The 55413-nt window shown below is 71.6% G+C and carries 57 protein-coding genes, 1 tRNA gene and 2 pseudogenes (2 of these 60 cut by a window edge); 38 read left to right on the top strand and 22 right to left on the bottom strand.

Going from position 1 to position 55413, the window contains the following annotated elements; all coding sequences use genetic code 11:
- A pseudogene (locus AC07DW_RS04655) lies at positions 1-644 on the top strand (DMT family transporter); its annotated part reaches 253 nt to the left of the window's first position; the annotation flags it as partial.
- Positions 645-872: 228 nt separating this feature from the next.
- On the opposite strand, the gene AC07DW_RS04650 reads toward AC07DW_RS04655, so the two are convergent.
- Positions 873-1253 carry a hypothetical protein gene (locus AC07DW_RS04650; RefSeq protein ID WP_478856152.1) on the bottom strand — a complete coding sequence of 127 codons (381 nt, stop codon included), beginning with the start codon at positions 1251-1253 and terminating at the stop codon, positions 873-875.
- A 17-nt stretch (positions 1254-1270) separates the two neighbouring features.
- Complete coding sequence (locus AC07DW_RS04645) at positions 1271-1789, bottom strand: hypothetical protein (RefSeq protein WP_478856151.1); 519 nt, start codon at positions 1787-1789, stop codon at positions 1271-1273.
- Between the two features lie 546 nt (positions 1790-2335).
- Here AC07DW_RS04645 and AC07DW_RS04640 point away from each other — a divergent pair.
- Positions 2336-3115 (top strand): hypothetical protein, encoded by a 780-nt coding sequence (locus AC07DW_RS04640; RefSeq protein ID WP_478856150.1) that lies wholly within the window; start codon positions 2336-2338, stop codon positions 3113-3115.
- Positions 3116-3190: 75 nt separating this feature from the next.
- Here AC07DW_RS04640 and AC07DW_RS04635 read toward each other — a convergent pair whose 3' ends face one another.
- From AC07DW_RS04635 to AC07DW_RS04615, 5 genes and pseudogenes are all read right to left on the bottom strand, one after another.
- Positions 3191-3751 (bottom strand): hypothetical protein, encoded by a 561-nt coding sequence (locus AC07DW_RS04635; RefSeq protein WP_478856149.1) that lies wholly within the window; start codon positions 3749-3751, stop codon positions 3191-3193.
- A 239-nt stretch (positions 3752-3990) separates the two neighbouring features.
- Complete coding sequence (locus tag AC07DW_RS04630; RefSeq protein WP_478856148.1) at positions 3991-4335, bottom strand: helix-turn-helix domain-containing protein; 345 nt, start codon at positions 4333-4335, stop codon at positions 3991-3993.
- Between the two features lie 1203 nt (positions 4336-5538).
- Positions 5539-5742: a cold-shock protein gene (locus AC07DW_RS04625; RefSeq protein WP_478856147.1), complete on the bottom strand. Its 204-nt coding sequence runs from the start codon at positions 5740-5742 to the stop codon at positions 5539-5541.
- 370 nt (positions 5743-6112) lie between these two features.
- Positions 6113-6379 carry a hypothetical protein gene (locus AC07DW_RS04620; protein ID WP_478856146.1) on the bottom strand — a complete coding sequence of 89 codons (267 nt, stop codon included), beginning with the start codon at positions 6377-6379 and terminating at the stop codon, positions 6113-6115.
- Between the two features lie 409 nt (positions 6380-6788).
- A pseudogene (locus AC07DW_RS04615) lies at positions 6789-6923 on the bottom strand (DUF5994 family protein); the annotation flags it as partial.
- Positions 6924-7276: 353 nt separating this feature from the next.
- Here AC07DW_RS04615 and AC07DW_RS04610 point away from each other — a divergent pair.
- A complete protein-coding gene (locus AC07DW_RS04610) occupies positions 7277-7771 on the top strand; it encodes a DUF5994 family protein (protein WP_478856145.1) in 495 nt (164 codons plus the stop codon).
- Positions 7772-7974: 203 nt separating this feature from the next.
- Here AC07DW_RS04610 and AC07DW_RS04605 read toward each other — a convergent pair.
- A tRNA-Gly gene (locus AC07DW_RS04605) sits at positions 7975-8048 on the bottom strand.
- Positions 8049-8274: 226 nt separating this feature from the next.
- On the opposite strand from AC07DW_RS04605, the gene AC07DW_RS04600 reads away from it, so the two are divergent.
- From AC07DW_RS04600 to AC07DW_RS04590, 3 genes are all read left to right on the top strand, one after another.
- Positions 8275-8460: a hypothetical protein gene (locus tag AC07DW_RS04600; RefSeq protein ID WP_478856144.1), complete on the top strand. Its 186-nt coding sequence runs from the start codon at positions 8275-8277 to the stop codon at positions 8458-8460.
- A 70-nt stretch (positions 8461-8530) separates the two neighbouring features.
- Positions 8531-9106, top strand: coding sequence for a dCTP deaminase (gene dcd / locus AC07DW_RS04595; RefSeq protein WP_336323542.1), 576 nt, complete (start codon positions 8531-8533; stop codon positions 9104-9106).
- A 3-nt stretch (positions 9107-9109) separates the two neighbouring features.
- On the top strand, positions 9110-9607 hold the full coding sequence (locus AC07DW_RS04590; RefSeq protein ID WP_478856143.1) for a phosphoribosyltransferase: 498 nt from the start codon (positions 9110-9112) through the stop codon (positions 9605-9607).
- A 112-nt stretch (positions 9608-9719) separates the two neighbouring features.
- Here the strand turns inward: AC07DW_RS04590 and AC07DW_RS04585 are convergent, their stop codons facing one another.
- The 3 genes from AC07DW_RS04585 to AC07DW_RS04575 all read right to left on the bottom strand — a co-directional run bounded on the left by AC07DW_RS04585 (position 9720) and on the right by AC07DW_RS04575 (position 13883).
- On the bottom strand, positions 9720-10631 hold the full coding sequence (locus AC07DW_RS04585) for a Yip1 family protein (protein WP_478856142.1): 912 nt from the start codon (positions 10629-10631) through the stop codon (positions 9720-9722).
- A gap of 370 nt (positions 10632-11001) precedes the next feature.
- Positions 11002-13263, bottom strand: a complete 2262-nt coding sequence (locus AC07DW_RS04580) for a (Fe-S)-binding protein (protein WP_478856141.1) — start codon at positions 13261-13263, stop codon at positions 11002-11004.
- Positions 13264-13349: 86 nt separating this feature from the next.
- On the bottom strand, positions 13350-13883 hold the full coding sequence (locus AC07DW_RS04575) for a sugar transferase (protein ID WP_478856140.1): 534 nt from the start codon (positions 13881-13883) through the stop codon (positions 13350-13352).
- A gap of 279 nt (positions 13884-14162) precedes the next feature.
- Here AC07DW_RS04575 and dnaK point away from each other — a divergent pair, with 279 nt between their 5' ends.
- From dnaK to AC07DW_RS04550, 5 genes are all read left to right on the top strand, one after another.
- A complete protein-coding gene (dnaK, locus tag AC07DW_RS04570) occupies positions 14163-16016 on the top strand; it encodes a molecular chaperone DnaK (RefSeq protein ID WP_478856139.1) in 1854 nt (617 codons plus the stop codon).
- Positions 16013-16690, top strand: coding sequence for a nucleotide exchange factor GrpE (gene grpE, locus AC07DW_RS04565; RefSeq protein ID WP_478856138.1), 678 nt, complete (start codon positions 16013-16015; stop codon positions 16688-16690). The genes dnaK and grpE overlap by 4 nt, the downstream gene beginning before the upstream one ends.
- Before the next feature lie 33 nt (positions 16691-16723).
- Positions 16724-17911, top strand: a complete 1188-nt coding sequence (gene dnaJ / locus AC07DW_RS04560) for a molecular chaperone DnaJ (protein WP_478856137.1) — start codon at positions 16724-16726, stop codon at positions 17909-17911.
- 1 nt (position 17912) lies between these two features.
- A complete protein-coding gene (locus AC07DW_RS04555) occupies positions 17913-18365 on the top strand; it encodes a heat shock protein transcriptional repressor HspR (RefSeq protein WP_064067215.1) in 453 nt (150 codons plus the stop codon).
- A 162-nt stretch (positions 18366-18527) separates the two neighbouring features.
- Complete coding sequence (locus tag AC07DW_RS04550; protein ID WP_478856136.1) at positions 18528-19199, top strand: DUF4232 domain-containing protein; 672 nt, start codon at positions 18528-18530, stop codon at positions 19197-19199.
- Positions 19200-19244: 45 nt separating this feature from the next.
- Here the strand turns inward: AC07DW_RS04550 and AC07DW_RS04545 are convergent, their stop codons facing one another.
- On the bottom strand, positions 19245-20225 hold the full coding sequence (locus tag AC07DW_RS04545; RefSeq protein ID WP_478856135.1) for a helix-turn-helix transcriptional regulator: 981 nt from the start codon (positions 20223-20225) through the stop codon (positions 19245-19247).
- Between the two features lie 335 nt (positions 20226-20560).
- On the opposite strand from AC07DW_RS04545, the gene AC07DW_RS04540 reads away from it, so the two are divergent.
- Positions 20561-20878, top strand: a complete 318-nt coding sequence (locus AC07DW_RS04540) for a Rieske (2Fe-2S) protein (protein ID WP_064067217.1) — start codon at positions 20561-20563, stop codon at positions 20876-20878.
- Positions 20879-21011: 133 nt separating this feature from the next.
- Here AC07DW_RS04540 and AC07DW_RS04535 read toward each other — a convergent pair whose 3' ends face one another.
- Entirely contained in the window at positions 21012-21425 is a 414-nt protein-coding gene (locus AC07DW_RS04535; protein WP_478856134.1) for a pyridoxamine 5'-phosphate oxidase family protein, read from the bottom strand.
- A gap of 131 nt (positions 21426-21556) precedes the next feature.
- On the opposite strand from AC07DW_RS04535, the gene clpB reads away from it, so the two are divergent.
- Together clpB and AC07DW_RS04525 are read left to right on the top strand one after the other, a co-directional pair.
- On the top strand, positions 21557-24154 hold the full coding sequence (gene clpB / locus AC07DW_RS04530; protein ID WP_478856133.1) for an ATP-dependent chaperone ClpB: 2598 nt from the start codon (positions 21557-21559) through the stop codon (positions 24152-24154).
- Between the two features lie 119 nt (positions 24155-24273).
- Positions 24274-24810 carry a type III secretion system chaperone family protein gene (locus AC07DW_RS04525; protein ID WP_189549909.1) on the top strand — a complete coding sequence of 179 codons (537 nt, stop codon included), beginning with the start codon at positions 24274-24276 and terminating at the stop codon, positions 24808-24810.
- 4 nt (positions 24811-24814) lie between these two features.
- Here AC07DW_RS04525 and AC07DW_RS04520 read toward each other — a convergent pair whose 3' ends face one another.
- Together AC07DW_RS04520 and AC07DW_RS04515 are read right to left on the bottom strand one after the other, a co-directional pair.
- Complete coding sequence (locus tag AC07DW_RS04520) at positions 24815-25975, bottom strand: hypothetical protein (protein ID WP_478856132.1); 1161 nt, start codon at positions 25973-25975, stop codon at positions 24815-24817.
- A gap of 170 nt (positions 25976-26145) precedes the next feature.
- Positions 26146-27333: a pyridoxal phosphate-dependent aminotransferase gene (locus AC07DW_RS04515; RefSeq protein WP_478856131.1), complete on the bottom strand. Its 1188-nt coding sequence runs from the start codon at positions 27331-27333 to the stop codon at positions 26146-26148.
- Positions 27334-27443: 110 nt separating this feature from the next.
- Here AC07DW_RS04515 and AC07DW_RS04510 point away from each other — a divergent pair, with 110 nt between their 5' ends.
- The 15 genes from AC07DW_RS04510 to AC07DW_RS04440 all read left to right on the top strand — a co-directional run bounded on the left by AC07DW_RS04510 (position 27444) and on the right by AC07DW_RS04440 (position 41221).
- Positions 27444-27674 (top strand): hypothetical protein, encoded by a 231-nt coding sequence (locus AC07DW_RS04510; protein ID WP_478856130.1) that lies wholly within the window; start codon positions 27444-27446, stop codon positions 27672-27674.
- A gap of 98 nt (positions 27675-27772) precedes the next feature.
- The gene (locus tag AC07DW_RS04505; protein ID WP_478856129.1) at positions 27773-27985 is read left to right on the top strand and encodes a hypothetical protein; all 213 of its coding nucleotides are present in this window, start codon (positions 27773-27775) and stop codon (positions 27983-27985) included.
- Positions 27986-28306: 321 nt separating this feature from the next.
- Positions 28307-28825 (top strand): DUF2617 family protein, encoded by a 519-nt coding sequence (locus AC07DW_RS04500; protein ID WP_478856128.1) that lies wholly within the window; start codon positions 28307-28309, stop codon positions 28823-28825.
- Between the two features lie 53 nt (positions 28826-28878).
- Positions 28879-30465 (top strand): polyamine aminopropyltransferase, encoded by a 1587-nt coding sequence (locus AC07DW_RS04495; RefSeq protein WP_478856127.1) that lies wholly within the window; start codon positions 28879-28881, stop codon positions 30463-30465.
- Between the two features lie 61 nt (positions 30466-30526).
- The gene (locus AC07DW_RS04490) at positions 30527-31369 is read left to right on the top strand and encodes an SRPBCC domain-containing protein (RefSeq protein WP_478856126.1); all 843 of its coding nucleotides are present in this window, start codon (positions 30527-30529) and stop codon (positions 31367-31369) included.
- A gap of 10 nt (positions 31370-31379) precedes the next feature.
- The gene (locus AC07DW_RS04485; protein WP_478856125.1) at positions 31380-32174 is read left to right on the top strand and encodes an aldose epimerase family protein; all 795 of its coding nucleotides are present in this window, start codon (positions 31380-31382) and stop codon (positions 32172-32174) included.
- Between the two features lie 23 nt (positions 32175-32197).
- Complete coding sequence (gene pyrE, locus AC07DW_RS04480) at positions 32198-32746, top strand: orotate phosphoribosyltransferase (protein ID WP_478856124.1); 549 nt, start codon at positions 32198-32200, stop codon at positions 32744-32746.
- A gap of 106 nt (positions 32747-32852) precedes the next feature.
- Positions 32853-33950, top strand: a complete 1098-nt coding sequence (gene fbaA / locus AC07DW_RS04475) for a class II fructose-bisphosphate aldolase (RefSeq protein ID WP_478856123.1) — start codon at positions 32853-32855, stop codon at positions 33948-33950.
- Between the two features lie 81 nt (positions 33951-34031).
- Positions 34032-34445: a DUF3151 domain-containing protein gene (locus tag AC07DW_RS04470; protein ID WP_478856122.1), complete on the top strand. Its 414-nt coding sequence runs from the start codon at positions 34032-34034 to the stop codon at positions 34443-34445.
- 421 nt (positions 34446-34866) lie between these two features.
- Positions 34867-35712: a tryptophan 2,3-dioxygenase family protein gene (locus tag AC07DW_RS04465; protein ID WP_478856121.1), complete on the top strand. Its 846-nt coding sequence runs from the start codon at positions 34867-34869 to the stop codon at positions 35710-35712.
- Between the two features lie 22 nt (positions 35713-35734).
- On the top strand, positions 35735-36949 hold the full coding sequence (gene kynU / locus AC07DW_RS04460) for a kynureninase (RefSeq protein WP_478856120.1): 1215 nt from the start codon (positions 35735-35737) through the stop codon (positions 36947-36949).
- Between the two features lie 89 nt (positions 36950-37038).
- Complete coding sequence (locus AC07DW_RS04455; protein ID WP_478856119.1) at positions 37039-37905, top strand: alpha/beta hydrolase family protein; 867 nt, start codon at positions 37039-37041, stop codon at positions 37903-37905.
- Positions 37906-37979: 74 nt separating this feature from the next.
- Entirely contained in the window at positions 37980-39344 is a 1365-nt protein-coding gene (locus AC07DW_RS04450; protein ID WP_478856378.1) for a sensor histidine kinase, read from the top strand.
- Positions 39341-40000 (top strand): response regulator, encoded by a 660-nt coding sequence (locus tag AC07DW_RS04445; RefSeq protein WP_478856118.1) that lies wholly within the window; start codon positions 39341-39343, stop codon positions 39998-40000. Before AC07DW_RS04450 ends, AC07DW_RS04445 begins: the two co-directional genes overlap by 4 nt.
- 21 nt (positions 40001-40021) lie before the next feature.
- A complete protein-coding gene (locus AC07DW_RS04440; RefSeq protein WP_478856117.1) occupies positions 40022-41221 on the top strand; it encodes a cytochrome P450 in 1200 nt (399 codons plus the stop codon).
- A 49-nt stretch (positions 41222-41270) separates the two neighbouring features.
- Here AC07DW_RS04440 and AC07DW_RS04435 read toward each other — a convergent pair whose 3' ends face one another.
- Entirely contained in the window at positions 41271-42839 is a 1569-nt protein-coding gene (locus AC07DW_RS04435; protein WP_478856116.1) for an ABC transporter permease, read from the bottom strand.
- Entirely contained in the window at positions 42836-43726 is an 891-nt protein-coding gene (locus tag AC07DW_RS04430) for an ABC transporter ATP-binding protein (protein ID WP_478856115.1), read from the bottom strand. Before AC07DW_RS04430 ends, AC07DW_RS04435 begins: the two co-directional genes overlap by 4 nt.
- A gap of 63 nt (positions 43727-43789) precedes the next feature.
- Between AC07DW_RS04430 and AC07DW_RS04425 the strand changes: the two genes are divergently transcribed.
- Both AC07DW_RS04425 and AC07DW_RS04420 read left to right on the top strand, forming a co-directional pair.
- Positions 43790-44278: a GbsR/MarR family transcriptional regulator gene (locus tag AC07DW_RS04425; RefSeq protein ID WP_478856114.1), complete on the top strand. Its 489-nt coding sequence runs from the start codon at positions 43790-43792 to the stop codon at positions 44276-44278.
- A 12-nt stretch (positions 44279-44290) separates the two neighbouring features.
- Entirely contained in the window at positions 44291-44542 is a 252-nt protein-coding gene (locus AC07DW_RS04420; protein WP_478856113.1) for a hypothetical protein, read from the top strand.
- A gap of 30 nt (positions 44543-44572) precedes the next feature.
- Here the strand turns inward: AC07DW_RS04420 and AC07DW_RS04415 are convergent, their stop codons facing one another.
- Positions 44573-45376, bottom strand: a complete 804-nt coding sequence (locus AC07DW_RS04415; RefSeq protein ID WP_478856112.1) for a diacylglycerol kinase family protein — start codon at positions 45374-45376, stop codon at positions 44573-44575.
- 174 nt (positions 45377-45550) lie between these two features.
- Here AC07DW_RS04415 and AC07DW_RS04410 point away from each other — a divergent pair, with 174 nt between their 5' ends.
- Complete coding sequence (locus AC07DW_RS04410; RefSeq protein WP_478856111.1) at positions 45551-46834, top strand: adenylosuccinate synthase; 1284 nt, start codon at positions 45551-45553, stop codon at positions 46832-46834.
- Positions 46835-46862: 28 nt separating this feature from the next.
- Here the strand turns inward: AC07DW_RS04410 and AC07DW_RS04405 are convergent, their stop codons facing one another.
- On the bottom strand, positions 46863-47174 hold the full coding sequence (locus AC07DW_RS04405) for a hypothetical protein (RefSeq protein WP_478856110.1): 312 nt from the start codon (positions 47172-47174) through the stop codon (positions 46863-46865).
- 173 nt (positions 47175-47347) lie between these two features.
- Here AC07DW_RS04405 and AC07DW_RS04400 point away from each other — a divergent pair, with 173 nt between their 5' ends.
- From AC07DW_RS04400 to AC07DW_RS04380, 5 genes are all read left to right on the top strand, one after another.
- Positions 47348-48244 carry a glycoside hydrolase family 19 protein gene (locus tag AC07DW_RS04400; protein ID WP_478856109.1) on the top strand — a complete coding sequence of 299 codons (897 nt, stop codon included), beginning with the start codon at positions 47348-47350 and terminating at the stop codon, positions 48242-48244.
- Between the two features lie 205 nt (positions 48245-48449).
- The gene (locus AC07DW_RS04395; RefSeq protein ID WP_478856108.1) at positions 48450-51455 is read left to right on the top strand and encodes an FG-GAP repeat domain-containing protein; all 3006 of its coding nucleotides are present in this window, start codon (positions 48450-48452) and stop codon (positions 51453-51455) included.
- 263 nt (positions 51456-51718) lie between these two features.
- Positions 51719-52567, top strand: coding sequence for a hypothetical protein (locus AC07DW_RS04390; RefSeq protein WP_478856107.1), 849 nt, complete (start codon positions 51719-51721; stop codon positions 52565-52567).
- A gap of 104 nt (positions 52568-52671) precedes the next feature.
- Positions 52672-52935 (top strand): hypothetical protein, encoded by a 264-nt coding sequence (locus tag AC07DW_RS04385; RefSeq protein WP_433115457.1) that lies wholly within the window; start codon positions 52672-52674, stop codon positions 52933-52935.
- On the top strand, positions 52932-53333 hold the full coding sequence (locus tag AC07DW_RS04380) for a PIN domain-containing protein (protein WP_351816331.1): 402 nt from the start codon (positions 52932-52934) through the stop codon (positions 53331-53333). The genes AC07DW_RS04385 and AC07DW_RS04380 overlap by 4 nt, the downstream gene beginning before the upstream one ends.
- A gap of 48 nt (positions 53334-53381) precedes the next feature.
- Here AC07DW_RS04380 and AC07DW_RS04375 read toward each other — a convergent pair whose 3' ends face one another.
- Genes AC07DW_RS04375 through AC07DW_RS04365 form a run of 3 tightly spaced genes read right to left on the bottom strand, consistent with a single transcriptional unit; the run spans position 53382 to position 54932 of the window.
- Positions 53382-53828: an SRPBCC family protein gene (locus tag AC07DW_RS04375; protein WP_478856106.1), complete on the bottom strand. Its 447-nt coding sequence runs from the start codon at positions 53826-53828 to the stop codon at positions 53382-53384.
- Positions 53829-53862: 34 nt separating this feature from the next.
- Positions 53863-54099, bottom strand: coding sequence for a DUF397 domain-containing protein (locus AC07DW_RS04370; protein ID WP_478856105.1), 237 nt, complete (start codon positions 54097-54099; stop codon positions 53863-53865).
- Complete coding sequence (locus AC07DW_RS04365; RefSeq protein WP_478856104.1) at positions 54096-54932, bottom strand: helix-turn-helix domain-containing protein; 837 nt, start codon at positions 54930-54932, stop codon at positions 54096-54098. The genes AC07DW_RS04370 and AC07DW_RS04365 overlap by 4 nt, the downstream gene beginning before the upstream one ends.
- Before the next feature lie 156 nt (positions 54933-55088).
- Here AC07DW_RS04365 and AC07DW_RS04360 point away from each other — a divergent pair, with 156 nt between their 5' ends.
- Positions 55089-55413: the 5' portion of a hypothetical protein gene (locus tag AC07DW_RS04360; protein WP_478856103.1), read on the top strand. Its footprint extends 107 nt past the window's final position; only the first 325 of its 432 coding nucleotides appear in the window; the start codon lies at positions 55089-55091; its stop codon lies off the right edge, out of view.

The raw sequence follows: 55413 nt of genomic DNA, 5'->3' as shown, positions 1-55413 counted from the left end.
TCCTGGAGACGTACGGGGTCGTGCACACCTCGGCGACCAACGCCGGGCTCATCATCAGCCTCACCATGATCTTCACCCCTCTCGCGGAGAGCCGGATCCGCGGTACGCGCCTGTCGTCCTCGTTCGTCGCGGCGGCCGGGCTCTCGGTCCTCGGGGTGGTGCTGCTGACGCAGGGCGCGGGCTTCAGTGAGCCGTCCCTGGGCGACCTGCTGATGCTGGGCGCGGCCGTCGCCCGTACGGTGCACGTGCTCGCGATGTCGCGGATGCGATCGGTGGAGGGCGCCGACGCCATGTCGTTGACGACCGTTCAGCTGGGTTCTTCGGTGCTGGTCTTCGCCCTGCTGTGCGCCGCCCCGGGGACGGGCGCCACGCCGTGGGCCGCCGCGGCCGACTTCGGGGGCGGCGACTGGGCGTGGCTGCTCTACCTGTCGGTGTTCTGCACGTTGTTCGCGTTCTTCGTCCAGATGTGGGCGGTACGCCGCACCTCGCCGTCCCGGGTCAGCCTGCTGCTCGGTACCGAACCGGTGTGGGCGGCCGTCACCGGCATCGCCCTGGCCGGTGACCGGCCCGGCCTGCCGGGGCTGCTGGGCGTGCTGCTGATCCTGGCGGGCACGGCGTGGGGCCGCACGGCGGCCAGCGGCGCGGAGCCCCCGGCGACCCCGGTCACGCCCCGGACCCCGACCTCGACTCCGGACCCGGTCACACCCGCGCCGCCCACCGCGAGCGGCGCGCCGCCGGTGGCCGGGGCGGGCGACCCGGACGACACGCGCCCCGGCCTGGAGACCGCCGGCCGCCCCTAGGGGGTGTCCATGGGCGCTTCCCGCCGGACGACCCGTGGCCGCCGCGCGGTGCCGCGACGGCCACGGGTGTGGTTACGCCGAGCCCAGCCGGGCCGTCAGCGTCTCCACGAGGTGGTAACCCCCCGCCAGGTCCATGTCGGTCCGTTCCCGCAGCAGCTTGATCGCGCCGTTGCGGTCGTCGTCGTGCAGCAGGCCCGTCAACTCGCCGACCAGCTCCGGGCACTCGTCCCGCAACGCGGCCAGCGCCTGCTCGTACGACGCCGGCAGGGCCCTGCCTTCGAGCAGCAGGTCCAGGGCGGCCGAGGCGGGGTGCAGGCCGAGCCCCGAATCCTTGCGGAGGCGTGAGACCGCCTTCGACGTACGTCCCTCCCGGGCCAGGGCCAATGCCTCGTCCTGGGCGTCCTGTCCCACGGGGGTGATCAGCGCCGTGACACGCGCCTTGCTCGTGGTCATTGGGGCTCCCTTCGAGGTCAGCGGCAGTGCTTCTTGATCGCGTCGATACCGAGGACCGCGGACGCCAGGCCACCCAGGGTGGCACCCAGCTCGCTGATCTTCTCCTCGCCCTTGGACACGCGGATGAGCAGCGTCGCCGCCTCCTTCACCGAGCCGACCTTCTTGATGAACGCCTTCAGCTTCAGCAGCTTGGCCACCGGAACCGCGCCACCGGCGATGGCGGCGGTGATGGCGGCACCGCACTTCAGCTTCTGCGTCCACCCGAAGGCCACCGCGCGGCGGTCCTCCTGGGGCAGCCTCTCGGCCAGGTACGCCCGCACGGCGGCGTCCCCCTGCTCGGCCACGCTGTCCGGCATGGCGTCGAGCACCTTCAGCGTCTCGGCGAGCTTCTGCGCCTCCGCGGCGTCGGCGGCGGCGGTGGCCGCCGCGTCTGCTGCCGAGGCCGCGGCCACCGGCCGGCCGCCGTGGTCCGCCGCCAGGGCGGACCCGGACAGGCCCGTGCTGAATATCGCGGCCGTCGCGACGGCAGCGGTCACGGCCCTGAACTTGTCGATCCTCAAGTTGTTCCCCCAACGTTCTGATCGTGCACGCCCGGCTTGGTCGAGCCGGACGGTGACGCGCCACCCGCACGGCTGGTCAGGCCGCGCGATCGGACGCGTTGTCGATCTTCACCAGCCGCCCGGAGAGCACGCAACGAGTTTGAGCATCTTTTGAGGTGGGGAGGCGCCGAACCCGTTCCCACCCCGTCCCGCCCGCTCGCCCTCGCCCCCGCACACCCTCCGCCCCCGCCCGCCTCCGCCCTCGCACCCCAGTCCGCCCCGCCCCCGCCCTCACCGCCGGACCGTTACTCCCGCGGACCGCGGGCGCCACCGGCCTCACCGGCGGTCCCGCCGCCGGCATCCACGGCCTGCCCACCACGGTCTTGAGGAGTCCGGCGCCGGAGCGGTGTCACCACCGTGCCCCTGGGCTCCTACGGCTCCTCACGATCACGTCACAGCTTCGTCACTTCCGGAGTCCCTGCCTCACCACGTGCCCGGCCGGATCGTTACGGTCGTACACCGACGAACCCGCATGGGGGACACATGACTTGGAACTCCCGAACACCGCCGCAATGGGGACAGCCTCCATCGCCGCCGAAGCCTCCCGGCGCACGGCCTGGCTGGTCGCGCAAGCGAGTGGTCATTCCTTCCGCGGTCGGCCTGTTTTTCATGGGCGTCGTCTTCGGCAGTGCCGGCAGCGGCGGTGAGGGCACCATCGGCGGCGCGAAGCCCGCGCCGAAGGTGACGATCACCGTCACGGCCGAGCCCGGGCGGGCCGGTGCGTCCGACCCCAAGCCGGCAAAGGCGAAGGACGAAGCGAGCCCCACCGCTCGGCCCACCGTGAAGAAGGCGGCGGTGCCCGACTTCGCGGGAATGGGGCTTCAGTCGGCACAGGACACCGCCCAGGCCAACGGCTTCTACGCCCTTTCGTCGCACGACAGCTTGGGGCGCGGCCGGGTGCAGGCCATTGACCGGAACTGGAAGGTCTGTTCCCAGAACGTCAAGGCAGGCCGAACAGTGTCGCTGGAGACCACATTGGACTTCGGCGCGGTGAAGCTGGAAGAGGACTGTCCCACCGGGGACGAGCAGCCACTGAAGGCGGCGGGCCGCGACATGCCGAACTTTGCCGGTAAGTCGGTCAAGGCCGCCCGCGAAGCCCTGGACGGCGGAACCTCGTTCACGGTCTCCGATGCTGCCGAGGGCCGCATGGTGCTGGTGGAAAGCAACTGGAAGGTGTGCACTCAGGCCCCCCGCCCGGGAACCGAGCTGAACGGCCAGCCGGTGCGGATCACGGCAGTCAAGTTCGGAGAGACCTGCCCCTGACGCCCTCGGTACCGCAAAGCCGTACAGGACGGATGGAACGACTGGTCTCAGGAGGACGGGCGGGGGCCTGTGGGCTCAGACGTTCGTCCAGGCGTCGAGGAAGGCTTTCCGCCCTTCGGGGTCGGCGGACTTGTGGTCCGCGTGAACCACACGCCAGGCGGTGAGTTCGAGATCGCGGAGCCACAGTTCGCCGATGACCTGGGTCTTGAGGTCGGGCAGGTGGTCGGACTCGGAGAGTGCCTGTCCGATCACTTCCCCGGCCGCCATGCGCTGGGGCGGGGTCATCTCGTCCACGGCCGAGAGCAGCTGCCGGGCAAGACCGGCTCCCTCCCCGGTCAGCGAACGCAGGACCAGCGGCTTGATGTTGGCGGGCAGCAGGTAGGCGGTGCCCGAGGACCTCCACAGGTCGGACCAGAAGTGTTCGCCCGCCTCGGTGGGGGCGGGGAGCGCGGCCAGCAGGCCGAGCAGGTGCGCGGTGGCGGCGTAGCCGTCGGAGTGAGCCGCTGCGACCACCGCGATGTCGGCGACGCGCCCCACGTCCAGACGGCCCGCTTCGAGGCGCGGAGGCAGACCCAGTCCGTGTTCCAGCTGTTGGACGAAGGAGGTGGACGGGTCGGAGCGGAACTCGGGAAGCATCGGCGGTCCTTGCGCGTAGGTGAGCGGAGGGGCCTGCTCGGAAGCCTTGATCGTGCCCAGGATGAGCCGGTGTTACACGAGACGTCGAGCCCGATTCGCGGGTCGGACGATCGCACGGGGTGCCCTCGGCTCCCCCTCTCGCTCGCTGCGTCCACGGCCATGCGCGGGGCCGCCCGGCTGGGATCCCGGCCGGCCGGGCGGGCGGTCGGTGCCCGCCGGCTCGGGCGGGCACGCTCACCTCAGGCCGTGGCCCTGGCCGTCGGGTTCGGTTCGGCCGTTGCCAGGCGGTGTTCGGCGTTGATGCGCTGGGCTTCCTCGAGCTGGTCTTCGAGGATGATGATGCGGCAGGCGGCCTCGATGGGGGTGCCTTGGTCCACGAGTTCCCTGGCGCGGGCCGCGATGCGCAACTGGTATCGGGAGTAGCGCCGGTGGCCGCCCGCCGACCGGAGCGGGGTGATCAGTCGCGCTTCGCCGATGGCGCGGAGGAAGCTCGGGGTGGTGCCGAGCATCTCGGCTGCCCGTCCCATCGTGTAGGCGGGGTAGTCGTCGTCTTCGAGACGGCCGATCGGATCGTCCGCTGTCATCTCACCTCTCTGCGGAACGCGTCGAGGGGCCCCGGCGCCGTACGGCACCAGGGCCCCGAAGGAACTGCACCATCTGCCGGCCTCAGTGCTGCGCCGGCCTACTGTGTCCGCACGGCCGCCCCGTACGGGGTCGGGGGTGCGAGGATCGCGGATGTGTGACCGGAGACCACCTGCCTATCGATGTCCTGCGGTACCCGGGGGGACAACGCTTCCGCCCGGGCGATCCCGATGGTGCTCGACTCCTCCGTTCTTCCTCTGATTCTCAACTCACTCACTGCGAACTACCGGTGGCCTGGGAAAGCACCACTCTCAGCGGCGGGTCCGTCGCCATCCTGCGTCTGCTCCGGCTGGGAACTCCGCTGCCACCCTCAGTGCGCGCGCCCGCAGCCCGACGCCTTCACCGAGGAACTACCGCTCACTGCGCTGCTGGTACTGCGTACTGCACACGGCGGCCCCTGATCACTGCGGGCCACCCGGTCCGGTCGTCAGTCCCGTCGCCGTCCTGCAACAACCGTGGCTCCGGTACTCCACCACCGCACCGTCCTGCGAACTACGTGTACTGCGAACCCCGGTCATCTCTGCCGGGGGCCTGCTCGATCTCGGCTACGACAGAAACCATAGCCACACTCCATCCGGATGTCTACTGCGGCGGCTGCAGATTTTCGTCACCAGCGATCAGGCAATCCTCGGCACCGGCTGGGGGCGCAGCGGGGAGCGGTCGCGTCCGGCCAGGTCATCCCGTACGGCGACGGTGGTGGAGCCGGCTGTTGCGCCCCCCGAGCCGTCGACACGCGCGGCCCCTGTCATGGCGTGTCTCTGCCGCGTCGGCCACTCGCCACCGACGCACCCCCCTGCCGGTAACCGGCACCGCCCATACGGGCGCGAAAGAGAGCGGTCGTCCAGATATTCCGTAGCGAGGATCAGCACGGAGAGTGGACCGAAAGGGCGGAAGGGAATGCGAAAGCGAAGCACATCCAGCGGCGGAAGAATCGCGCGGGCCGGAGGTGCTGGAAAAGGGTGACTTTATGCGGGCGGGAAGCCGGTCGCCGAGTGCGGTACAGCAGCTCTGCGTGGGGGCCGCGTTCGGTGCGGGCGCGGACAGTCCCGAAATTCTTCCGCAGGAGAAAACACCGCGGGAAACGCATGCAGCTGGGGCCCGCACCCCGAAGGATGCGGGCCCCAGCTACGGGGTGCGCGTCGACGTCAGACGAGAACGATGTTCTCGGCCGTCGGGCCCTTCTGGCCCTGCGCGATGTCGAAGCTGACCTTCTGGCCTTCGAGCAGCTCGCGGAAGCCCTGGGCGGCGATGTTCGAGTAGTGGGCGAACACGTCGGCGCCGCCACCGTCCTGCTCGATGAAGCCGAAGCCCTTTTCCGCGTTGAACCACTTCACGGTACCAGTGCTCATGTCATATCTCCTTTGGGGTAAACCGGTGTCCGCACTGTGCGGATACCGTGTCACCGCGATGATTACCCCACCGGAAATGACCGGAAATAAAAAAGCGCTCCCAGTGGCACAGGGGCCGACCGAGGGCACTTGAAGTTTGGGAACCACAACTGCAACTGACATCGACAGTAGCACGCCTCGGCGCCCGGTGCGTTGTTCATTGTTTCCGCTCGGCCGTTGTGCCAGAAACGCTCACCGCACGGCCCGCTAAACCCTTGCTTCGCCGGAACAGTTATTCCTCCGCGGCGCGCGACATACGGGGAAGGCGCTCGGTTCGGCAGAGCGGGCCCGGCCGCGTGGACGGCGTGACAGGAAAGGCGGCACCGCCCCTTCAGAGCTCATCCACGTGAGTGGCGGTGCCGAGGTCCGGTGTGCTGTTGGCGAGCCAGGAGTGGGCGGGTGCTGCGGCGCTCTCGGTGTCCACCGTCAGGTGGAGCCGGGTGCCGCCTTGGGGAGTGGGGTAGCTGCGCTGTTCCGTCCCGGCGAAGGCGCGGCGGATCGCTTCGGCGACCGCACGGGCTGCGTCGGGAGTGGCGGCGACGATACGGATCTCGGCCTGTCCTGCTTGCGGCAGGGGCTCGTTCTCGACGGCGTACAAGACGGTGTGGTCCCTTCGGTGTTCCCTTCGCGGCCCGCGGCCGGGGGAGTGGTTCGAGGTCATGGCCGGGTGCCCGTGGGCCCGCGGCTGGAGCGTTGCCCCGCCGGCCTGGTGGTGGCCGTGGCCGGGGGCCCGGTGATGGCCGGGAGGGCGAGCGTCGCGAGCGTGACCAGGGTCTCCGTGTCGTCATCTCCCCGTGTTCCCCGGCGGGGATCATCCGTGCTCCGACGGCCGGGTACCGGGTGCCGGACGGGCGGCAGGAAGGACCCGCCGTCGGTCTCCCGGGAGTCCTCGCTGCGGGTGTCCCGCATACGGCGGCCGGTCGCGGCCTCGTGGGACACGGGATCGTGGCGGTGGTCACGAGCCGGGCGGCTGCGGCCGGTTCGGTCTCGGGCGGGATCACCAGCGGGTCGCAGCGGCCGACGAGGTAGAAGAGCAGGATCAGCTTGTCGGGATCAAGTTCGGTGAACCAGCCCACGTGCGCGGTGTGCCCGGTGACCGGAACCCTGTGCGGGACGACGGGCCGGCGGGTGGGGTTCACCATGACGCGTGTGTTGCGTCCGTGGTGCTCGCCGGGGCCGGGCGCCCGTGTCACTTCCTGGTCGGCGGTCGTCATGAGGCGGGCCCGTCTCCGGGCCGCCCTGCGGGGGGCCCAGTGCCTTGATCGCCGGAAACGACGTCCGCTGGGAAGCGGGTGTACGAGTTACTCCCGGTACCCTCAGCGTACTCCGCCCGGTGGCCGGGCGAGGGGTGTGCGACCAGGCGGTATCCGAGCGGGAACACCACTCGGGCCGGTGGTCGCGGGCCTGGTCACAGCTATGCGGAGTACCGTGAGACTACGGCGGTATCGCGCCGACCACGAGGTGTCGGCGGCCCCGCGTAGGCAGGCGGACCACCATGGCCGAATCCGGCACTCCCAACCCTCGGAAGGTCCTTCCGGACGAGATCCATCGAGCGGTGAAGCCGGGCGCCGCCCTGCTCCGGCTGCAGACGACGCACTCCCGCGAAGGCGCCCTCGACGGCGCGTGGTGGCCCCGCTCCCGGGATGTCGCGACCGAGTTGCCCGCTCTGATCCAGGCCCTCACCACGCACCTCGGCCCCATCACGCGGGTCGGCCTGGACACCGCCGCCTGGGAGGAGGTCCCGACACGTGTGGTTGTCGACGACCGGGTCGTGCACCTCGACTCCTTCGCCATCGGCGACGACACCGTCCTCATCACACGCGGCGACAACGACCACTTCGCCCTCCTGGTGGTGCCGCCGGACACGACACCTGACGCGGCGCACGACGCCATGTCCCGTGCGGTCGACGCCGGTAACGACACCCAGGCCGCCGACATCCTGGTCGCCACGCTTCCCGAACGAGTCACGGACCGCGAAGAACCGGCATGATCCGGGCCGGGGACGCCCTGCGTGGACAGGACCCGAAGCCTCCGTTCGGGCCCCTGTCACCGTCAGGAACCCGTTGACCGCAACTCGCCGCACCAACTGGTGCGCATCCGGAGCCGGAAAGAGGACCGGGCATCGAAAACGGGATCCAGTGACCTGGTCCGGACAACAAGAAAGGCCCGGGTCGATGACCTGGGCCTTCTGCGTGGAGCGGGTGACGGGAATCGAACCCGCGCTCTGAGCTTGGGAAGCTCATGTTCTACCATTAAACTACACCCGCGTAATACGCACCGGAGGACCGGTGTCGTAACGTCGCTCACTGTACCTTATCGGCAGGCCCCCGGTGTATCGCGCCGCGGGGTCTTTGTGCTGTGTGGGGGACGGATCGAGGTGCGTGGGGCGGGAGTTGGGGCATACGGTGTGGGGGCGGAGTGCCGCCTGGAGTGGTGTCCCGTTGATCCCCTAATGTGGCTTTCTCGTCCACGCATTGTTGGGGAAGGGACTTGATGGACTCCATGGAGCGCACCGTCGTCCGCTGTGCCGAGGGGCACGTGTTCAGTACCGCTTCGTTCCCGATGCAGCAGCTCGGGGCCGGCCGGATCGGGCCGGGGCGGCTGCTGCGGTGCCCGCGGTGTGCGCGGCTGCGGCAGGCCGTACCGGTGGCCGTGCCCGTGGAGCTGCAGCGGCAGTAGCACGTGGTGGGAGGGCGCGCGGAGGCTGTCCGATTGGGGCGGGCCCGCGCGCTCTGCGTATCCTCGGGGCGTGCTTCTCTCAGACAAGGACATCCGGGCCGAGATCGACGCCGGGCGGGTCCGCATCGACCCGTACGACGACTCCATGGTGCAGCCCTCGAGCATCGACGTGCGGCTGGACCGCTACTTCCGGGTGTTCGAGAACCACCGCTACCCGCACATCGACCCCGCGGTCGAGCAGGCGGACCTGACGCGGCTGGTCGAGCCGGAGGGTGACGAGGCGTTCATCCTGCACCCGGGCGAGTTCGTGCTGGCCTCGACGTACGAGGTGATCAGCCTCCCCGACGACCTCGCCTCGCGTCTGGAGGGCAAGAGCTCCCTCGGCCGGCTCGGTCTGGTGACGCACTCGACCGCCGGGTTCATCGACCCGGGCTTCTCCGGGCACGTGACGCTCGAACTGTCGAACCTCGCCACGCTGCCGATCAAGCTCTGGCCGGGCATGAAGATCGGGCAGCTGTGCATGTTCCGGCTCAGCTCGCCGGCCGAGTACCCGTACGGGTCTGAGAAGTACGGATCGCGGTACCAGGGACAGCGGGGGCCGACCGCCTCGCGGTCCTTCCAGAACTTCCATCGGACGCAGGTGTGAGCAATGAGTGACGTACGGGAGAACCTGACCTACGAGAAGTTCGGCACCGCCATCCGCGAGCTCGCGCAGACCATCGCCGACGACGGCTACGAACCCGACATCGTGCTGAGCATCGCCCGTGGCGGGGTGTTCGTGGCCGGCGGGCTGGCGTACGCGCTGGACTGCAAGAACATCCACCTGGTGAACGTCGAGTTCTACACCGGTGTGGGCACCACGCTGGAGATGCCGGTCATGCTCGCGCCGGTGCCCAACGCGATCGACTTCAGCGACAAGAAGGTGCTGATCGCCGACGACGTCGCCGACACCGGCAAGACGCTGAAGCTGGTGCACGACTTCTGCCTCGGCACGGTCGCCGAGGTGCGCAGCGCGGTGATCTACGAGAAGTCGCAGTCGCTGGTGAAGTGCGAGTACGTCTGGAAGCGCACCGACGAGTGGATCAACTTCCCGTGGAGCGTCGAGAAGCCCGTGGTGCAGCGCTCGGGGCAGGTGCTGGACGCCTGACCCACGCCGCGACGGTGCCGCGGCCGGGGTGGGTACGGAGTGCGCGGCCAGGGAGTACGGAGAAGGGCCCCCACGTGCGCCGTGGGGGCCCTTCCGCGTGTCCGGGCGACCGTCAGAGGGTGCCCAGCTTGATCAGCGACAGCAGGGCCACCAGCTGGATCGCCGACGCGCCCAGGGCCTTCGGCCAGTGCAGGTCGTGCGACTTGCTGACCATCGACGTGAACAGCGCCCCGGCCGCCAGCCAGGACAGCCAGCCGATGACCTGTACGAGGGTGTTCTCGCCGCCCAGGAAGAGGGCGAAGATCAGGCGGGGCGCGTCGGTCATCGACATGATCAGCATCGAGAGGCCGATCGTCGGCTGCCAGGAGCCGTCGCCGCCGAGCTGACGCGCCAGGGTGTGTGTGACCGCGCCGAGGATCGCGCCACCGACGACGAACATGACGCCGGTGATGAGGACGGAGGGGATGGCCGTGGAGAGGGTGGCGTTGATCGTCTCCTCGCGGGCCTGGTCGAACCCGAAGAGGGCGAGCAGGCCGTAGAGGAAGGTGACCACCAGCGCCGGGCCCCACACGGCGTGGTCGCGCATCTGCCAGAACGTCGGGCCGGGGCGCATCACGATGCCGCTGAGCAGCTGCTTCCAGTGCAGGCGCGGGCCCGCCTGGGCGGCGGGGGCGCCGGCCTGGTAGGTGGCGCCGTCGCCGTACGCGTCGGGTCCGGCGGCGTACGCCTCGTCGTGGATGCTGAACGCCCGGGTGTGGCCCGGGTTGTTCGCCGCGTACGGGTCGTGCGGGGGAGCGGCGTGCCCCTGCGCGTAGGGGTCGCCGAAGTACTCCGGCTCGCCGTACGGCTGCTGCCCCTGGGGCTGCCCGTGGGGCTGTCCGTAGTGCTGCCCCTGCTGCCCCTGGTGCCACTGCTGCTGCGGCCCCGCGTACGGGGGCGGCGCCGCCGCACCGCCGTAGGGCGCCTGCTGCTGTTGTCGCGGGGTGCGGTTGTCCCGGCCGCGTCCGATCCTGAATCCAGCCACGCCACCGAACGTACCCGGTCGCGCCGTGTCCGGTGGACGGGGCCGGGAGCGAGGGGCTCCTTTGCTGCCGAGCTGTGACATCCCCTAAGGGTCGGAATCGTGGAATCATGACCGATTTGGTCGCGTATGCGGTTGTTCATCGTCGCCCGCTACCGCGCTGAGGCGTAGGTCACATGGGCGGTACGGGGCTTCGTGGGCGCGGTCGTGCCCGCGACGCGACGGCCACCACGCCGCACCGCGGCGGCGACCGCCCCCGGCTCTCCCGCGCGGTGAGTCGAAACGGCCGGACCCACCCCCTCGGGGCGGGTCCGGCCGCTTGCGCCGTTCTCGTACGACCGAGCCGGATCGGACTGGGTCGGACTACGACGGACTACTTCACCGGCTCCGGCTCGTTGTCCGTCTCCTCCGTCGCGGAGGGCTCCGCGGGCGTCTTGACGGACTCCAGCAGCAGCTGGGCCACGTCCACGACCTGGAGGCTCTCCTTGGCCTTGCCGTCGTTCTTCTTGCCGTTCACGGAGTCCGTGAGCATCACGAGGCAGAAGGGGCAGGCGGTGGAGACGATGTCCGGGTTGAGGGACAGCGCCTCGTCGACGCGCTCGGTGTTGATGCGCTTGCCGATCCGCTCCTCCATCCACATCCGCGCGCCACCGGCGCCGCAGCAGAAGCCCCGCTCCTTGTGGCGGTGCATCTCCTGCTGGCGCAGGCCGGGGACGGCCGACATGATCTCGCGCGGCGGCGTGTAGACCTTGTTGTGCCGGCCCAGGTAGCACGGGTCGTGGTACGTGATCAGGCCGTCGACCGGCGTCACCGGGGTCAGCCTGCCCTCGTCGATGAGGTGCTGGAGCAGCTGCGTGTGGTGGATGACCTCGAACTCGCCGCCCAGCTGCGGGTACTCGTTCGCGATCGTGTTGAAGCAGTGCGGACAGGTCGCGACGATCTTCTTCGCGGCCTTGGGCTTCTTCGTCGAAGGCTCGTCGTCGTCCTCGCCGAACGCCATGTTCAGCATCGCGACGTTCTCCTGGCCGAGCTGCTGGAACAGCGGCTCGTTGCCCAGGCGGCGGGCGGAGTCACCGGTGCACTTCTCGTCGCCGCCCATGATCGCGAACTTGACGCCCGCCATGTGCAGCAGCTCCGCGAAGGCCTTGGTGGTCTTCTTGGCCCGGTCCTCCAGGGCGCCCGCGCAACCGACCCAGTACAGGTAGTCGACCTCGGAGAGGTCCTCGACGTCCTTGCCCACGATCGGGACCTCGAAGTCGACCTCCTTGGTCCACTCCACGCGCTGCTTCTTGGCCAGCCCCCAGGGGTTGCCCTTCTTCTCCAGGTTCTTGAGCATCGTGCCCGCCTCGGACGGGAACGCGGACTCGATCATCACCTGGTAGCGGCGCATGTCGACGATGTGGTCGACGTGCTCGATGTCGACCGGGCACTGCTCCACGCACGCGCCGCAGGTGGTGCAGGACCACAGCACGTCGGGGTCGATGACGCCGTTCTCCTCCAGCGTGCCGATCAGCGGGCGCTCGGCCTCGGCGAGGGCGGAGGCGGGGACGTCCTTCAGGGCCTCCTCGGAGGCCTTCTCGTCGCCCTCCATGGTCTTGCCGCCGCCGGCGAGCAGGTACGGCGCCTTGGCGTGCGCGTGGTCGCGCAGCGACATGATCAGCAGCTTCGGGGAGAGCGGCTTGCCGGTGTTCCAGGCGGGGCACTGCGACTGGCAGCGGCCGCACTCGGTGCAGGTGGAGAAGTCGAGGATGCCCTTCCAGGAGAAGTGCTCGACCTGGGAGACGCCGTAGACGTCGTCCTCACCCGGGTCCTCGAAGTCGATCTCCTTGCCGCCGGACGTCATCGGCCGGAGCGCGCCGAGGGCGGTCGAGCCGTCGGCCTCGCGCTTGAACCAGATGTTCGGGAACGCCAGGAAGCGGTGCCACGCCACACCCATGTTGGTGTTGAGCGAGACCGTGATCATCCAGATCATGGTGGTGCTCAGCTTGATCATGGCGAAGAGGTAGACCAGGTTCTGCAGCGCGCCCACGCTCAGGCCCTTGAGGGCCAGGACCAGCGGGTACGAGGCGAAGTACGCGGCCTCGTAGTGGTCGACGTGGTGCAGGGCGCCCTCGAGGCCGCGCAGGACGTAGATCGCGAGGCCGATGACGAGGATGACGTACTCGACGAAGTACGCCTGGCCCATCTTCGAGCCGGCGAACCGGGACTTGCGGCCGGGCCGCGAGGGCAGGTTCAGCAGCCGGATGACGATCAGCGTGGCGATGCCGAGGGTGGTCATCGCGCCGATGAACTCGATGTAGAGCTCGTACGGCAGGAAGCCGCCGATCACCGGCAGCGTCCAGTCGGCCTGGAACAGCTGGCCGTAGGCGGTGACGATCGTCGGCGGCAGCGTCAGGAAGCCGACCGCCACGAACCAGTGGGCGATGCCGACGATGCCCCACCGGTTCATCCGCGTGTGACCGAGGAACTCCTTCACCAGGGTGACGCTGCGCTGGTAGGGGTTGTCGGTCCGGGTGCCGGCGGGGACCGGCTGGCCCAGCTTGAAGTAGCGGACGAACTGGCCGATGGCGCGGGCGAGCAGCGCAACGCCGACCACGGTCAGGGTCAGCGACACAATGATCGCGGCGAGTTGCATGGAGGCTCCTCGGGCCTGCGAGGGTGGGAGGGCTTAGGCACTACTACTAAGCGGTAACTTATTCAGTCCGTGCTGAGCGTACCCACTTATTCCGCCGCACTGTAGCCGCGCAGGCGGTGATCTGCGTCGCTCAGGTGAGCCTGACCGGGCACGGTCCGCAATGTGCGCAGGGTGCGCAGCAGCAGCGCGAGGTCGAGCCCGATCCACTCGTGCTCCACGTAGTGCTGGTCGAGCAGCAGCGGCTCGTCCCACGGCAGCGCGGAGGCGCGCCGGACCTGCGCCAGGCCGGTCAGCCCCGGTCTGACGCGGTGGCGCCAGGGAGCCGCGGCGGCGGGGTGGTCGGGCGGCAGGGGTGCCGGGCCGACCAGCGACATCTCGCCCCGCAGGACATGGGGCAGGCGGGAGAGCGCGTCCAGGCGGAAGCGGCGGACGGGCAGGTAGCGCAGGGTGAAGGGCCGGCCGCCCAGCCCGGTTCTCGTCGCGGTCGCGAAGACGCCCCCGGGCGGCCGTCTCAGCGCGGTCGCGACGACGGCCGCGAGGAGCAGGGGGGCGGCGAGGGCGAGCAGGGCGGAGCCGAGGGCCAGATCGAGGATGCGCTTGGGGTGGGGGGAGGGGCGCATGGGACACACACCTGACGACTTTGCGATAAATGCGGCTTTTGTTTCGTTGTTTGCACGATCGCACGGTTGTGTGTGAGGTGGTAGTGGTTCGGGGTATGCGGCGGGTCGTGCGGTCGCTCGGAGGTCGCTCGTGCGGTCGCTGGTGAGTCGCCCGGGCGGTCGCTCTGCCATGGGTTCGTCCAGTGAAGTTGAGTGCGGTCGGCTCAACTCTGTTGACTCTGCTCCTCGGGTCGTGCATCCTTGAGCCTGTTCCACTCAAGTCAGTTGGAGGAATCGAAAATGGCACGTGCGGTCGGCATCGACCTGGGCACGACTAACTCCGTCGTCAGCGTTCTGGAAGGCGGCGAGCCCACCGTCATCACCAACGCCGAGGGCGCCAGGACCACGCCGTCCGTCGTCGCCTTCGCCAAGAACGGCGAGGTGCTCGTCGGCGAGGTGGCCAAGCGTCAGGCGGTCACGAACGTCGACAGGACCATCCGGTCCGTCAAGCGCCACATGGGCACGGACTGGAAGATCGAGCTCGACGGGAAGAACTTCAACCCGCAGCAGATCAGCGCCTTCATCCTGCAGAAGCTGAAGCGTGACGCCGAGGCCTACCTGGGCGAGAAGGTCACCGACGCGGTGATCACCGTCCCGGCGTACTTCAACGACTCCGAGCGTCAGGCGACCAAGGAGGCCGGTGAGATCGCGGGCCTCAACGTCCTGCGCATCGTCAACGAGCCGACGGCCGCCGCCCTCGCGTACGGCCTCGACAAGGACGACCAGACCATCCTGGTCTTCGACCTCGGTGGCGGCACCTTCGACGTCTCGCTGCTGGAGATCGGCGACGGCGTCGTCGAGGTGAAGGCCACCAACGGTGACAACCACCTCGGTGGTGACGACTGGGACCAGCGCGTCGTCGACTACCTGGTGAAGCAGTTCCACTCCGGTCACGGCGTGGACCTGTCCAAGGACAAGATGGCCCTCCAGCGCCTCCGCGAGGCCGCCGAGAAGGCCAAGATCGAGCTGTCCTCGTCCACCGAGACCTCGATCAACCTGCCCTACATCACGGCGTCCGCCGAGGGCCCGCTGCACCTGGACGAGAAGCTCACGCGCGCCCAGTTCCAGCAGCTGACCGCGGACCTGCTGGAGCGCTGCAAGACGCCGTTCCACAACGTCATCAAGGACGCGGGCATCGCCCTCTCCGAGATCGACCACGTGGTCCTCGTCGGTGGCTCCACCCGCATGCCGGCCGTCGCCGAGCTCGTCAAGGAGCTGACCGGCGGCAAGGAGGCCAACAAGGGTGTGAACCCGGACGAGGTCGTCGCCATCGGCGCCTCGCTCCAGGCCGGTGTCCTCAAGGGTGAGGTCAAGGACGTCCTGCTCCTCGACGTGACCCCGCTGTCCCTCGGCATCGAGACCAAGGGCGGCATCATGACCAAGCTGATCGAGCGCAACACCACGATCCCGACCAAGCGCTCCGAGATCTTCACGACGGCCGAGGACAACCAGCCGTCGGTGCAGATCCAGGTGTACCAGGGCGAGCGCGAGATCGCGGCGTACAACAAGAAGCTCGGCATGTTCGAGCTGACCGGCCTCCCGCCGGCCCCGCGCGGCGTCCCGCAGATCGAGGTCTCCTTCGACATCGACGCCAACGGCATCATGCACGTGACCGCGAAGGACCTGGGCACGGGCAAGGAGCAGAAGATGACCGTCACCGGCGGCTCCTCGCTGCCGAAGGACGAGGTCGACCGGATGCGTGAGGAGGCCGAGCGGTACGCGGAGGAGGACCACAAGCGCCGCGAGGCCGCCGAGACCCGCAACCAGGGCGAGCAGCTCGTCTACCAGACGGAGAAGTTCCTCAAGGACAACGAGGACAAGGTCCCGGGCGACGTCAAGACCGAGGTCGAGACGGCGGTGGCCGAGCTCAAGGAGAAGCTGAAGGGCGAGGACACCGCGGAGATCCGCACCGCCACCGAGAAGGTCGCGGCGGTCTCCCAGAAGCTCGGGCAGGCCATGTACGCGGACGCCCAGGCCGCGGGTGGCGCCGCCGGTGCCGGTGAGGCCCCGGGTGCCGCCCAGGGCGCCGCCGCTGACGACGACGTCGTCGACGCCGAGATCGTCGACGACGAGAAGCCGAAGGGGGCCGCATGACGGAGGAGACCCCGGGCTTCGAGGAGAAGCCCGACGTCCCCTCCGGCGCCGCGCCTGACGACGCCGCCGAGCCCGCCGGCGCCACTCCTTCCGCGAACGCCGCGGAGGAGGGCCCGGCGGCCCCGGCAGGGGACGCGACCGCAACCGTCGCCGGCCTGACGGCCCAGCTGGACCAGGCCCGCACCGCGCTCGGCGAGCGCACCGCGGACCTCCAGCGGCTCCAGGCCGAGTACCAGAACTACCGCCGCCGGGTCGAGCGCGACCGGGTCACGGTCAAGGAGATCGCCGTGGCGAACCTCCTGACCGAGCTCCTGCCGGTGCTCGACGACATCGGCCGCGCCCGTGAACACGGCGAGCTGGTGGGCGGCTTCAAGTCGGTGGCCGAATCGCTGGAGACGGTCGCCGCCAAGATGGGCCTGCAGCAGTTCGGCAAGGAGGGCGAGCCCTTCGACCCGACGATCCACGAGGCGCTGATGCACTCGTACGCACCGGACGTCACCGAGACGACCTGTGTCGCGATCCTGCAGCCGGGGTACCGCATCGGCGAGCGGACCATCAGGCCCGCCCGTGTCGCGGTGGCCGAGCCCCAGCCCGGCGCCGCCCCGGCGGCCCAGGCGCCCAAGGAGGAGCCGAAGGCGGCCGACGAGGAGAGCGGTGGCCCCGAGGAGGGCTGACGCGTTGACCGGTGATCGGAAGGAGGGACGTCGATGAGCACGAAGGACTTCGTGGAGAAGGACTACTACAAGGTTCTCGGCGTCCCCAAGGACGCCACCGAGGCCGAGATCAAGAAGGCGTACCGGAAGCTCGCCCGCGAGTTCCACCCGGACGCCAACAAGGGTGACGCGGGCGCGGAGGCGCGCTTCAAGGAGATCTCCGAGGCGAACGACATCCTCGGCGACCCCAAGAAGCGCAAGGAGTACGACGACGCCCGCGCCCTGTTCGGCAACGGCGGCTTCCGCGCCGGTCCGGGCGCCGGCGCCGGCGGAACGTTCAACTTCGACCTGGGCGACCTCTTCGGCGGCGCCCAGGGCGGTGCCGGTGGAGCCGGCGGGGCCGGCGGCTTCGGCGGTGGCCTCGGGGACGTGTTCGGCGGCCTGTTCAACCGGGGCGGCGCCGGCACACGCACCCAGCCGCGCCGCGGCCAGGACATCGAGTCCGAGGTGACGCTCAGCTTCACCGAGGCGGTGGACGGGGCCACGGTCCCGCTGCGGATGTCCAGCCAGCAGCCCTGCAAGGCCTGTTCGGGCACCGGCGACAAGAACGGCACGCCGCGCGTCTGCCCGACCTGCGTCGGCACCGGCCAGGTCTCGCGCGGCGGCAGCGGCTCCTTCTCGCTGACCGACCCGTGCGTGGACTGCAAGGGCCGCGGGCTCATCGCCCAGGACCCGTGCGACGTCTGCCACGGCAGCGGGCGCGCCAAGTCGTCCCGCACCATGCAGGTCCGCATCCCCGCGGGCGTCTCCGACGGGCAGCGCATCCGGCTGCGCGGCAAGGGGGCGCCCGGCGAGCGGGGCGGCCCGGCCGGCGACCTGTACGTGGTGGTGCACGTCGGCGCCCACCCGGTCTTCGGCCGCAAGGGCGACAACCTGACCGTCACGGTGCCCGTCACGTTCGACGAGGCGGCGCTCGGCGGCGAGATCAGGGTGCCCACTCTCGGCGGGCCCGCGGTCACGCTGAAGATCCCGGCCGGTACGCCCAACGGCCGGACCATGCGCGCCCGGGGCAAGGGGGCGGTCCGCAAGGACGGCACGCGCGGGGACCTGCTGGTCACCGTCGAGGTGGCCGTGCCCAAGGACCTGGGCGACAAGGCGCGCGAGGCGCTTGAGACGTACCGGGAGGCCATGGCGGGTGAGGACCCGCGGGCCGAGCTGTTCCAGGCCGCGAAGGGGGCTTGAGATGGACGGACGCCGTCGCAATCCGTACGAGCTGACCGACGAGACACCGGTGTACGTCATCTCGGTGGCGGCCCAGCTCAGCGGACTGCACCCGCAGACCCTGCGCCAGTACGACCGGCTGGGCCTGGTCTCGCCGGACCGTACGGCCGGGCGGGGCCGGCGCTACTCGGCACGTGACATCGAACTGCTGCGACAGGTGCAGCAGCTGTCGCAGGACGAGGGCATCAACCTCGCGGGGATCAAGCGGATCATCGAGCTGGAGAACCAGGTCGCCGCCCTCCAGTCCCGGGTCGCGGAGCTGTCGGCGGCGGTCGAGGGCGCGGCGGCGGCGATGCGGCAGCGCGAGGCCCAGGTGCACGCCTCGTACCGCCGCGACCTGGTCCCCTACCAGGACGTGCAGCAGGCGAGCGCCCTGGTGGTGTGGCGGCCGCCCAGGCGCGGCGAGCACACCTGACGTTTCGGGGACGGCCCCTTCCGCAGCGGCGGAAGGGGCCGTCCGGCGTTCCGGGCGCCGCGGCGGTGCCGGTCTTCCGGGCCGGGGATCTCCCGTCGGAGTGCTCCGGCCGGGTTCTCCGGTCGGGCTCTGGCGGTCGGCCGCGCGTGCGATGATCCGGGCGTGCGTACGAAACGGGGGACCCTGAGCGGCCGGCTGAGCGCCGGCGCGGCCCTGGTGGCGCTGGCCGCCCTCGGGGCGGGCTGCGACGACGAGACGGGCGACGCGCCCCTGCCGGAACGGATCACCGCGCGCCCGGCCACGCCCCCGCCGCCCTCCGGGCCGTCGCTGCCGGGCCCGCCGCCCCGGACGGCCCCCGAGCCGCCCCGGACGGCCCCCGAGCCGCCCCGGACGGCCGAGCCGGACTGTCCGGCCTCCGGGGTGCGGGTCGGGACGGGGACGACCGAGGCGGCGATGGGCCTGCGGGCGCTGGGACTGACCCTGCGCAACTGCGGCACGAAGCCGTTCGAGGTGAGTGGGTACCCGGCCGTGGAGCTGCTCGATGAGCGCCGCGAGAAGCTGGACGTCACCGTCCGGCGCGGGTCGAGCGTCGACAGCTCCGCCAGGCCGTCCACGTTCGTCCTGGCACCCGGCGGGCAGGCGCGCGCGTCGGTGGTGTGGCGCAACACGGTGACCCGTACCGACGTCGTGGCGACGAACGGCACCTATCTGCGGGTGACCCCCGGCCCCGGCTCGGCCGCCCAGACGGTGGCCCCGGCCGACGGCGGGCCGCTGGACCTCGGCAACACCGGGACGCTGGAGGTCACGCCCTGGAAGCCGGAGGACCGGCCGTAGGGGGCGTCTTGCCGATCTTGCCTGGCGGGGCGTGGTCGCGCGCGGTCAGTGGTCCTGCTCCAGGATGCCGGACCGGGCGATCAGGTACCCCAGTTGCGCGCGGCTCCCGCTGCCGAGGACGGCGGCGAGCTTGGCGATGTGGGCGCGGCAGGTCCGGACGTTCATGCCGAGGCGGCGGGCGATCGCCTCGTCGACGTGGCCCTCGACGAGGAGCTTGGCGATGGAGCGCTGGACGCCGCTGATGCCGTCCGACTTCAGGTCGTAGGGGATCTGCTCGTTGATGGGTACGGCCAGTTGCCAGAACTGGTCGAAGACCCCGGCCAGGTAGGCGACCAGACCCGGGTGGCGCAGCTCCAGGGCGACCTGGCGGTCGCTGCGCGCCGGGACGAAGGCCACCTCGCGGTCGACGATGATCAGCCGGTCGATGATCTGCTCCAGGGTGCGCACCTGCACCTCGGGGCCCACGTGGTCGAGGTACGTCAGCGTCAACTCGGTGTGCCGCGCGGTGTGCTGGTAGAGCGTGCGCATCCGCACGCCCCGGCCGAGCAGGGGCTTCACCCGGCGCAGCGCCTCGCTCAGGGCCTGGGCGGGGCGTCCGCCGCCCGGCTGCACGGTGAGCAGTTCCTTCTCGCAGCCGGAGATCACGCGGTCCAGCGTGGCGTTGATGCGGTTGAGCCCCTCGAGCACGGTGATGGCGTGCGTGGTGGGGGCGTTCTGCGCGCTGATCGCCATGAATGGCTCGAACGCGTCGGACAGTTCGACCGTGAGACGTCTACGCTCCAGGATCTCGCGCTCGATGGGCTGGAGCAGCTGGGCCAGCGCCGAGGAGGGCGGGACGGGGCGCAGCCACTGGGCGTCGTCCGGGTCGGGGTGGAGCAGGGCCAGGTCGAGGAGGCAGGGCACCTCATCCGCCTCTGACCGGGGTATTCGTCCGCTGCGCAAGGCGTTGGCGTAGAGCTCGGAACCCGCCTCGCACAACTCTGTGTGGGAATGGGGGTGCCCCTGCTTGTCCCATTTCGCGCTCATCTGTACACCCCCAGGCTCCTGCATCTCAGGAACATGATGCCTGTCGTAGGTGGTGGAAGCGTGGAGAGTGAGCAATCGTCGTACCCGCGGGGGTTGGAAAGAGACGTTGCCTTCAAGTGAGGTTGCTCGGTGATGACGAAGAGACTCATACGCGCAGTGGTTGCCAGTGCGTTCATCGCTGCCGGCGCGGTAGGGGTTCTGGGGGTGGCCGAGGATCCGGCCTGGCATGCGGCTCCCAAGACCGCTGTGACCACGCCGCCGGACCCGGGCTGGCACGCCGCGCCCGCACTGTCGGGCCCGGCCGACACCGACCCCGCCTGGCACGTTCCCGGCGCATGAACGTTCCCGACGACTCGCGCTTCCGGCGCGAGATGGCATCCGCTTACCGGTCCGGGTGGCATTTCATCGACCTCGTCACTGCTGTGCCGCACAGTGGCGATTCGTTGATGGTCACCCTCTTCGGGGAGCCGATCGTCATCACGCGCGGAGAAGACGAGGACATTCGAGCGTACCGATGCCTCCGGCGGCCCCGCGGAGCTCCGCAGCCCGTCCGGTGCGCCATCCGGTACGGCATGATTTTCGTCAACCTCGACCAGCGTGATCACCAGCTGGTCGAGCCGGAGACCACCACCGCCACCCCCCGCAGCGCCTGAGCGATTCCCCCGTCGTTGTAGATCGCTCAGGTGCTTCCCCCACACAGCGGCGCCATCGTGGACCTGAACACGGTGGCGCCGCTGTGCTGTCCGCGTACGTCCGCCGCCGGGTCCGGCGCCCCGGGGTCCGGGCTCAGGCGCGGCCCATCGCCCGGGTCAGGGCGATCTCGATGACCACCCGGTCCGGGTTCGGCGCGGGCGTACGTCCGTAGCGGGCCGCGTACCGCTCCACCGCGTCCGCGACGACCTCCGGCTCCGTGCGGATCGTCGCGACGCCCTCCAGGGTGGCCCAGCGACCCTTGTCGACCTGGCACACCGCCACCCGCGCGCCCCCGGGGCCCGCGGCCAGCACGTTGGCGACCTTGCGGCTGTGCTTGTTGGTGATCACCCGGGCGATGCCCTTCTCGCCGCCCTCGGGGTCGTAGGTCACGCCGACCGCGACGACGTGCGGCGTTCCGTCCGGGCGGGGCGTGGTCAAGGTGCTCATGTGGTACTCGCGCCAGAAGCCGAGATACGAGTCGCCGGGATCGCGGAGGTCGATGGCCATGTCCGCGAACCTACCGGCGGCCGGTGTCCCGAACCACCTTGAGTGGAATAGACTCAACTTTACGTACGTTGGACGAGTCATAGCGGTCTGAAGCCGTCAGACCCCGTGGTACCGAGGAGGAGACACCGCCCGTGGACGCCGAGCTGACCAACAAGAGCCGGGATGCGCTGAACGCCGCGACCAGCCGTGCCGTGTCCGAAGGACACCCGGACCTGACCCCCGCGCACCTGCTGCTCGCGCTGCTCGCGGGCCGGGACAACGAGAACATCGTCGACCTGCTCGCCGCCGTCGACGCCGACCAGGCCGCGGTGCGCTCCGGCGCCGAGCAGGTGCTCGCCGCCCAGCCCAGCGTCACCGGCTCCACCGTCGCCCCGCCACAGCCCAACCGCGAGATGCTCGCCGTCATCGCCGACGCCTCGCGGCGCGCCGAGGAGCTGGGCGACGAGTACCTGTCGACCGAGCACCTGCTCATCGGCATCGCCGCCAAGGGCGGCCGGGCGGGAGAGGTGCTGGAGCGGCAGGGCGCCGGTGCGCGGAAGCTGCTGGACGCGTTCGAGAAGACGAGGGGAGGGCGCCGCGTGACCACACCGGACCCGGAGGGCCAGTACAAGGCGCTGGAGAAGTTCGGTACGGACTTCACGGCCGCCGCCCGTGACGGCAAGCTCGACCCGGTCATCGGCCGGGACCAGGAGATCCGTCGCGTGGTGCAGGTGCTCTCGCGCCGCACCAAGAACAACCCGGTGCTCATCGGCGAGCCCGGCGTCGGCAAGACCGCCGTCGTCGAGGGCCTCGCCCAGCGCATCGTCAAGGGTGACGTCCCCGAGAGCCTGAAGAACAAGCGCCTGGTCGCCCTCGACCTCGGCGCCATGGTCGCGGGCGCCAAGTACCGGGGCGAGTTCGAGGAGCGGCTGAAGACCGTCCTGTCCGAGATCAAGAACAGCGACGGCCAGATCATCACCTTCATCGACGAACTGCACACGGTCGTCGGCGCGGGCGCCGGCGGCGACTCCGCCATGGACGCCGGCAACATGCTCAAGCCCATGCTGGCCCGCGGCGAGCTGCGCATGGTCGGCGCGACGACCCTCGACGAGTACCGCGAGCGCGTCGAGAAGGACCCCGCCCTGGAGCGCCGCTTCCAGCAGGTGCTGGTCGCCGAGCCGAGCGTCGAGGACACCATCGCGATCCTCCGCGGCCTCAAGGGCCGCTACGAGGCGCACCACAAGGTCCAGATCGCCGACTCCGCGCTCGTCGCCGCCGCCACGCTCTCCGACCGGTACATCACCTCCCGCTTCCTGCCGGACAAGGCCATCGACCTCGTCGACGAGGCCGCCTCCCGGCTCCGGATGGAGATCGACTCCTCGCCCGTCGAGATCGACGAGCTCCAGCGCGCCGTCGACCGCCTCCGCATGGAGGAGCTGGCGCTGAAGAACGAGTCCGACCCCGCCTCCGTGCAGCGCCTGGAGAAGCTGCGCCGCGACCTCGCCGACAAGGAGGAGGAGCTGCGGGGCCTGACCGCCCGCTGGGAGAAGGAGAAGCAGGGCCTCAACCGCGTCGGTGAGCTCAAGGAACAGCTCGACGACCTGCGTGGCCAGGCCGAGCGCGCCCAGCGCGACGGCGACTTCGACACCGCCTCCAAGCTGCTGTACGGCGAGATCCCGGCCCTGGAGCGGGAGCTGGAGGAGGCCAGTGAGGCCGAGCAGGCCGCGAAGACCACCGACGCGAAGAGCACCATGGTCAAGGACGAGGTCGGAGCCGACGACATCGCCGACGTCGTCGGCTCCTGGACCGGCATCCCCGCCGGGCGCCTGCTGGAGGGCGAGACGCAGAAGCTGCTGCGCATGGAGGACGAGATCGGCCGCCGCCTGATCGGCCAGGTCGAGGCCGTGCGGGCGGTGTCGGACGCGGTGCGCCGTACCCGCGCCGGCATCTCCGACCCCGACCGCCCCACCGGCTCGTTCCTGTTCCTCGGCCCCACCGGCGTCGGCAAGACCGAGCTGGCCAAGGCCCTCGCGGACTTCCTCTTCGACGACGAGCGGGCCATGGTCCGCATCGACATGAGCGAGTACGGCGAGAAGCACAGCGTCGCGCGGCTCGTCGGCGCCCCTCCCGGCTACGTCGGGTACGAGGAGGGCGGCCAGCTCACCGAGGCCGTGCGCCGCCGCCCGTACAGCGTGGTGCTGCTCGACGAGGTGGAGAAGGCCCACCCGGAGGTCTTCGACATCCTGCTCCAGGTGCTGGACGACGGCCGGCTGACCGACGGTCAGGGCCGCACGGTCGACTTCCGCAACACCATCCTCATCCTCACCTCCAACCTGGGCAGCCACTTCCTGATGGACCCGGTGACCCCGGAGGAGCAGAAGCGGGAGCAGGTGCTGGAAGCGGTCCGGGCCTCGTTCAAGCCCGAGTTCCTCAACCGCCTCGACGACATCGTGGTCTTCTCGGCCCTCGACCGGGACCAGCTCGCCCACATCGCGGGCCTCCAGATCGAGCGCCTGGCCAAGCGTCTCGCCGAGCGCCGGCTCACCCTGGACGTCACGCCGGCCGCCCTGGAGTGGCTCGCCGTCGAGGGCTTCGACCCGGCGTACGGCGCCCGGCCGCTGCGCCGCCTGGTCCAGACGGCCATCGGCGACCGCCTCGCCAAGGAGATCCTGGCCGGCGAGGTCCGGGACGGCGACACCGTCCGGGTGGACCGCTTCGAGGACGGGCTGATCGTGGGGCAGGCGCAGTAGCGGCGCCCCGCTGCCGGCGGCCGGTCCGTCCGCCGGCAGCGGATCGTCCGTGTCCGGGGTTGCCACCGACGGCCGGGGATGGGAGAGGATGGCAGAAATCGTTCGAAGGGAATTTCACGGTGAGCATCGACCCCGGCTCGATTCCGAATTTCGGTGGCCAGCCCGAGCCCCAGCAGGCCGAGGGACCGGCGGGCCCCGTCGTCCCGGACCAGGACCTGGTCAAGCAGCTCCTGGAGCAGATGGAGCTGAAGTACGTCGTCGACGACGAGGGTGACCTCGCGGCGCCGTGGGAGGAATTCCGCACGTACTTCATGTTCCGCGGCGAGGCGGAGCAGCAGGTCTTCTCCGTGCGGACCTTCTACGACCGCCCGCACCCGGTCGAGAACCGCGCGCAGATCCTGGAGACGATCGACGACTGGAACCGCCGCACCCTGTGGCCGAAGGTCTACACGCACCTCCACGAGGACGAGCAGGGCGGCGCGACCGTGCGGCTCATCGGCGAGGCGCAGATGCTGATCGGCACCGGCGTCAGCCTGGAGCACTTCGTGCAGTCGACGGTGAGCTGGGTGCGCGCGTCCATCGAGTTCGACAAGTGGCTCGTGGAGCAGTTCGGCCTGGAGACCGAGGGCGACGAGAAGCCCGGCGACGAGGTCTGAGCCGCTACAGCGCCATCGGGGCGAGCGTCAGCAGGTACGTCCCGTAGCCGTACGAGAGCCCGGCCAGGGCGGCGACCACCACGGCCGCCGCCTCCGGCCGGGCTCTGCGCAGCGCGCACGCCACCGGCAGCAGCAGCGGGAACGCCGGCAGCAGGAAGCGCGGCTTGGACTCGAAGAAACCCGAGCCGCCCACCGCGATCACCACCAGCACCGCCGTGTACACCAGCAGCGGCAGCGGCGGCCGTTCCAGCACGAACAGCGCGAACAGCACCACCCCCGCCGCGGTGATGAGCAACGCGCCGGTGAAGCCCAGGTCCATCGGCCGGGTCAGCACCCGGCGGACGAAACCGAAGGTGCCCACCCCGAAGTCGAACCGGGACGTCCAGCCGGCCTGCACGGCGAAGTACCCGCCCAGCGGATCGCCCTTGCGCACGCCCACCCACAGCACGTACCCCGCCCAGCCGGCCGGCGCCACCGCCGCCCCGGCCCACAACCGCCAGTCCGTGCGGCGCTCGCCGCGGAAGAGGCGGTACGCCTCGAAGGCCGCCGCCGCGCCCACCGCCGCCGCGACCGCGATCCCGTTCGGCCGCGCCGCCCCCGCCAGCGCCGCCAGCGCGCCCGCCCACAGCCAGCGGCGGGTGAGCACCGCGTACAGCGACCAGGCGGCGAACGCCGTCAACAGGGGTTCGGTGTACGCCATGGACAGCACGATCGAGTGCGGCAGCAGGCCCCACAGCAGCACCAGCGCGGTCGCGACGCCCCGTCCGTACAGCCGCTCGCCGATCAGGAAGACGCCCCAGGCAGCCGCCCCCGCCGCCGCCCAGGACACCAACAGGCCCGCCGTCCCGCCCGCCACCGGCAGCACGGCCGCCACCACCCGGACGAGGGCCGGGTAGAGCGGGAAGAACGCCAGGTCCGACTGGACGACGCCGTCGGGCCAGTACAGGGTCGTGCCGTAGCCGTACGCGGCGATCCCCAGGTACCAGTCCGAGTCCCAGGACAGGGCGAGCAGGGCGCGCGGCGACCGTCCGGTGTGCCACGCCCACAGCGCCATCACCAGCATCCCGGTGAGCCGGGCGGCGGCGAACAGGCCCAGCGCCGGTGCCGCGCGGTACAGCGCCGCGCGCCACCCCGGCACCGGACGGGCGGTTCCCGCGGCTGTCACGTGGTCGAAGGTCTCGGCGGACAGGGTGCACCTCCGTGCGCGCGTGAGCGGTCACCCCGACCCTGGGCGCCGTCCGGGCCCGGCGCGACCGCTGGCGGCCCGCCCGGGTGGTCCCCTCCACCGGCTCCCCGCACGCGCGCGTGTCGCCGTGACACGGCGCCCCGGAACCGCTATGCGCCCTTCTGGAGGCCCGCCAGCCGCCGCACCGCGTCCTGGAGCACCTCGGCCCGCTTGCAGAACGCGAACCGCACGAACGGCAGACCCTGCTCGCGGTGGTCGTAGAAGACCGCGTGCGGGATCGCCACCACACCGCGGCGGCCGGGCAGCGCCCGGCAGAACGCGATGCCGTCGTGCTCGCCCAGCGGGCGGATGTCGGCGGTGACGAAGTAGGTGCCCTGCGGGCGGAACACCTCGAAGCCCGCCCCCGCCAGCCCGGCGGCGAGCAGGTCCCGCTTGGCCCGCAGGTCGTCGCGCAGGCCGGTGAAGTACGTGTCCGGCAGGCGCAGCGCCTCGGCGACCGCGTACTGGAACGGCCCGGCGGAGACGTAGGTCAGGTACTGCTTCGCCGACCGCACCGCGGCGATCAGGTCGGGCGTGCCGGTGGCCCAGCCGACCTTCCACCCCGTGAACGAGAAGGTCTTCCCCGCGCTGGAGAGCGTGACCGTGCGCTCGCGCATGCCGGGGAACGTGGCGATGGGGATGTGCTCGGAGTCGTCGAACACGAGGTGCTCGTACACCTCGTCGGTGACGACGAGCAGGTCGCGTTCGACGGCGAGCGCGGCGATGGCGGCCAGCTCCTCGCGGGTGAGGACGGTGCCGGTGGGGTTGTGCGGGGTGTTGAGCAGGATGAGGCGGGTGCGGTCGCTGACGGCGTCCCGCAGCTCGTCCAGGTCGAGCACGAACCGGCCGCCGCTCGGGCGCAGGGTGACCGGGACGCGGGTGCCGCCCGCCATGGCGACGCACGCGGCGTACGAGTCGTAGTACGGCTCCAGCGCGATCACCTCGTCGCCCGGCTCGACGAGCCCGAGCAGGGCGGCGGCGATCCCCTCGGTGGCGCCCGCCGTGACGAGGACCTCGGTGTCGGGGTCGTACCGCAGCCCGTAGCGCTCCCGCTGGTGGTCGGTGACGGCGGTGCGCAACTCGGGGACGCCGGCGCCGGGCGGGTACTGGTTGCCCCTGCCGTCCCGGATGGCCCGGACGGCCGCCTCGGCGATCCGGTCGGGGCCGTCGGTGTCGGGAAAGCCCTGACCCAGGTTGACCGAACCGGTGGACACGGCGAGGGCGGACATCTCCGCGAAGATCGTCGTTCCGAACTCGGCGAGGCGGCGGTTGAGCGGCGGTCGTTTCATGGCGGCCATCCTGGGCCGAAGCTCTGGAGTTCCTCAAGTGTGCTTCGGGGCGTGATCACCGGGGGGATCCCCCTGCCACACATACGGAGCATCATCCGGAGCAAAGGCAGGTGGGGGCCATGATCGAGGCAGGCGTCTTCGAGGCGTTCCTCTTCTTCGCGTTCGTCGCGGTCGCGGTGGGGGTGTACCGGGCGGCGGTGGGCCGCGCCGGCCGGAAGCGGCACGGCAGTTGGTGGGCGGGGGACTCGTCGTCGTCCTCGTCGTCCGCGTCGTCGTGCTCCGGCTGGTCGTCGTGCGGAGGTGGCACCGGTTCCTCGTGCGGTGGCGGGGGCGGATCGTCCTGCGGCTGAACCTCTGGACTTCCTCAATTCGGATTGGGAGGGGTGCGCGTGGGGGCATCCCCCTCACACGTACGACACGGGGGACGACACGGGGGATGGTGACGTACATGGAGATCGGTCTGATCGCCGCCGGGATGATCGTGCTGGTGGGATTCCTCATCGCGGTCGGCGCGGCGGGTGGGGGGAAGGGCCACCGCCGGACGGGCTCGGGCTCCGCCGCCTCCGGCGGTTGGTGGGCCGGCGACGGGGGCGGCTCCTCCTGCGGGGGCGGGGGGTCGTCCTGCGGGGGCGGCGGTGGATGTGGTGGCGGAGGCAGCTGACACGGGGCAGCCGGTCCGCGATCACGGGAGGGTGCCCGGCGGTGAACTGCCGCCGGGCACCTTGCCGTTGGCATTTTTTGTGGGGCTACGCGGTCGGTTCTTGTTGAACAGTTGAACCGGCAGGCCCCCCAGGGGATGGAAACCACGCCAAGTTGGGTAAAAACGCTGTGAGTCATAGGCCATTCGTGATTCTCTCGCTGTCGAGAACATCCAGCCCTCGGACCTCGCGTGTGGATTTCGAGACGGAGATCCCCCAGTCCCCGTGAACGTCTCCGGGACGCCCCCGGTCCACCCGTCAAACCCTGTTTGCGGAGCCGACCCATGCTCACGACGCTCAAGACCTCCTACACCGACACGCGCGCCGCCGACCTGGCCTGGGCGCTGGGTCGGGAGGCGCTGCCCGCCCTCGCCGTGCTCGATCTCGAACTGTCCGGCGCCTCCCTCCAGCTGAGGCTCCTCGGAGCCTCCCACCAGGTCCTGCTGGAGGAGGAGCGGGGCAGCTGTTCGGAGACCGTCGCCTGTATGCCCGGCAGCAGCACACCGCTGCCGCTGGGCGTGGCCAAGCGGATCGGCTCCTGGGAGTACGAGTTCGCCGCCCGCGTCGAGACCCTGTCGAAGGGGTCGTTCGCCGGCCGGGCCCAGGAACTGCTGGCGCTCGTCGCCGACCACCCCAACGGCCTCGCCGGGACGTTCCCCGGCTCCCCGCACGCCTTCACGGCCATGCTCGCGCAGCGGCACGAGGGCCAGGTGCGGTGGCGCACATGGCACGCGTACCCGCAAGAGGGCCAGCTCGTGGTCACCAGGACCAGTGTGGGCGTCCGTATGCACGCACCCTTGTAGTTGCACCCTTGTGGGTGACAAAAAGTCACCGATCCGTGACGTAGCGTTAACGCGTGATCGAAGCGCCGCACGTCTCCGTCGCCGTGCCGCCCGCACAGGGCGGCCCGGCAGCGCCGCCCGTGCGGCAGCGGGCGGGGCGCTTCCTCGTGCTGGCCACGGTGTTCCTCTGCGCCGCGTGCGGTCTGGTGTACGAACTGGAGCTGGTCGCGCTCGCGTCCTACCTGATCGGGGACTCCGTCAAGCAGGCGTCCGTCGTCCTGTCCGTCATGGTCTTCGCGATGGGCGTGGGCTCGCTGCTGGCGAAACGGTTGCGCTGCCGGGCGGCCGTCGGCTTCGGGCTGCTGGAGGCCGCGCTGGCGCTGGTGGGCGGCTGCTCGGCCCTCGTGCTGTACGCCACGTTCGCGTGGATCGGCGAGTCGCGGTACGCGCTGGTGGGGTTCTCGCTGGCCATCGGGGTGCTCATCGGCGCGGAGATGCCGCTGCTGATGACGCTGATCCAGCGCATCTCGCGGCGGGCCGAGCAGGACGCGGGCGGGACGGTCGCGGACCTGTTCGCCGCCGACTACGTGGGGGCGCTCGTCGGGGGCCTGGCGTTCCCGTTCCTGCTGCTGCCGTGGCTGGGGCAGCTGACGAGCGCGCTGCTCACCGGGGCGGTCAACGCGGTGGCCGGCGGGGCGCTGGTGCTGTGGCTGTTCGGGCGCGACCTGTCCACGCGGGCGCGGTGGCTGCTGGTGGTCGGCAACGTGATGGTGCTGGGGGTGCTGGCGACCGCGACGGTGCTGGCGGACGACTTCGAGCGGTCGGTGCGGCGGGCAGTGTACGGGGAGCGGGTGCGCGTCGCCGTGCAGACGGACGTCCAGGAGGTGGTGCTGACGGACGGGCCCGGCCGGCCGCCTGAGCTGTTCCTCGACGGCCGCCTGCGGGTGAGCGGGCGGGACGAGCAGCGGTACCACCGGGCGCTGGTGCACCCCGCCATGCGCGGGCCGCACGCGCGCGTGCTGGTACTCGGCGGGGGCGACGGGCTGGCGGTGCGGGAGGTGCTGCGCCACGGCGATGTGAAGTCCGTGACGGTCGTCGAGCTCGACCCGGGCGTGGTCCGGCTCGCCCGGCACGACCACGCCCTGGCCCGGCTGAACGGGTACGCGTACGGCGACCGGAGGGTGCGGGTGGTGTACGGGGACGCGTTCGCCCGGCTGCGGGAGGCGGCGGAGGCGGGCGCGGCGTACGACGTGGTGGTCTCGGACCTGCCGGACCCCGGTATCACGGCCAGCACCAAGCTGTACTCGGCGGAGTTCTACGGCCTGGCGGGGCGGGTCCTCGCCGACCGGGGGCGGCTCGCGGTCCACGCGGGGCCCATGGTGTCGCGGCCGCGCACGTACTGGACGGTGGACGCCACCCTGCGGTCGGCCGGCTTCGCGACCCGGCCCTACCGCGCGACCGGCCGGCTCTCCGGCTTCGCCGCGGGCCCCGACCGGTCCACGGACGAGGGTTCGGTGCCGTACGACTGGGGCTTCTTCCTCGCGGCGCGGGACCACGTGCCGCCGGACCCGGCCGGTGCGGGCGGGGCGCGCCCCGCGCCCGCGCCCGCGCCGGCGGACCTGCCGCCGTCGACGCTGGTGCACCCCAGGTACGGGGAGTGACCCCTTTTGGCCTCGCGCACATGGGAGACGTGGGCCCCGGCCGTGGGTAGGCTCGGTCCCCATGGAGCATGAGGTGTTCGTTCCGGTCGACGTCGAGACCCTCCGTGCGGTGCTGGCGGACCCCGCTCGGGTCGCCCCGTGCGTACCGGGGTTCCAGCAGGACGCGGACGCGTCGGCGGGTCCGCTGTCCGGCCGCCTGAAGGTGCGGGCCGCCGGGCATTCGATCACCTACCGGGGCGCCCTGCGCGTCACCGCCCAGGAGCACGGTGCCTACACCGTGGAGGGCGAGGGCACGGAGGTGCGGGGCGCCGGCGCGGCGAAGCTGGCCCTGACGGTGCACCTGTCCGCGGTGGACGGCGGTACGACGCTGCGCTTCACGGGGACGACGAGCGCCGACGGCCGGCTGGCGGAGCTGCCGGACGACGCGGCGGTCTCGGCGGCCCACCGCCTGCTGGACCGTTTCGCCGAGTCGCTCGCCGGAGCGGCGGCGTCCGCCCCCGAAGCCGAGCACGCCGCCGCGCGGGACCTCGGCACCACGGACCTCGACGACCAGGACGTCGACGACGACGGGGTGGACCAGGGCGCCGAGAGTGCCGGGTCCGTGTTCGACGCGCCCGTACCGCCGCCGGCGCTGGACCCGCTGGCCGACGCCGAGTTCGAGGTGCCCGACATCCCGGACGGTGCGCTGGTCGATCCGGGCGCCGAGGCGGCACACGCCCGGCGCACCATGATCGGGCGCAGCGCCGAGGAGGTCGACCACGCGCCGCCGCGCGGCCGGTACGCGCCCATGCCCGGCCCGCAGAGCGCGTCGACGACCGCCACGCTGCGGTGGCTCGCCCCGGCCGCCGCACTCGCACTCGCCTCCGCCGTGGTGGTCGGGCGCGTGCTGCGGCGCCGCAAGTAGTGTCGGTGACGTGACCAGTAGCGAACAGAGCGTCCGGCTCGCCGCCGGAGATGTCGAGTTGACGGTGCGTCCGGACAACGGATGCCGCATCGAGAGCCTGCGCATCGGCGGGACCGAACTGCTGCGGCAGGGCGAAAGGTACGGCTGTTTCCCGATGGTGCCCTGGTGCGGGCGGATCGAGAACGGCCGGTTCCTCGACGGGTCGGTCCAGCACCAGATGCCGCTCAACTCCCCGCCGCACGCCATCCACGGCACCGGGCGGGACACCGCGTGGCGCGTCGCCGTCGCCGACAAGGCCGAGGCGGCGTTCACCTACGAGCTCGCCGAGCCCTGGCCCTACCCCGGCCGGGTCACCCAGACTTTCTCGCTGACCGAGGACGCGCTCACGCTCCAGCTCGGCGTCGAGACGTACGGGGACTCCTTCCCGGCCCAGGCCGGCTGGCACCCGTGGTTCAACCGGAACCTCGGCGGGGACGACGTCCTGCTGGACTTCGCCCCGGAGTGGCAGGAGGAGCGGGGCGAGGACCACCTGCCCACCGGCCGCAGGATCGAGCCCACCCCCGGGCCCTGGGACGATTGCTTCGGCATGCCGGACGGGGTGGACGTCACGCTCACCTGGCCCGGGCAGCTGGAGCTGAAGGTGACCAGCCGCAGCCCCTGGGTCGTGGTGTACGACGAGCAGCGGGAGGCGGTCTGCGTGGAGCCCCAGTCGGGCCCGCCGAACGGCCTCAACACCGCTCCCCGCCTGGTCACGCCCATCGAGCCGCTGGAGATCGCCGCGACCCTCGCCTGGCGCGGGCTCTGACGGGCGGCTTTAAGCTCAGGGGCATGACTGACGTACGAGCCGATCTGCTCCAGCAGATCAAGGACAAGGCCGTGGTGCACGGCAAGGTGACCCTCTCCTCGGGTCTGGAGGCCGACTACTACGTCGACCTGCGCCGGATCACCCTGGACGGCGCGGCCTCCCCGCTCGTCGGTCAGGTCATGCTCGATCTGACCGCCGACCTGGAGTTCGACGCCGTCGGTGGCCTCACCCTGGGTGCCGACCCGGTCGCCACCGCGATGCTGCACGCCTCGGCGGCGCGCGGCCGGAGGCTCGACGCCTTCGTGGTCCGCAAGGCCGCCAAGGCGCACGGCATGCAGCGCCGCGTCGAGGGCCCGGACATCAAGGGGCGCCGCGTCCTGGTGGTCGAGGACACCTCCACCACCGGCGGCTCGCCGCTCACCGCCGTCGAGGCGGCCCGGGAGGCCGGGGCCGAGGTCGTGGCCGTGGCCACCATCGTCGACCGGGCGACCGGCGCGGGCGAGAGGATCAGCCAGGCGGCCGGAGTGCCCTACTTGTACGCCTACGCCCTGGACGAGCTCGGCCTGGGCTGAGCCGCAGGGGCCTGACCTGCGGGTTCATCGAGGGGTGGACCGTTTCACGTGAAACGGTCCGCCCCTTGTGGCACGCGGGGTGGAGCCCACGGAGGAGTCTGGAAAGATGGGTGCGACGATGACGTCGCCCCCAGGTCAGGGATCAGCAGCTACGCAACCGCAGATCACAAGGAGCGGACAGATGCCCATCGCAACCCCCGAGGTCTACAACGAGATGCTCGACCGGGCGAAGGCAGGCAAGTTCGCCTACCCGGCCATCAACGTCACCTCGTCGCAGACTCTGCACGCCGCCCTCCGTGGCTTCGCCGAGGCGGAGAGCGACGGCATCATCCAGATCTCGACCGGTGGTGCGGAGTTCCTGGGCGGCCAGTACAGCAAGGACATGGTGACCGGCGCGGTCGCCCTGGCCGAGTTCGCGCACATCGTCGCCGCGAAGTACGACGTCACCATCGCCCTGCACACCGACCACTGCCCCAAGGACAAGCTGGACGGCTACGTACGTCCGCTGCTCGACATCTCCGCCGAGCGGGTCGCCAAGGGCGAGAACCCGCTGTTCCAGTCCCACATGTGGGACGGTTCGGCCGAGACCCTCGCCGACAACCTGGCCATCGGCCAGGAGCTGCTGGCGAAGGCCGCAGCCGCCAGGATCATCCTCGAGGTCGAGATCACCCCGACCGGTGGCGAGGAGGACGGCGTCACCCACGAGATCAACGACGAGCTGTACACCACCGTCGACGACGCCATCCGGACGGCCGAGGCGCTCGGCCTGGGCGAGAAGGGCCGCTACCTGCTGGCCGCCTCCTTCGGCAACGTCCACGGCGTGTACAAGCCGGGCAACGTCGTGCTCCGCCCGGAGCTGCTCAAGGACCTCCAGCAGGGCGTCGCCGAGCGCTTCGGCAAGGCCGACCCGTTCGACTTCGTCTTCCACGGCGGCTCCGGCTCCACGGCCGAGGAGATCAGCACCGCCCTGGAGAACGGCGTCGTGAAGATGAACCTCGACACCGACACCCAGTACGCCTTCACCCGCCCCGTCGCGGACCACATGTTCAAGAACTACGACGGTGTGCTGAAGGTCGACGGCGAGGTCGGCTCCAAGAAGACCTACGACCCGCGCACCTGGGGCAAGCTGGCCGAGGCGGGCATGGCCAAGCGCGTGACCGAGGCCTGCGCCGCGCTGCGCTCGACGGGCACCAAGCTGAAGTAACGCCCCCGCGGGGCACCACACCGTTCGTCCGGCACCGGCCCGGCATCGCACACGCGGTGCCGGGCCTGTGACACTGGTGGCATGGTCATCCACGAAAACCTGCTGGGGGGACCGCCCCCCACCCACCTGCCCGACGACCCGGAGCCGCGGGAGCTGCTCGCGAGCGGCGCCGCACCGGCGGACGTCGCGGCGAAGTACCCGTCCTCCTCCCTGGCCTGGGCCGAGCTCGCCGACGACGCGTACCAGGCCGGCCGGGTCGTCGAGTCGTACGCGTACGCCAGGACCGGGTACCACCGGGGCCTGGACGCCCTGCGTCGCAGCGGCTGGAAGGGCCACGGCCCGGTGCCGTGGGAGCACGAGCCGAACCGCGGCTTCCTGCGGGCCCTGAACGCCCTGGCGCGTGCCGCGCGGTCGATCGGCGAGCAGGAGGAGTACGAGCGGTGCTCGACGTTCCTCCGGGACTCGTCGCCCCTGGCGGCCGACACCCTGAGCTGAGCCGCGCGTTCTCGCGGTGACACGGCCCGCCCGCCCCGACCGGTCCCTTCCGGCCGGGGCGGGCGGGCCGCTTCGTCGCCGGCGCGGGCGGGCCGCTTCGTCGCCGGGGCGGGCGGCTGTCCCGGGCCTGGCCGTATGGCACCTCCGGCCGGTACACCGGGGGACCGCTCGTGTCATGATGCGATTGGGACCACGCGCACAGACCCGTGGTCCCGAGGGGACCGGGGCTCCCGGTCGGCTCTCGGGAGTGAGCCGAAGGAGCGCGACGGTGCCGAAAGGGAGAACGCGCGGAGGTCGTGAGGAACGAGCGACGACCGAGCACGATCGACCGTCGGCACCGGTTCATGCGCTCCGGAGGTGAACCGAGCGCTGAAGAAGGGGGCAGACCGCTACCCGGTAGCACGCATTGATGGAGACAGCGATGTCTACTTCCCCCGATGCCTCCGTGCCCGGTTCGGACACCCCGAACCTGGAGTACACAGGCACGACGCCGTACGAGGACTACGTCCAGGCGGACGTCCTCACCCACCTCCAGCACCCGCTCTCGGACGATCCGGGAGAGATGGTCTTCCTGGTCACGACCCAGGTCATGGAGCTGTGGTTCACCGTGATCGTCCACGAGTGGGAGACCGCGAGCCGCGCGCTGCGCGAGGACCGGATCCCGGTGGCGATGGACGCGCTGGAGCGGTCCGTGCGCGAGCTGGAGGCCCTGAACGCCTCCTGGAAGCCGCTCGCCCGTCTCACGCCCGCCCAGTTCAACTCCTACCGCAGCGCCCTCGGTGAGGGCTCCGGGTTCCAGTCGGCGATGTACCGGCGGCTGGAGTTCCTGCTGGGTGAGAAGTCCGCCTCGATGCTGGTGCCGCACCGGGGCGCGCCGCGCGTCCACGCGGAGCTGGAGAAGGCCCTGTACGAGCCGAGCCTGTACGACGAGGTGCTGCGGCTCCTCGCCCGGCGCGGGCACCCGGTTCCGGACAGCGTCCTGCACCGCGACCTGTCGCAGAAGTACGAGCCGTCGCAGGTCGTCGAGGACATCTGGGCGCGCGTCTACGCGAACCCGGACGAGCACGCCGAACTGGTGCGGCTCGGCGAGGCGCTGACGGATGTCGGCGAGCTGGTGTGGCGATGGCGCAACGACCACCTGGTGGCGACGCGCCGCGCGATGGGATCCAAGACGGGCACGGCCGGCTCCGCCGGGGTGGCCTGGCTGGAGAAGCGGACCCGCAAGAACGTGTTCCCCGAGGTGTGGACGGCGCGCAGCCATGTCTGACGACCTCATGACGCGCGCAGCCATGTCTGACGACCTCGTGACGCGCGCAGCCGCGCTCGACTCCCGGGACCAGCTGGCCGGACACCGCGAGCTGTTCGCGCTCGACGACGGCGTCGTCTACCTGGACGGCAACTCGCTCGGCGCGCTGCCCCGCCACGTACCGGACCGCATGGCCGACGTGATCACCCGCGAGTGGGGCGAGCTGCGCATCCGCTCCTGGGACGAGAGCGGCTGGTGGACCGCGCCGGAGCGGATCGGCGCCCGGATCGCGCCGCTCGTCGGCGCGGCGCCCGGCCAGGTGGTGGTCGGCGACTCCACGAGCGTCAACGTCTTCAAGGCGCTGGTCGGAGCCGTACGGCTGGCGGACCGGGCCGGCGGCGACGACCGGGACGAGATCGTGGTGGACGCCTCCACGTTCCCGACGGACGGCTACATAGCCGAGTCGGCCGCCCGCCTCACCGGCAGGCGCCTGGTAGCCGCCGCCCCCGGCGAGGTGGCGGACGCGGTCGGCCCGCGCACGGCGGCCGCGCTGGTCAACCACGTCGACTACCGCACGGGCCGGCTGCACGACCTGCCGGGCATCACGGCGGCCGTCCACGCGGCGGGCGCACTGGCCGTGTGGGACCTGTGCCACAGCGCCGGCGCCCTGCCGGTCGGCCTGGACGCGCACGGCGTGGACCTGGCGGTCGGCTGCACGTACAAGTACCTCAACGGCGGGCCCGGTGCGCCCGCCTTCCTGTACGTCGCCGAGCGCCACCTGCCGCGCTTCGACTCCCCGCTGCCCGGCTGGAACTCGCACATCGACCCCTTCGCGATGACGCCCGGCTACGCGGCGGCGGAGGGCGCGGTACGCGGACGCGTCGGGACGCCCGACATCCTGTCCATGCTGGCGCTGGAGGCGGCGCTGGACGTGTGGGACGGAGTACCCATCGAGGCGGTACGGGCGAAGAGCCTGGCCCTGACGGACTTCTTCCTGGAGTGCGTCGAGGCCTACGCCCCCGAGGGCGCGGTCACCTCCGTGACGCCCGAGGCGCACGGGGAACGGGGCAGCCAGGTCAGCCTGCGCTGCGCCGACGCCCACGCCGTGATGAAGGAGCTGATCGCGCGGGGTGTGGTCGGCGACCTGCGCCGGCCCGACGTGCTGAGGTTCGGCTTCACCCCGCTGTACGTCTCCTTCACGGACGCGGAGCGCGCCGCAGGCGTCCTCGCGGACGTCCTTTCGGGGCGTCCGGGCTGATGTTCGGCCCTGATCTGCGGGGGCGCGAGTGCTGGTACCGTCCCCGCAGGTCAGGCCAATTCGGCCTCGTCACCGAAAGGTTGAGCACCATGCCCGACCCCGCCGAGCGCGACGCCGCCGAGGAAGCGTCGGCCCTGTCGCACCCGCCCGTGGACCCGGACTCCACCGCTCCGTACGGCGACCACCCGGACCAGGTCGTGGACTTCTACGCCCCTCGCGGGGGCGATCGCGCGCCGCTCGTCGTCGTGCTGCACGGCGGGGCGTGGCGGGCGCCGTACGACCGGCGGCACATCACTCCTTTCGTGGACTTCCTGGCGCGACGCGGCTTCGCCGTCGCCAGCGTCGAGTACCGGCGGGGCGGCGAGATCCCGTCACCGCGCGGTGAGGGGCCCGTCGCCGGGCGGTGGCCGGAGACGTTCGACGACGTCGCCGCCGCGCTGGACGCGCTGCCCGGCCTGGCCCGTACCCACCTGCCGCAGGCCGACCCGCGCCGCACGGTCGTCACCGGCCACTCGGCGGGCGGGCACCTGGCGCTGTGGGCGGCCGCCCGGCACGTGCTGCCCGCCGGGGCGCGGTGGCGGCTGGACGCCCCGCCCGCACTGCGCGGGGTCGTCGCGCTGGCGCCCATCGCGCACTTCGAGCGGGCGGTGGAGCTGGACGTGTGCGGGGGCGCGGTGCGGCAGCTACTCGGCGGGGACGCCGCGTACGAGAGCCGCGCGGGCCACGCCGACCCGGCCGCGCTGCTGCCGACCGGGATCGCCACGACGGTCGTCCAGGGCCGCGAGGACACGGTCGTCCCGCAGGCGGTCGCCGAGGCGTACGTGGACGCGGCGGCGAAGGCGGGCGAGACGGTCTGGCTGACGCTGCTGGACGGGGTGGGCCACTTCCCGCTGATCGACCCGGCCGCCGACGCCTGCGCGGTGGTGGCGGAGGAGATCGCCCAGCTCGCCTGGTGATCGAGGACACCGGCCGCCCGGCCAGGTACCTCCGCGGTGCGGGCCCGGGTCCGGGCCGGGGTGTTCCGTGCCTGATCAGCGGTGTAGTACTCCAGGGGGACGCGGAAGGATCCGCATCCAAGGTGACGACCGCGTCCCCGCTCTTGCATACCGTTGCCGATGTGACCGACACCAAGACGCGCAGTCCGGAGTACCGGATGGCTCACGGCATGCTCATGGGTATGCGCCGCGAGCTCCTCGACGACGCCCTCGCCCACCGGCTCCTCCCGCCCATGGGCACCGACGGCCCGGTGACCAGGCGGCTGCCCCGCTTCATACGCGTGTACGTGGCGTGGTTCCCGCACGCCCTGGTGGTGGGGGCGGCGCTGATCGTCATGTCGGTGGGCTACACCGATGGCGGGCCGGTCACGGGGATCGTCCCGGCCGCCGCCGTCCTGCTGACCCTGGTCCGGCCCGTCGCCGCGTTCTGGCTGTCCCTGGCGACGGCCCCGTTCGTCAGCGTCCTGTCGGGTGCCTGGGACGGCTGGCCGTGGGCCCCGGCCGCCTTCCTCGGCCAGCTCACCGTGATGACCGTGGTCGCGGCCCGGACCCGCCCCCGCACCGCCGCCTGGATGTGGACGCTGACGGGCGCGTTCGGCTTCTTCTGCGAGATCGTCCTCAGCCGGGGCCACAGCAGTTCGACCTGGCCGCTGCTGGTCACCTCCGCGTTCGTCCTGCTCTGCGTCGCCCTCTTCCACACCCGCCGCGCGGCGAAGGAGGAGGTCACCGCGCAGCTGACCGTCACCGAACGGGAGCGGTCCAAGCGCACCCTCCTGGAGGAGCGCACCACCATCGCGCGCGAGCTGCACGACGTGGTCGCCCACCACATGTCGGTCGTCGCCATCCAGGCGGAGGCCGCCCCGTACCGCGTGGAGAACCCGCCGCCCGAGCTGGAGCAGGCCTTCGCCACGATCCGGGAGAACGCGGTGGCCGCGCTGACCGAGCTGCGGCGCATCCTCGGCGTCGTACGGGCCGAGGACTACGAGGCGCCCGACGCCCCCCAGCCGACGCTCGCCGACCTCGACTCGCTGATCGCCAACGTCCGCGAGGCGGGCCTCACCGTGGACGCCACGGTCACCGGCGCCGCGCGGGAGCTGCCGCAGGGAGTGGAGCTGTCCGCGTACCGGATCGTGCAGGAGGCGCTCAGCAACGTGCTGCGGCACGCGCCCGGCGCGTCCGCCAAGGTGGAGGTGTCGTACGTGCTCGGCGGGCTGGGCCTGCGGGTGGTGAACGGGCCGGCGCGTGGCCTGGTCAAGCCCTCGCCGGGTGCCGGGCACGGGATCACGGGCATGCGGGAGCGGGTGGCGATGCTGAACGGCGAGATGACGGCGGACGGCACCGAGGACGGCGGTTACGAGGTGGCGGCCTTCATCCCGGCCGCGAGGCAGGAGTCGGCATGACCATCCGCGTACTGATCGTCGACGACCAAATCATGGTCCGCGAGGGCTTCTCCGTGCTGCTGAACGCGATGCCCGACATCGAGGTGGTGGGCGAGGCCGTCAACGGCAGGGAGGCGGTCCGGCAGGTCGCGACCCTCCGCCCGGACGTGGTCCTGATGGACATCCGGATGCCCGAGATGAACGGCATCGACGCGACCCGCGAGATCGTCGCGGCGGACGGCGACGCCAAGGTGCTGGTCCTGACGACGTTCGACCTGGACGAGTACGTGTACCAGGCGCTGCGCGCCGGGGCGTCCGGCTTCCTGCTGAAGGACGCCTCCGCGCGGCAGCTCGCGGAGGGCGTACGGGTCGTGGCGGGCGGCGAGGCGCTGCTGGCGCCGACCGTCACCCGGCGCCTGATCACCGAGTTCGCCAAGACCGCCGAGACCGCCCGCCCGCCGGCCCTGGCCCAGGTGGGCGACCTGACGGAGCGGGAGACGGAGGTCCTGGTGCTGATCGCGCAGGGCCTGTCCAACGGCGAGATCGCTTCCCACCTGGTGGTCGCCGAGTCGACGATCAAGACGCACGTCAGCCGCATCCTGGTGAAGCTCGGACTCCGGGACCGTACGCAGGCGGCGGTCTTCGCCTACGAGGCGCGGCTGGTGACACCGGGCTGAGCGCTGCATAAGGTCGGGCGCATGGACTTCGACCCGTGGTCCCCGGCCTTCGTCGCCGACCCCTATCCGGCCTACGCCGAACTGCGCGCCCGTGGCCGGGTGCACTGGTTCGAACCGACGCGCCAGTACCTGGTCCCGCGCCACGCGGACGTGTCCGCGCTGCTGCGCGACCGGCGGCTGGGGCGGACGTACCGGCACCGCTTCACGGACGAGGACTTCGGCCGCACACCCCCTCCCGCGGCACAGGAGCCGTTCCACACCCTCAACGACCACGGGATGCTGGACCTGGAGCCGCCGGACCACACGCGTGTCCGGCGCCTGGTGTCGAAGGCGTTCACCCCGCGCACGGTCGAGCGGCTGAGGCCCTACGTCCACCGGCTGGCGGGCGAACTCGTCGGCTCCCTGGTCGCCGAGGGCGGCGGCGACCTGCTGAGCGCCGTCGCCGAGCCGCTGCCGGTCGCCGTCATCGCGGAGATGCTCGGCATCCCGGAGTCCGACCGGGCACCGCTGCGCCCCTGGTCGGCCGACATCTGCGGCATGTACGAGCTGAACCCGGACGAGGAGACGGCGGCCCGCGCGGTCACCGCGTCGCTGGAGTTCTCCGCCTACCTGCGCCGGCTGATCGCCGAGCGGCGCTCCTCGCCCGGCGAGGACCTGATCAGCGCGCTGATCGCGGCACACGACGAGGGCGACCGGCTCACCGAGCAGGAGATGGTCTCCACCTGTGTGCTGTTGCTGAACGCCGGCCACGAGGCGACGGTCGGTTCCACCGTCGGCGGCTGGTGGACGCTGTTCCGCCACCCGGAGCAGCTCGCCGCCCTGCGCGCCGACCCGGGGCTGGTCCCCACCGCCGTGGAGGAACTGCTCCGCCACGACACCCCGCTGCAGCTCTTCGAGCGCTGGGTGCTGGACGACATCGAGATCGGCGGCACCACCGTGCCGCGCGGCTCGGAGATCGCCCTCCTCTTCGGCTCGGCCAACCGGGACGCGGACGCGTTCGACCGGCCCGACACGCTGGACCTGTCGCGGGCGGACAATCCCCACATCTCCTTCGGCGCGGGCATCCACTACTGCGTCGGAGCCCCGCTGGCCCGCATGGAGCTGGCCGCCTCGATGACGGCCCTGCTGGAGCGCGCGCCCGCGCTCCGGCCGGTGAGGGAGCCGGAGCGCGGGCCGGGCTTCGTGATCCGGGGGCTGGAGGGCCTGCTCGTCGAGGTGTGAGCGCCGGGGCGGGTCCGCGAGTCCCGCCCGGCCGTGGCACGGACACGACCTAGGCCGGTACGTCCCGCCGCCGCAGCCCCGCCAGGCCGGCCGCCACCAGGGCCGCCGCCAGGCCGGTCAGGAGCAGCAGCGGGGCCCGGTCGACCGGCGCGCCCGGCAGCTTCGGCAGGTGCCCGTAGGGCGACAGGTCCAGCACCGCCTGCGGGAGATCCAGCGCCGGGCCGACCCAGCCGAGGGCCAGGCACAGTCCCGCCACGCCCCACGCCGCGACGGCCGCCCTCGGGACCACCCCGTGCAGCAGTACCGCCAGGCCGCCGACCACCCACACCGCCGGGAGCTGGGCGAGCGCGGCGCCCAGGACCGGCCCGCCGTCCCGGCCGTACGCCAGGGTGAGCCCGGCCGCCGCCGCGACCATCATCGCGACCGCACCACCGAAGGCGATGACCAGGTGGCCCGCCGCCCACCGCAGGCGGCCGACCGCACCCGCCAGGACCGGCTCGGCCCGCTGTGAGGTCTCCTCGCCGTGCAGGCGGAGCACCGATCCGACGATCCACAGCGCCGCGACCATGCCGAACAGGCCGGTCATGGTGGCGAGGAAGGCGTCCTGGAGGCCCGCCTGCCCGCCCATCCGCTCGACGATCCGCCGCGCCTGCTCGTTGTCGCCGACCAGGTCGCCCGCGCCCTGCACCATGCCGCCGAAGACCACGCCCGCGACCAGGAAGCCGGCCGTCCAGCCGAGCAGGGCACCGCGCTGGAGCCGCCGGGCGAGCCCGCCCGCCGTGGTGATGCGTCCGGACGGGGGCCCGGGGCGGGCGGGCAGGAAGCTCATGCCGACGTCGCGGCGGGCGGACAGCGCGTACGCCACCGCGGCCTGGACGGCGACCGCCGCCGCCATCAGCGACAGCACCCACCAGCGCTCGCCGGCGAAGGCCCGGACGTGCTGCGCCCAGCCGATGGGGGAGGCCCAGGTCGGCGCGGGGGAGTGGCCGGCGTCACCGGCCGCCCGCAGCGCGAAGGCCCCGCCGAGGAGCGCCGCCGTGAGGCCCTTGGCGAGCCGGGCGCTCTCGGTGAGCTGCGCGACGATGGCGGCCAGCCCGGCGAAGACCATGCCGGTGCCACCGACCGCGAGGCCGAGGGCGAGCGCCCCGCCCGCCCCCTCGCCGGACAGCCCGGCGGTGACGATCAGCGTGACGGCGGTGTCGGCGAGGAGCGCCGTGAGCAGCGCGGCCGTCAGCGGTGCCCGGCGCCCCACCCGGGTGGCGGACAGCATGTCCTGCCGCCCGGTCTCCTCCTCCTCCCGGGTGTGCCGTACGACGATGACCAGGCTCATGACGGCGGCGAGCACCGCCGCGAACGTGGTGAACCGCCAGGCGACCAGGGCGCCGACCGAGTCGCCGAACACCGGCCCGTACAGCGAGCGCATCGAACTGTTGGCGGTCATCGAGGCGGCGAGGTCGGCGCGCTCGGCGGGGGTGTCGTACAGCGCCTCCAGCGACCCGGAGCCACTGACCACCAGGCCGCCGACGACCAGGACCCACAGCGGCAGCAGCAGCCGGTCGCGGCGCAGCGCGAGCCGGGTGAGGGCGCCGGTCCCGGTGAACGCGCCGGAGACGCTCATCGCCCGGCCTCCTGGTAGTGGCGGAGGAACAGCTCCTCCAGGGTGGGCGGGCTGCTGGTGAGGGACCGGACGCCGGTGTCGGCGAGGGACCGCAGCACGGCGTCCAGCTTGTCGGTGTCCACCTGGAGGGTGACGCGACGGCCCCGTACGTCCAGGTGGTGCACGCCCGGCAGGTGGGCGAGCCCGCCGGGCGGCCCGGCGAGTTCGGCCGTGACGCTGGTACGGGTGAGGTGGCGCAGCTCGGAGAGTGAGCCGGTCTCCACGGTGCGGCCGTTGCGGATGATGCTGACGCGGTCGCAGAGGCTCTCCACCTCGCTGAGGATGTGGGAGGACAGCAGCACCGTCCGGCCCCGGTCGCGCTCCTCGGCGACGCACTGCTGGAAGACCCCCTCCATCAGCGGGTCGAGGCCGCTCGTCGGTTCGTCGAGCACCAGGACGTCCACGTCCGAGGCGAAGGCGGCGACGAGGGCCACCTTCTGGCGGTTGCCCTTGGAGTACGTACGCCCCTTCTTGGCCGGGTCGAGCTCGAACCGCTCGACGAGCTCGGCCCGGCGGGCCCGGTCGAGGCCCCCGCGCAGCCTGCCGAGCAGGTCGATGACCTCGCCCCCGGACAGGTTGCGCCACAGGGTCACGTCGCCGGGGACGTACGCCACGCGCCGGTGCAGTTCGACGGCGTCGTGCCAGGGGTCGCGGCCGAGGAGCCGGGCGGTGCCGGAGTCGGCGCGCAGCAGGCCGAGCAGGACGCGGATGGTGGTGGACTTGCCGGCCCCGTTCGGGCCGAGGAAGCCGTGGACCTCCCCGGTCGCGACGGCCAGGTCGAGGCCGTCCAGTGCGCGCGTCCGCCCGAACGACTTGTGCAGTCCGGAGACGGTGATGGCGGTCGTCATGATTGTGAACATACGGTAGTTTCACAAATTTGTGAAGTTAAGGAAGCGTATAAAGTCGGGGGTATGTCCAAGGAGAACGAGGAACCCCCGGCCGGCCGTTTCGTGGAGCGCTTCGCCGCCGAGCTGACCGAGGCCGGCATGCAGCGCATGGCCTCCCGTGTCTTCGCGGCGCTGCTCGCCTCCGACAGCGGTTCGCTGACCTCCGCCGAGCTCTCGGAGCGGCTGCGGATCAGCCCGGCCGCCGTCTCCGGTGCCGTCCGCTACCTCAACCAGGTCGGCATGGTCAGCCGCGAACGGGAACCGGGCTCCCGGCGCGACCGGTACGTCCTGCACAACGAGCTCTGGTACGAGACCTTCACCCGCCGCGACCAGCTCCTCACCCGCTGGGAGACCGTCCTGCGCGACGGCGCGCAGGCGCTCGGCACGAACACGGCGGCGGGGGCGCGGGTGGCCGAGACGGCCGACTTCTTCGCCTTCCTCCAGAACGAGATGCACGAAGTGCTGGACCGCTGGCGGGAGCACCGTGCCACCACGTCGCGCGAGCGCGAATGAGATCATGCGGGCATGCCAACCGCCTTGCGCCGCACCGCCGCTGTCCTCGTCCTGCTGGCCGGAGCGGGCCTCGGTCTCTGGGTCGTGTTCGGTCCGCCCCACGAGTGGACGGGCGGCATGCGGCTGCTGAAGTTCGCCCTCGGACTGACGTCTCTGGGCATGGTCAGCGGCAGCGCCTGGCTGATGTTCCCCGGTTCGCCGGACGACGACGACAACGACGACACCTCGCCCCCGGCGATGACCGGCCCGCTGGACGCGCTGTAGGCGGGCCGGCGCGCCGGAGGCGGACCGGGTCTACGCCGCCGGCAGGGTGAGCGACCACGCCGAGGGGCGCAGCGTCCAGGTGCGGGTCCACACCGGGCCCGTCACCAGGGCGTCCGCCCGGTAGCGGAACGGCGCGCCCGAGACGGTGACCGCCGTCGCCTCCGCCCGGACCGGCTCGGCCGCCCGGGGGCGGACGACGACCTCGGCGACCCCGCCCCGGGACAGCACCGTCACGCCCTCGACCGGGTCGTCCAGGTCGCTCAGCAGCCGCCCGTCGACCTCGACCCGCAGCCGGTGCGTCCGCATAGCGGGAATGGAGGGCGCGGGGCGGACCAGCGTCCGCACCAGCGTCCGGCAGGTGTCCCACACCGACGGCGGCTCGACCACCGCCAGGCCGGCCGGCCCCGCCGGGATCCGCAGGCCCCGCACCACCACGCCGTCGCTGTCGTCGACCAGCAGGTCCAGCCGGCGCGCCGCCCCGTCCAGCACCGCCCGCGCCGCCGCCACCGCGCCGAGCGGCACACCCAGCGTCGCGGCCAGCTCCACACCGCTGCGCGGACCCACCGGGACCAGCGACAACGCCCCGTCGGCCAGCTCCCGCTCCCGGTGCAGCTGCGCCACCGCCCGCAGCAGCGCCCGGTCGTCCCCGATGACCACGGGACGCCGCGAACCCCGCCGCGCGAGGGCCCGGGCGAACTCCGCCGGGGTGTCCGCGAGGAAGATCTTCGCGCTCGCCCCGGCGCGGAGCACGTCCCTCGCGATCCGTACGGATTCCCCGTCGTTCCGGCGCGCTACCGCGTCGATGACGACCAGCAGCTGGTCGGGAGCCGACACCTCGGTCCTTCCTCGGGTAGCATCTTTGTGCAAGAGCCCCTTGCGCTATTGCGCCAGGGGCTTCGTCTATTCCGGGGCACCCGGTCCGACGGCTCAGGTTGTGTCGTACACCGTCGTACGACGTCCGTACTCCCCGCGCCTTGGACATGCCCCGCCCGGAAGGGGTGTACGCCTGTGCCCGCACTTGTGCTGCTCGGTGCTCAGTGGGGTGACGAGGGCAAGGGAAAGGCCACCGACCTCCTCGGTGGATCCGTTGATTATGTGGTGCGCTACCAGGGCGGCAACAATGCCGGCCACACGGTCGTCGTCGGCGACCAGAAGTACGCGCTGCACCTTCTCCCTTCCGGAATCCTCTCCCCGGGGTGCACCCCGGTGATCGGGAACGGAGTCGTCGTCGACCCGGCGGTCCTGCTCTCCGAGCTGAGCGGACTGAACGAGCGCGGCGTCGACACGTCGAAGCTGCTCATCAGCGGTAACGCGCACCTGATCACGCCGTACAACGTCACCCTCGACAAGGTGACGGAACGGTTCCTCGGCAAGCGCAAGATCGGCACGACGGGGCGCGGCATCGGTCCCACGTACGCCGACAAGATCAACCGCGTCGGCATCCGCGTCCAGGACCTGTACGACGAGTCGATCCTCACCCAGAAGGTCGAGGCGGCGCTGGAGCAGAAGAACCAGCTTCTCGCCAAGGTCTTCAACCGGCGCGCGATCGAGTCCGGCCGGATCGTCGAGGAGATGCTCCAGTACGCGGACCAGATCAAGCCGTTCGTCGCCGACACCACGCTGATCCTCAACAACGCCATCGACGAGGGCAAGGTCGTCCTCTTCGAGGGCGGCCAGGGCACCCTCCTGGACGTGGACCACGGCACGTACCCCTTCGTGACCTCCTCGAACCCGACCGCCGGCGGTGCCTGCACCGGCGCCGGCGTGGGGCCCACGAAGATCAGCCGGGTCATCGGCATCCTCAAGGCGTACACCACCCGCGTGGGCGCCGGTCCGTTCCCGACCGAGCTGTTCGACGAGGACGGCGAGGCGCTGCGCCGCATCGGCGGCGAGCGGGGCGTCACCACCGGCCGCGACCGCCGCTGCGGCTGGTTCGACGCGGTCATCGCCCGGTACGCCACCCGCGTCAACGGCCTGACCGACTTCTTCCTCACCAAGCTCGACGTGCTCACCGGCTGGGAGCAGATCCCGGTCTGCGTCGCGTACGAGATCGACGGCAAGCGCGTCGAGGAGCTGCCCTACTCGCAGACGGACTTCCACCACGCGAAGCCCGTCTACGAGTACCTGCCCGGCTGGTCCGAGGACATCAGCAAGGCGAAGACCTTCTCCGACCTGCCGAAGAACGCGCAGGCGTACGTGAAGGCGCTGGAGGAGATGTCGGGCGCCCCGATCTCGGCGATCGGCGTCGGCCCGGGCCGCACCGAGACGATCGAGATCAACTCCTTCCTGTAGGTCGCACGCCGTCGGACGGGGAGCCCGGTCACTTCTCCCTGGAGAACTCACCGGGCTCCCCGTCCGCGTCCATGCCGTACACCAGCAGCCGGTCCTTGCCGCCGACGCGCTGGAGGCGCGGGTTGACCGACGCGCCGGACGACGTGCGCTCCCGGTCGGACGCGGCGGCGTCGACCGTCGCCGGGCCCGGGACCAGCAGGGCGCCGGCGCCGCCCGGTACGGCGGTCTCCTCGCAGTGGACCGTGCCGGACAGCGGTTCGCCGGTGTCCTCGTCGGTCCGCGGGAAGCTCTGCCGGAAGCGGACGAGCGGCGCGCCGGCCGGACCCTGGGTGGTGGTCACCTCGTGGCTGTGGAGGTCCTGGTCCGGGTCACACGTCGGGGTGGGGGACGTCGGTGAACTCCCCGGTGGGCGGCCGGGAGCCGTTCAACGGTCAAAAAACTTGGTCTAGACCTTGACAGGTACAGACCACTCACGATTCCGTGGTGGCATCCCCCACGGAAGGGCAATACCCCATGGTACGACGCCTGTTGACACCCTTCGCCGCCCTCGCGGCGCTCGTCATGGCCATCGCTCTGGCCATCGTCCTCCCCACGTCCACCGCGTCGGCCGCCGAATGCGCGGCGCCGTGGAACTCCTCCGCCGTCTACACGGGCGGCGGGACCGCCTCCTACAACGGCCGCAACTGGCTGGCGAAGTGGTGGACCCAGAACGAACGCCCCGGCTCCTCCGACGTCTGGTCCGACCAGGGCGCCTGCGGTGGCACCGGCCCGGGACCGTCCCCGTCCCCCTCGGGCTTCGTGGTGAGCGAGGCGCAGTTCAACCAGATGTTCCCGAACCGGAACTCCTTCTACACCTACAGCGGCCTGACCGCCGCGCTCAGCGCGTACCCGGCCTTCGCCAACACGGGCAGCGACACGGTGAAGAAGCAGGAGGCCGCCGCGTTCCTCGCCAACGTCAGCCATGAGACGGGCGGCCTGGTCCACGTCGTGGAGCAGAACACCGCCAACTACCCGCACTACTGCGACTCCGGGCAGCCCTACGGCTGCCCGGCCGGCCAGGCCGCCTACTACGGCCGCGGCCCGATCCAGCTCAGCTGGAACTTCAACTACAAGGCGGCCGGCGACGACCTCGGCATCGACCTGCTGAACAACCCCTACCGCGTCGAGCGCGAGGCGCCCATCGCCTGGAAGACCGGCCTCTGGTACTGGAACACCCAGAACGGCCCCGGCACGATGACGCCCCACAACGCCATGGTCAACGGCGCCGGCTTCGGCCAGACCATCCGCTCCATCAACGGCTCCCTGGAGTGTGACGGCAAGAACCCGGCGCAGGTCCAGAGCCGCATCAACAACTACCAGCGCTTCACCCAGATCCTGGGCGTCCCGACCGGCTCGAACCTGAGCTGCTGAGACACCTGGACGAGGGGCGGCCACCGGCGGGTGGCCGCCCCTTCGTCGTACCCGCCCGAGGGTGCCGGCCGTACTGTCGGCGGCCGCTGTTACGATCCGAGCGTCTTGCGGGGGAGCGCGCGGCCAGGGGGGCCGGGCGGGTCTGTCAGCCGTGGCGAGCCGCCGCGCCGTCTCTCCCGTCTCTTCGGTTCCTGGGGAGGGACCCTTGCCACGTCACGCCCTGACGCGCTCCGGCGCGTCCGTCGTCCTCGCCGTCGCCCTGGCGGGCACCCTCGTGCCGCTGTTCCCGGGCGCGGCGCTCGCTGCGGACGGCCCGGCCGCCGAGGTCGTGCTGCCCGCGCCCGTCCGCTACCAGCCGCGCGCCGACACCGTGCTGGAAGCGGGCGCCGCCGGCTTCCTGCACCAGCGGGAAGGCACCACCGGGACTCTCTGGACGGAGTACGCCACCGGCGCGAGCACCCCGCTGACGGCCACCGGCGACGGGTACGGCGGCATGCGCGCCGCCCTCGACCCCGCGACGCCGGGCGCGCCCCGGACGGTGAGCATCACCGCGCTGGGCTCCACCGGGGTGCGGAAGGTGGAGGTGCCGGAGGGCGCGAGCTGGACCGAGGGCTTCACCGCCGAGTCGATCCTCGTGTCCCGGTCGGCGGCGGACGGATCGCTCGCCTCGCTCGGTGTCGTACGGATGGAGGACGGCAAGGCGGTCGAGCAGCCGGTGACCGGGGTGCCCGGTGGCTTCAAGCTGATGCACGGCGTCGCCTACCAGCGGACGGCCAAGGGCGCCGTGGTGTTCCTGGCCACCCTCGACGGGGCGGTCGAGAAGGAGTACCTCGTCGACTACGCCGGCGCCGAGCTGAGGGAGATGCCCGACCACGGGGACGTCGATCTCGAACAGTTCGGTGACCGGCACCTGCTGGACCGCTACGGCGGCGACGCCCCGCGCCAGGTCCGCACCGTGCCGCGCGGCAACCCGATGGCCACGCCGGTGGTGACGCAGCTGCCGGCACCGTCGAACGGATACCGGTACCAACAGGGCGGGGAGGTGGTGATCGGCGACTGGATCGTGTTCGGCTGGACACCCGAGAGCTGGAAGTCCGCCCTGCCCGGCGTGTGGCTTCAGGCCATCCCCGTGGGTGGCGGAGAGGTCCGCTCCCTGCTGGCGCACTCCGCCGCGCGTCCGCAGGTCGCCCCCGACGGCAGCCTGCTCGTCACGGGCGGCACCAGCGCGACGGACTGGGCCGTCCGCCGGATCGGCCTCGACGCCGCCGGCGTACCGGTGATCACCAAGGTCAAGGACGTACCGCCCGCCCCCACGGCCGTGGACGGCCTCACCCTGGGCGCCGGGGCGCTGCACTACCGGACCAGGGCCGGCGCGTCGCCCGCCTCGGAGCTGTACCGGCACCTCCTGTCCATCACCGGTACCCCCACGGCGGACCGGCGGGTCATGGTCCGGGGCCTGCCCATCTCGGTCGGCGCCCTGGTTCCGCTCGGCAACGGCGAGGCGGCGCACCAGTCGAACACCGACGTCATCGGGGGGCTCACGGGGGAGCACGCGGACGGGATGTACGGACGGCTCACCGGCGGCTCCGGCCGGTACGTCGTGTCGGGCACCGCCACCACCCAGTACGTGGGCGACCTCCAGCGGCAGTTCAGTACCCGCTCCTTCGGCGGCAAGGCCGCGTCCACGGTGTGGGGCACCACCGTCTGGCTGTCCGACCCCGCCAAGCCCTCCACCGTCTCCTGGTACGACGTGAAGACGAAGGCGACGTCGGCCGCGCTCCCGATCGGCTCCGGCTGCACCCCCGATCGGCTCCAGGCCGTGGGCCGCTGGCTCCACTGGAGCTGTGCCAAGGGCGCCAAGGCCGGTGTCTGGGACCAGAAGACCCGGCTGAGCACCCCGGTGCCGTTCGGCGAGACGCAGCTCGGCGACGGGTTCGTGGTGCGCAAGGACGCGGCGGCGGGGAAGCTCACGCTCACCGACTTCCACACCGGTGACCCGGCGGCCGTCAGGACGACCGACTTCGCCCCCGTCCCGGCCGACACCGACTGGTCCGTCGACAAGTTCGGCGGGCACGTGGCGTTCACGGACGCCGAGGAGCGCATCCACATCAAGCCGGTGAGCGTGCCGCGCTCCCCGATCTCGGTCATCGAGGAGCGCCAGGACACCACGGTGCTGAACGTCGCGAACGGCGCGGACCGTAGCTGGCACGGCTCCTGGCAACTGTCACGGCCCGCCCTCCGCACCAGCATCGAGTTCAGGAACCCGGCCGGTACGACCGTGGCCGGCTGGAGCTCCGCCGACCGCTTCGGGGCGCAGGTCTCGATGGGCTGGGACGGCAGGCGCGCGGACGGCACTCCCGTGCCCGCCGGGCACTACACCTGGACGCTCACCGCCGACCCCGGCGACGGCAGCGGTCCGCGCGCGGTGCGCACCGGGACCATCCAGGTCGCCGACGTGTACCTGCCGTTCCGGGACTACGACCGTGACGGCGTCGGCGAGCTGTTCGCCCGCGGCGGCGGCGCCCTGAGCGCCCACGAGCCGGTGAAGGGCACGTCGACGACGTCGAGCGGCTGGACCGGCGTCAGCGCCGTCGTCCCCTTCGGCGACCTGGACAACGACGGCTGCAACGACGTCCTCACCCGCACCACCACGGGCGACCTCTACCGCCACAGCGCCAAGTGCGGGGGAGTTCCCGGCCCCACGAGCCCCAAGGCGAAGATCGGCTCGGGCTTCAACGCCTTCGACGCGCTGCTCAACCCCGGCGACCTGACCGGCGACGGCCGCGCCGACCTGCTGGCCCGCCAGCGCTCCACGGGCGACCTCTACCTGTACGCGGACAACCGGACGGGCGGCATCAAGGCGGGCGTCAAGTTCGCCGGGAAGTGGAACGGCCTCACCCTGATCGGCGCGGGCGACCTCGACGGCGACGGTCACGCCGACCTGCTCGCCCGGGACGCGGGCGGCGAGCTGTGGCGGTACGAGTCGACCGGCACGGGCGCGTTCCACCCCCGGACCCTGGTGTTCAGCGACTGGGGAGCGGGCCGCGACGCCATCATCGGCGCGGGTGACATCGACGGGGACGGGAAGAACGACCTGGTCTCCCGCGACACCAACGGCAAGCTGCTGCGCAACAGCGGCAGGGGCGACGGCACGTTCGGCCCCACGGCCCAGATCGGCTCGGGGTGGGGAGCGCGCGGCACGCTGTACTGAGCCTCACCGGCCTCACCCGCAGGGGTGAATTCGGCATATGACACAGGGGTGGCCACCGGCGGGTGGCCACCCCTTTTCGCTGCATCACCGCAGGTCGCACCGGAGACCGGATTTCACGTCCCCGGTTCTCGAATGACCGTATGACTAACGGTCGTTGATTGCGGTGATCGCCGCGCGTGGCGCTAGATTCGCCGCACAGAAAACGAAATGCCCCCGCGATGGGCCAACATCCGGGGGCGCGACACCAGGAGCACTACCTCCCAATGCGTGTTTACCGTACCGCGCCCACGCGCGCCTTCACCACTTTCAGCAACGCCCTGCTGCGCGACGCCACCATTTCGTGGTGCGCGGTCGGGCTCCTCGCCTATCTCGTCAGCCTTCCCAACGGCGCCAGGGCGAGCATCCGCAAGCTCTCCGAGCAGCGCAAGGAGGGCCGTGACCGGATCGGCGCCGCCCTCCGGGAACTGGAGGACGCCCGCTACCTGCGCCGCCTGACCCGCCGGGACCGCACGGGACGGCTGCGCACGGAGTACGAGGTCTTCGACACCCCGTACGACCCCGACGCCCCCACCGAAGCGCCCGCCGAGGCCCCGGCCCCCGCCGGAGCCCCCGCCACCGGCCCCGTCCCCGAAACGGCCGGAAACCCGGCCTCCGGTGCCCCGGGCCACGACGCTCCTGGCCCGCTCCCTGCGGGAGAAAAGACGGGGGTGAAAGAACCTCCCTCCCCGGCCGTCCAGTTGCTCACCTCACTGGGCCGCAGCGATCCACGGCTCGCCCTGGGGGCGGGCGAGGCGGAACGGCTGAGGACCCTGGTCGAGGAGTGGTGGGCGGTCGGCGCCGGCGACTCCCTGATCCGCGAGGCGCTCACCTCCGGCCTGCCCGCCCGCGTCCACGCCCCCGCCGCCCTGGTGGCCGACCGCCTCCGCCGCAAGAAGCCCGCACCGCGCCCTGTGGCGCCCGTGCGCCCCGAGTGCGGCGTCTGCGGCACGCCGGTGCCCGAAGGGGCCTCCTGCGCCCGCTGCGAGCCCGCGACGCCCGCCGTCGCCGGTTTCGTCGCGGCGGCACTGCGCGGCAGCGCGTCGGTCCGGCAGGTCCTGCGCCGCCGCTCCTGAAAGCTCCCGGCCGCCGATCGGCGGCCGGGTCAACCAAGAGAGGGGTCAAAATGACCGCATTGCTGGACCCACCCGAGACGGTATACCGCCGGTATACTGTCGTCATGGCCGACACCACCGTCAAGGTTGATCCTGCTGTCCGTGACCGCCTCATGGTGCTCGCGCGAGAGCGCGGCATGACGATGCGGGACTTGATCGCCGAGCTGGCCGGGGCGACGCCCACCAAGGAAGAACTTCGGAAGCGGTACGAGGAGACCAAGGCGTACTGCGAGACGCACTTCGGCGTCACCCTCACGGACGAGGATCACGACCGTGCGGAGCAGGTCTGGCGGGAGCTGGAGGCCGGGCGGCCTGTGGACAGCCTGTGAGCCGGTCCACCGCTGTCGTGTACGACGAGTCCGCCCTGTTGGCGCTGGGCTCGGGCAACGTCCTGGCGTCCCAGTTCATCGCGAACACCCAGCGGGGCCCCACCCGGCACGTCTACGTCCCCGCCATGTGCCTCACCGCCGCCGACGGTGTCCGTAAGGGCCTCGCCGAGCACGTGGGCGCGCTGCCGGCCGCCGAGATCGTGGAGCTGGACTTCGCGGGTGTCTGCGCCGTGGGCGCGCTCATGCGGGACGGGGTGGAGTGGCGGCTCGGCCACGCAATCCATCTGTCACGCCCGACGCCGGACTGGCCGGATGGCCGACCCGTACTGACGGCGGAGCCCGAGCTGTACGCGGACATGCCGCTCGTACGGACGATCAGGCTGCCCGAACAGCGCTGACGAGCCGGATCGGCGCAGGGCCCGGAGCGCGCCCGGCCCTGTGGCCGACTACGGGCGCGCCTCCAGGATGTCCTTGAGGCGCTGCTCGTTCTTCGGCATCTCCTTCATCGCGTGCGGGCGGACGACCAGCGGCACCAGCACCTTCCCGATGCCGTGCGACTCGAAGTCCAGGTCCAGCGTCACGCGCGACCGCTCGCCGTCGCCGATCGGCTCGACCGTCCCGTGCACATGGCCCCGGACGGGGCCGTCGAGCCCGTCCATGCGGAAGCTCCGCGGCGGGTCGTACTCACTCATCTCCATGGTCATCGGCATCCGTCGGCGGCCCATCTGCCGGGTCACCCTGACCCGTGAGCCCACGCCCACGGTGGCGTCGCCGACCGGGCTGACCGCCAGGGCGCTCTCCTGCCACTCGGGCATGTGGGAGGCGTCCGTCAGGTAGGAGAAGACGTCCTCGGGACGACGCGAGATCTCGACACTCTGCCTGATCGCGGACATGTCGCCCCCTTTCGGGTGATTCCTACCAGTAACCCTACTCGGCCCAGTCGAGGAAGGACCCCCAGGCCGCCGGGGCGACGGCGAGGACGGGCCCGCCGGGGTTCTTGGAGTCACGGACATGGACGGTGTGGGGGCAGGCGGCCACCTCGACGCAGTCGCCGCCGCTGGAGCTGCTGTACGAGGACGTACGCCAGTCGAAGGCTACTTCGACGCAGTCACCGCCGCTGTCACTGCTGTAGCTGGACTTGAACCACCGCGGGGTGCTGGTCATCTCTGCTCTCCTGCCAACCGTTCGATAAGGCTGAGCGATTCACGGGTGTCGAGGGCCTGTGCCCGGATCCTCGCATACCGCTGGCTGTAGGTGCTCACCTTTGCCGGGTCCTTGATCAACAGGCTTTCGTCCTGAGGTTCCAGGTACACGAGGTGGTCGTGTTCCGGGGTCTCCACCAGATTCATCGGGCCCCGGTCACCGGCGTACTCGCCGTCGCACCCGCAGTCCAGCGGCAGCACCTGAACCGTCACGTTCCGCCTCCGCGCGCACTCCGCGAGGTGCGCCAACTGCCCCCGCATGACCTCCGCGCCGCCGATCGTCCGCCGCAGCACCGACTCCTCCAGCACCAGCTCGATCAGCGCCACCGGCTCCCGCTCGAACAGCTCCCTCCGCGCCATCCTCGCCTCGACCAGCTCCTCCACCCGCCGCTCCGGCAGCGGCGGGTACCCGCCCCCGATCAGCGCCCGCGCGTACGCCTCCGTCTGGAACAGCCCGTGCACCACCAGCGTCGCGTACAGCGACAGGCTCACCGCCTTCTGCTCCAGCAGCGCGTAGTTCTTGAACTGCTCCGGATACTTGTCCAGCCGCACATACAGCCGCGCCTGCTCGAACAGGCCCAGCCCATCACCGATCACCTTTTCCAATTGCACCAGCATCGCGTCGCTCGCCGGCTGGGCGCAGGTCTCCATGGCGCTCACCGCCGCGCCCGTGAAGCCGATCGCCTTGCCGAGCTGGTCCTGGGTCCATCCCTTCCGGACACGCATCTTGCGCGCCATGTCCGCCACGAGCCGCGTCGCCGGACCCGCCGTTTCCTTGTTCCCGGTTCGCGCCAAAGTGCGTCACCACCTCGATTCAACCGGTCTCAACCGGTCACAACCCGACCCCGCCGAATTCGACTGCTGTTGGACGCCGTTCCCGCAGGTCAACGCGGGTCCGACGAGCCTTCGCAATCGTGGGAAACGCTAGCCGTGGCGGTCCACGATGTCCCTGTGAATGCGCCAAGTTGCCACACGAACATCGAATGGATTCCGTCCTCCGGATTCCAACTCCGGAAGGCGGGCGTGCAATTCGACGCCGTACGCGTCGACGGGGACGACGGGCGCCGGGCCGCCGATCTCCTGGAGCACATGACCGGCGGCGACCCGGGCCCGGTCGTCATCGAGGCGAACGGGCGGCGAGGTGTGTACTTCCTCCTCCCACCGGGCAGCACGGCGGGCCGCGCCTGGCCGTCCGGCGCGATGCCGTTCAACGCCGCCCGGTGGACGGTGAGTTATGTACCAGTCCCCGCGCTCGGCGGGCACACCTGGCCCCTGG

The sequence above is a fragment of the Streptomyces sp. NPDC045701 genome, from assembly GCF_056432045.1.
Note: the sequence above shows the minus strand (reverse complement) of the source record. Positions and strands in the feature narration are given on the sequence as shown.

Excerpts from the sequence above, each read along its gene's own strand:
- AC07DW_RS04650 (WP_478856152.1), bottom strand. The coding sequence starts at position 1,253 with ATGACCACGAGCAAGGCGCGTGTCACGGCGCTGATCACCCCCGTGGGA.
- AC07DW_RS04640 (WP_478856150.1), top strand. The coding sequence starts at position 2,336 with ATGACTTGGAACTCCCGAACACCGCCGCAATGGGGACAGCCTCCATCG.
- AC07DW_RS04635 (WP_478856149.1), bottom strand. The coding sequence starts at position 3,751 with ATGCTTCCCGAGTTCCGCTCCGACCCGTCCACCTCCTTCGTCCAACAG.
- AC07DW_RS04630 (WP_478856148.1), bottom strand. The coding sequence starts at position 4,335 with ATGACAGCGGACGATCCGATCGGCCGTCTCGAAGACGACGACTACCCC.
- AC07DW_RS04625 (WP_478856147.1), bottom strand. The coding sequence starts at position 5,742 with ATGAGCACTGGTACCGTGAAGTGGTTCAACGCGGAAAAGGGCTTCGGC.
- AC07DW_RS04610 (WP_478856145.1), top strand. The coding sequence starts at position 7,277 with ATGGCCGAATCCGGCACTCCCAACCCTCGGAAGGTCCTTCCGGACGAG.
- AC07DW_RS04600 (WP_478856144.1), top strand. The coding sequence starts at position 8,275 with ATGGACTCCATGGAGCGCACCGTCGTCCGCTGTGCCGAGGGGCACGTG.
- AC07DW_RS04590 (WP_478856143.1), top strand. The coding sequence starts at position 9,110 with ATGAGTGACGTACGGGAGAACCTGACCTACGAGAAGTTCGGCACCGCC.
- AC07DW_RS04580 (WP_478856141.1), bottom strand. The coding sequence starts at position 13,263 with ATGCAACTCGCCGCGATCATTGTGTCGCTGACCCTGACCGTGGTCGGC.
- AC07DW_RS04575 (WP_478856140.1), bottom strand. The coding sequence starts at position 13,883 with ATGCGCCCCTCCCCCCACCCCAAGCGCATCCTCGATCTGGCCCTCGGC.
- dnaK (WP_478856139.1), top strand. The coding sequence starts at position 14,163 with ATGGCACGTGCGGTCGGCATCGACCTGGGCACGACTAACTCCGTCGTC.
- grpE (WP_478856138.1), top strand. The coding sequence starts at position 16,013 with ATGACGGAGGAGACCCCGGGCTTCGAGGAGAAGCCCGACGTCCCCTCC.
- dnaJ (WP_478856137.1), top strand. The coding sequence starts at position 16,724 with ATGAGCACGAAGGACTTCGTGGAGAAGGACTACTACAAGGTTCTCGGC.
- AC07DW_RS04555 (WP_064067215.1), top strand. The coding sequence starts at position 17,913 with ATGGACGGACGCCGTCGCAATCCGTACGAGCTGACCGACGAGACACCG.
- AC07DW_RS04545 (WP_478856135.1), bottom strand. The coding sequence starts at position 20,225 with ATGAGCGCGAAATGGGACAAGCAGGGGCACCCCCATTCCCACACAGAG.
- AC07DW_RS04540 (WP_064067217.1), top strand. The coding sequence starts at position 20,561 with ATGAACGTTCCCGACGACTCGCGCTTCCGGCGCGAGATGGCATCCGCT.
- AC07DW_RS04535 (WP_478856134.1), bottom strand. The coding sequence starts at position 21,425 with ATGGCCATCGACCTCCGCGATCCCGGCGACTCGTATCTCGGCTTCTGG.
- AC07DW_RS04515 (WP_478856131.1), bottom strand. The coding sequence starts at position 27,333 with ATGGCCGCCATGAAACGACCGCCGCTCAACCGCCGCCTCGCCGAGTTC.
- AC07DW_RS04510 (WP_478856130.1), top strand. The coding sequence starts at position 27,444 with ATGATCGAGGCAGGCGTCTTCGAGGCGTTCCTCTTCTTCGCGTTCGTC.
- AC07DW_RS04505 (WP_478856129.1), top strand. The coding sequence starts at position 27,773 with ATGGAGATCGGTCTGATCGCCGCCGGGATGATCGTGCTGGTGGGATTC.
- AC07DW_RS04500 (WP_478856128.1), top strand. The coding sequence starts at position 28,307 with ATGCTCACGACGCTCAAGACCTCCTACACCGACACGCGCGCCGCCGAC.
- AC07DW_RS04490 (WP_478856126.1), top strand. The coding sequence starts at position 30,527 with ATGGAGCATGAGGTGTTCGTTCCGGTCGACGTCGAGACCCTCCGTGCG.
- pyrE (WP_478856124.1), top strand. The coding sequence starts at position 32,198 with ATGACTGACGTACGAGCCGATCTGCTCCAGCAGATCAAGGACAAGGCC.
- fbaA (WP_478856123.1), top strand. The coding sequence starts at position 32,853 with ATGGGTGCGACGATGACGTCGCCCCCAGGTCAGGGATCAGCAGCTACG.
- AC07DW_RS04470 (WP_478856122.1), top strand. The coding sequence starts at position 34,032 with ATGGTCATCCACGAAAACCTGCTGGGGGGACCGCCCCCCACCCACCTG.
- AC07DW_RS04465 (WP_478856121.1), top strand. The coding sequence starts at position 34,867 with ATGTCTACTTCCCCCGATGCCTCCGTGCCCGGTTCGGACACCCCGAAC.
- kynU (WP_478856120.1), top strand. The coding sequence starts at position 35,735 with ATGTCTGACGACCTCGTGACGCGCGCAGCCGCGCTCGACTCCCGGGAC.
- AC07DW_RS04455 (WP_478856119.1), top strand. The coding sequence starts at position 37,039 with ATGCCCGACCCCGCCGAGCGCGACGCCGCCGAGGAAGCGTCGGCCCTG.
- AC07DW_RS04445 (WP_478856118.1), top strand. The coding sequence starts at position 39,341 with ATGACCATCCGCGTACTGATCGTCGACGACCAAATCATGGTCCGCGAG.
- AC07DW_RS04440 (WP_478856117.1), top strand. The coding sequence starts at position 40,022 with ATGGACTTCGACCCGTGGTCCCCGGCCTTCGTCGCCGACCCCTATCCG.
- AC07DW_RS04435 (WP_478856116.1), bottom strand. The coding sequence starts at position 42,839 with ATGAGCGTCTCCGGCGCGTTCACCGGGACCGGCGCCCTCACCCGGCTC.
- AC07DW_RS04430 (WP_478856115.1), bottom strand. The coding sequence starts at position 43,726 with ATGACGACCGCCATCACCGTCTCCGGACTGCACAAGTCGTTCGGGCGG.
- AC07DW_RS04425 (WP_478856114.1), top strand. The coding sequence starts at position 43,790 with ATGTCCAAGGAGAACGAGGAACCCCCGGCCGGCCGTTTCGTGGAGCGC.
- AC07DW_RS04420 (WP_478856113.1), top strand. The coding sequence starts at position 44,291 with ATGCCAACCGCCTTGCGCCGCACCGCCGCTGTCCTCGTCCTGCTGGCC.
- AC07DW_RS04400 (WP_478856109.1), top strand. The coding sequence starts at position 47,348 with ATGGTACGACGCCTGTTGACACCCTTCGCCGCCCTCGCGGCGCTCGTC.
- AC07DW_RS04390 (WP_478856107.1), top strand. The coding sequence starts at position 51,719 with ATGCGTGTTTACCGTACCGCGCCCACGCGCGCCTTCACCACTTTCAGC.
- AC07DW_RS04385 (WP_433115457.1), top strand. The coding sequence starts at position 52,672 with ATGGCCGACACCACCGTCAAGGTTGATCCTGCTGTCCGTGACCGCCTC.
- AC07DW_RS04375 (WP_478856106.1), bottom strand. The coding sequence starts at position 53,828 with ATGTCCGCGATCAGGCAGAGTGTCGAGATCTCGCGTCGTCCCGAGGAC.
- AC07DW_RS04370 (WP_478856105.1), bottom strand. The coding sequence starts at position 54,099 with ATGACCAGCACCCCGCGGTGGTTCAAGTCCAGCTACAGCAGTGACAGC.